The organism is Bradyrhizobium sacchari, assembly GCF_002068095.1.
Taxonomy (GTDB): Bacteria; Pseudomonadota; Alphaproteobacteria; order Rhizobiales; family Xanthobacteraceae; genus Bradyrhizobium; species Bradyrhizobium sacchari.
In genome coordinates, this window is the sequence record NZ_LWIG01000001.1 from 477012 (window position 1) to 534682 (window position 57671).

Below are 57671 nucleotides of genomic sequence, written 5' to 3' on the forward strand. Positions count from 1 at the left end.
CCGGCTCGCCGGAGAAGCGCTCGATGCGGGCGACCGCGCGCATCACGCGCGGGTCGAGGACGCGGCGCGGCAGCGCCTCGCCAAAACACATCTCGTCGAACTCGGCGGTGGTGATGTCGCCGTAGCGGCGCTGCCGCAGCAGCGCGTAGGCAGCGAGGATCTTGCGGGCGTAGACGGCGCGATCAGGTCCCGTGAGCCGTTCGGCCAGGGTCTCGATGACGCCATCCGGCATGCTCTCGGGCTCGAGCGTTACGCTGATTGCAGTGCGATAGTCGCTGGCGATGGAATGCCGCTGGTTCGGCAGGGTGACGAACAACTCGCCGGTGGCGAGGGTGTCGTCGATGGTCAGGTGCAGATTGCCCTTCACAGCCACATAGACGTGGCAGCAGCCCGGGGTCCGCTTGCGGGGGCGGCCGAGCAGGCCGGCATAGAACACCCGCTCCGGCGTGATCAGCATCAGATGGTCGGATTCGCGACCGTTATTTTCCATTGGGCTCCTCCTCGCGCGGCTCTTTGGCCGCTGCGGACGGAGGTCACCTTAGCGGAAATTTGGGCGCTGTCACGACGGGATAGCGCTGTCATGAACACGCGCGCTGTCGTTCCGGGGCGGTCCGAAGGACCGAACCCGGAACCCGGAGATTGCTGCGCGAGATTCCGGGTTCGCGCTCTTGCGCGCCCCGGAATGACGGCGTCCCTTACGCCCTCACCCGCGACGCAACATTCTGCTCGATCCCGGCCTTTTGCTCCGCAGCAACGGCGCGCTTGAAGCCGTCGCGCTGCTGCAGGCGGGTCCAATAGGCCGCGACATTTGGCCCGAAATCCTTCGCCAGACCGGTGGTTTCGGCCAGCCGGAGCGCAAAACCGATCGCAATATCGGCGGCGGTGAAGCGGCCTGCGCACAATGTATCGGCATTTGCAGTCGCGGCCTCAACTGCGCGCAGCCGCCCAAGGAACCATTTCGCATAGTCGCCCACGACCTTATTGTTCCGCTGCTCCGGCTCGTGCTGGCTGTAGCGGAGCACCAGCGTTTGCGGGAAGGTCAACGTGGCATCGCTGAAATACATCCAGTTCAGGAACGCGCCATAGGCGGGATCCTCGGAGCTGACCATCAAGGGGGTCGGGCCATATTTGATACCGAGGTAGTGGCAGATGCCGGAGGACTCCGTCATCCGGGTCTCGCCGTCGGTCATGAACGGAATGGTGCCCAGCGGATTGATCGCGAGATATTCCTTTGCGAAAACGCGCGGCGGGAATGGCAGCATCTTCAATTCGTAGGGCAGCCCCATCTCTTCCATCATCCAGAGCGGACGGAAGGAGCGCGCAGCTTCGCAGTGATAGAGCGTGATCATCAAGCCTTCCCCTTACTACCCGGCAGCGTACCCATCATCTTGCACAGGACCATCAGCATGACCTCGTCGGCGCCGCCGCCGATCGAGGTCAGGCGGCTGTCGCGATAGGCGCGGCTGACCGGCGTCTCGTTGGTAAAGCCCATTCCGCCCCAATATTGCAAGCAGGCGTCGGTGAGCTCGCGGCCGAGCCGGCCGGCCTTGAGCTTGGCCATGGTCGCAAGCCGCGTCACGTCCTCGCCGGCGACCAGTTGCTCGGCCGCGCGATAGATCAGCGCGCGCAGCAGCTCGACCTCGGTCTGCATCTCCGCAAGCTTGAAGTGCACGACCTGGTTGTCGAGGATGCTGTGACCGAAAGCCTTGCGGTTGCGGGTGTATTCGATGGTCTGGTCGATGATGTATTCATGCGCTTTCAAACAGGCCGCCGCGCCCCAGAGCCGCTCCTCCTGGAACTGGATCATCTGGTAGGTAAAGCCCTTGCCTTCCTCGCCGATCCGGTTGCGCTTGGGCACGCGGACATTGTCGAAGAAGATCTGCGCGGTGTCGGACGAGCGCATGCCCATCTTGTCGAGCTTTCGCGCGACCGTGACGCCCTTGCTCTTCATGGGCACGCAGATCAGCGATTTGTTGCGGTGGACCGGACCATCGCCGGTGTTGGCGAGCAGGCAGATCCAGTCGGCCTGGGTGCCGTTGGTGATCCACATCTTGCCGCCATTGATGACGTAATCGTCGCCGTCGGAGCGCGCATTGGTCTTGATCGAGGCGACGTCGGAGCCGGCGCCGGGCTCGGAGACGCCGATGCAGGCGACATAGTCGCCGGAGATCGAGGGCGCCAGAAACTCGCGCCGCACCTCGTCGGAGCCGAACCGCGCCAGCGCCGGGGTCGCCATGTCGGTCTGCACCCCGATCGCCATCGGCACGCCGCCGCAGGTGATGGCGCCCAGCTCCTCCGCCATCATCAGCGCGAAGGAGTAATCGAGGCCGGAGCCGCCGAACTCGACCGGCTTGTTCAAACCGAGGAAGCCGAGGCTGCCCATCTTCTTGAACAGCTCATGCGCCGGGAAGATGTCGGCCTTTTCCCATGCATCGACATGAGGATTGATCTCGTTGGCGATGAATTTTTGCAGGGAACGGCGGATGTCGTCGTGGTCGGCGGTGAATAGCATTTTGTTTCCTGTCATTCCGGACCGCCCGCAACGCGGGTGAACCCGGAATCTCGATATGTTCGACTCATCTCTGGGTTCCGGGTTCGCGCTACGCGCGCCCCGGGACGATGGTTGTCACAATCCCATCTGCCGTGACGCCAGATCCTTCATGATCTCCTCGGTGCCGCCGCCGATGGCGTTGACCTTGACCTCGCGGTAGATGCGCTCGGCCTTGATGCCGCGCATGAAACCTGCACCGCCAAAGATCTGCACGGCTTCCGAGGCGCAGAACGCCATGGTCTGGGTCGCCTGGTTCTTCATCATGCAGATTTCGGCAACCGGGCTCTCGCCCTGCTCGAGACGCCAGGCCAGCATCTCCAGCATCGCCTGGCTGGCGGCGACCTTCTGCGCCATGTCGACGATCTTGTGGCGGATGACCTGATGCTGGGCCAGCGGCTTGCCGAAGGTCTTACGCTCTTTTGCGTAGGCGATCGCCTCATCGAGGCAGACGCGGGCGAAAGCGGTGCAGCTCGCCGCCATGCCCATCCGCTCGCTGTTGAAGTTTCGCATGATGATCTTGAAGCCCTGGCCCTCCTCGCCGATCAGGTTTTCGGCCGGCACGCGGCATCCGTCGAAATGCAGCGTCGCGGTGTCGGAAGCCCACCAGCCCATCTTCTTCAGCTTCGTGCGCGACAGGCCGGGCGTGTCGCCCTCGATCAGGAGCAGGCTGACGCCGCCGGCGCCCTCGCCGCCGGTCCGTACCGCAACGGTCAGATAATCGGCGCGCACGCCCGAGGTGATGAAGGTCTTCTCGCCGGTCACGACGTAGTGATCGCCATCGCGCCGCGCCCTGGTGTGGAGGTTTGCAACGTCGGAGCCGCCGCCCGGCTCGGTGATCGCGAGCGCGGAGATCTTTTCGCCTGCTAGCACCTGCGGCAGCACGCGCGCTTTCACCTCCGGTCGCGCTGCCCGCGCGATCGGCGGCGAGCCGATGGTGTGGCTCATCAGGCTGGCGCTGACGCCGCCGGCGCCGGCCCGCGCCAATTCCTGGCTGGCCACGATCCTCATGAACTGGTCGGCGGCGATGCCGCCATATTCCTCGGGGAATCCGAGTCCCAACAAGCCGATTTCGGCCGCCTTGCGATAGAGATCGCGCGGAAATTCGCCGGCCTCGTCCCATTCATGAGCGAACGGGGCGATCTCCTTCTCGACAAAACGGCGCAGGAGGTCGCGGAAGGCGTCGTGCTCGGCGGTATAGAACGGGCTCTTCATTACAGTCTCGCCCTGCTGGCGGATTCGTCGCGTCCACCATGGCTGGAACATCTGCCGTTCACTTGCGCAGAGTGGCTGACCGGGGAACCGCTCCAGCGCAGCGTATGTCCTAGCAACTCAACGCAAGACGATTTTCGCTCCTCGCAGGCCAACTCCAAATCAAAAAAGACGTGGTGCACAAACTCCGGCTGGCCCTTGGGGCCATGCCGGGCATGGTGCACGGCAACAGGGCTGTCGGCACAAGACCGCCGAGGGAGGGATATTTGGCCGTTCGTTACTACGACTGGATCGCCCACCATGGCCGCCGCACACCTGACAAGGTTGCGGTCATCGATCTCGCGAGCGAGCGCCGCTTCAGCTATTCGCAGCTCGACGCCCGCGTCTCCCGCCTCGCCTCCTTCCTGCGTCACACATTGAAGGTCGCCCGCGGCGACCGTGTCGCCGTGCTGGCGCTGAACACGACCGATACGCTGGAGGTACAGTTCGCCTGCGGGCGGTTAGGCGCGATCTTCGTGCCGCTGAACACCCGCCTCACCGTCCCCGAACTCCAGTTCATCACCGCCGACTGCGCGCCGAAGGTGATGATCCACGACGCGGACCTGGCCGAGACGGCGCTCAGCGTCGCCAAGCTCTGCAACGTTGGGACCACCCTGCTGCTTGGCCCGGGCGGCAGCTATGAGGCCGGCATCGCCGCCGCAAAGCTGCTCGAGGCGATCGAGGAGGTCACGCTCGATGACGTCTCGACCATCATGTACACGTCGGGCACGACCGGGCATCCGAAGGGCGCGACCATCACCCACGGCATGACCTTCTGGAATTGTGTCAATCTGGGCGGCCCCGCCTGCATCGGGCCGTCCTCGGTGCTGCTCACTGTGCTGCCGCTGTTCCACACCGGCGGGCTGAATTGCTACACCAATCCGGTGCTGCATGCCGGCGGCACCGTGATGATCATGCGCGCCTTCGATCCCGGCACAGCGCTTGGCCTGATCAACGATCCGGCGCAGGGCATCAACGTGTTCTTCGGCGTGCCCGCGATCTACCAGTTCATGGCGCAGCATCCGGCGTTCGCAACGACCGATCTCGGCCGGCTGATCGTCGGCGGTGTCGGCGGCGCGCCGATGCCGGTGCCACTGTTGAAGGTCTGGGAGGCGCGCGGCGTCGCACTGCAGCAGGGCTACGGCATGACCGAGACCTCCCCGGCCGTGCTGGTGCTCGACCGCGAGGATGCGGCGCGCAAGGCAGGCTCCGCCGGCAAGCCTGTGCTGCACACCGAGGTGCGGATCGTGCGGCCCGACGGCAGCGACGCCGATGTCGGTGAGCTCGGCGAGCTCTGGGTCAAGGGCCCGAACATTACGCCGGGCTACTGGAACAGGCCGGAGGCGAACAAGACCTCCTTCACCGACGGCTGGCTGCACACGGGCGATGCGACGCGCATCGACGAGGAGGGCTTCTACTACATCGTCGATCGCTGGAAGGACATGTACATCTCGGGTGGTGAGAACGTCTATCCGGCCGAGGTCGAGAACGTCCTGCACCAGCTCACCGCCATCGCGGAAGCGGCCGTCATCGGCATCCCCGATTCGCAATGGGGCGAGGTCGGCCTTGCCATCGTCGCGGTCAAACCGGGCCAGCGGCTGACTGAGGCGGATGTGTTCGCGCATTGCGCGGCCAATCTGGCGCGCTTCAAATGTCCGCGGCAGATCCGATTCGTCGATGCGTTACCGCGCAACGCCACCGGCAAGATCCACAAGCCGACGCTGCGAAAAGAGTTCTCCGTCGCCTCGGAGGTCGACAGGAAAGCCGCCAACGCCTGATCGAAGCGCCCCTCGCGGGCGCTTTTGTTTTGAAGTGCCTGCCCCAACCAACAAGAACCCCAAGGAATTTCCATGAAGAACAAGAAACTCTCCCTGCTCGCCGCGGCAGCGGCCCTCACGTTGCTCTCGACTCAAGGCGTCCAGGCGCAGAAGAAATACGACACCGGCGTCACCGACACCGAGATCAAGATCGGCAATGTCGAGGCCTATTCAGGCCCCGCCTCCGCCTACGGCATCATCGGCAAGACCGAGGAAGCGTATTTCAAGATGATCAACGACCAGGGCGGCATCAATGGCCGCAAGATCAACTGGATTTCCTATGACGACGGTTATTCGCCGCCGAAGACCGTTGAGCAAGTCCGCAAGCTGATCGAGAGCGACGAGGTCTTCCTGGTGTTCAACGCGCTGGGCACGCCGACCCAGACCGCCGTGCAGAAATACCACAACTCCAAGAAGGTGCCGCAGCTCTTCCTCGCCACCGGCGCCAGCAAGTGGAACGACCCGAAGAATTTTCCATGGACCATGGGCTTCCAGCCCAGCTACCGGGTCGAGGCTCAGATCTTCGCAAAATACATCCTGAAGGAGAAGCCGGACGCCAAGGTTGCGATCTTCTATGCCAACGACGATTTCGGCAAGGACTACCTCGCCGGCATCAAGGACGTGTTCGGCGACAAGGCCTCGAAACTGATCGTGGCCGAGGAGAGCTACGAGACATCGGAGCCGTCGATCGACGCCCACATCGTCAAGCTCAAGGGCACCGGCGCCGATGTGTTCGTCAACATCGCGACCCCGAAATTCGCGGCCCAGGCGATCAAGAAGATCGCCGAACTGGAATGGAAGCCGATGCATCTGATGACCGACGTCTCGGTGTCGATCGGCGCGGTGATGAAGCCGGCCGGCCTCGAGGCCTCCGAAGGCGTGCTGTCGGCCGGCTATCTCAAGGATGCCTCGGATCCGCAGTGGAAGGACGACGAGGGCATGAAGAAGTTCATGACCTTCATCGACAAATACATGCCCGGCGCAAACATCTCCGACGCCAATCTGGTTTACGCCTATGCCGCAGCCCAGACGATGGTGCAGGTGCTGAAGCAGTCCGGGGACAATCTGACCCGTGAGAACGTGATGAAGCAGGCTGCCAGCCTGAAGGACTTCGTCCCCGACACGCTGATCCCGGGAATCAAGATCAACACCTCGTCCACGGACTTCGCACCGATCGAGCAGCTCAAGATGTGGCGATTCAAGAAGGGCCAGTGGGAGCTGTTCGGCGATATCATCAGCGCGGAGCCGAGCGGCTAGCGCGCGGCGAACGGTCCGTGTCCGGGAGATGGCGGCTGCGAGCCCGCCATCTCTTTATCCGCGGGGATGAACCTATGCCGGCAGGAACAGCGCAAACGGCTCTTCCACCGTCCGGCGCAGGTGCTTCCGGTACACCTCATAATTGGCGTCGTTGGGTGCAACCCGTCCCAAAGATGGCTTCGGAATATTCCTGATCGGCACATAGGCGATCGGCGCGGCGATCGGCGTCAGCTGGGAGCCGGGGCCGGCGCGAAGCGTCGAGATGATGCCGTACATCTCGCCGGCGACCGTCGGCCGCGACACCGTGATCACGCGATGCTGGCCGTGCTTGATGATGACGAGATAGATGAAGCCGGATTGGTGGGGAACGGCGACCTCGCCGGTGTGCTCATAGGCGGTATCGGTCCGCTCACCCTCGCGGAAGACCAGCGATGAGAGCTTCGGCTCCCAGACGATCTCGGTGCGGTAGGCGAAAATCGCGTCCTTGTCGCCGAAGGACGGCCGCAGCGTGATGTAGACGTCCTCGAGCCAGGTCACCGCGCGATGCGCATAGGAGCCGAGGCTGTCGGGCGCGACGTCGTTTGCGGCCGGAGGCGTCGCCACGGCGGCGCTCTTGCGCAAGGACACGCCCAGCGCCTGCTCCAGCCGGACCGTCGTCGCCAAGGTGAACGGCCGGCGGCCGCCTAAAACCTTCTCCAGCGTCGACAGACTAAGCTTGGCCTGCTCGGCCAGCGCCTGCCGGGAGATCCGGCGTCTGGCCAGCTCCTCGCGAATGGTCTCCGCGATCTCGCGGCTCTGCTCGTCTGAAAGCTGCTTGTCGGCCTGCGTCTGCATCGTCAACCCTGCCTTGGAAGCGCCATCCTAGCAGGGCGGACAAACCAGCACAAAACCGCACATGGCCGCCGGGCGGCCGCCTGCCCGGGCCGACCGCGGCGGAACATTGCCGATCATTCTGCTCGCGAAATCACGCCCTCCCGGCGGATGCTGAAGGCCAGCAAACACGCTTCGGGAGCAGGCCAAATGAGCACCTACGACACCGCCGACAGCGACGAACATCCCCTGTTGAGCCGGCTGATCAAGATCGGATTGTTTCTCCTCGCGCAGGGTATCGCAGTGATGCTGGTCGCCTTCGTGGCGCTGCTGGTGAGCTTCGGAACGGGCTGGTCGGCAACGACCGAGCAAGCCAGCCTGCTTCGGCCCGGCGATGCCAGGTCCGGCAGTCTGCTGCTGAAGGAGGACGGCGCCACCACCGAGGCGATCCGCCTCGGCACCGATATCGACATCACGGTATCGGGCCCGACACTGCGCGCCCGTGTCACGCAAATCTTCCGCAATCCGAGCAAGGACTGGGTCGAGGCGACCTATGTTTATCCGCTCGCGACCAATGGCGCTGTCGACACGCTGAAAATGGTGGTCGGCGACCGCGTCATCGTCGGCGACATCAAGGAGCGGCAGCAGGCTCGCGTGATCTACGAGCAGGCGCGCAGCGCCGGCCAGAAGGCCGCGCTAACCGAGCAGGAGCGGCCCAACATCTTCACCAACTCGGTCGCCAATATCGGCCCCGGCGAGACCGTGCTGGTGCAGATCGAATATCAGGAGCCGGTGCACCAATCCGGTAATGAATATTCGCTGCGCCTGCCGCTGGCGGTCGCCCCGCGCTACAATCCGGCGCCGATCGTGCAGAGCGTCGACTTCCGCCAGGACGGCTCCGGCTGGGGCGCGACGACGTCGAATCCTGTGCCGGATCGCGATCGCATCTTGCCGCCCGTGCTGGACCCCGCCAGGAACGCGCCGGTCAATCCGACCAGCATCACGGTGCGCCTGCAGGCCGGCTTTGCCCTCGGTGAGGTCAAGAGCCACCATCACAACGTCAAGACGGAAAGCCCTGACAATGCCACGCGCATCATCACGCTCGCCGACGGCGCTGTCCCCGCCGACCGCGATTTCGAGCTGACCTGGAAGCCGGCCGCCGACAAGGCGCCGTCGGTCGGGCTGTTCCGCGAGCATGTCGGCGATGCCGATTATCTGCTCGCCTTCGTCACCCCGCCGAGCGCCGAGCAGGCGATGCAGAAGCCGCTGCCGCGCGAAGTCGTGTTCGTGATCGACAATTCCGGCTCGATGGGCGGCACCTCCATCGTTCAGGCCAAGGCGAGTCTGCTCTATGCGCTCGGGCGCCTGCAGCCGAATGACCGCTTCAACGTGATCCGTTTCGACGACACCATGGACGTGCTGTTTCAGGCCTCCATGCCGGCCGACGCCGCGCATCTCGGCGAAGCACTCGGTTTCGTGAATGGATTGCAGGCGCGCGGCGGCACCGAGATGGTGCCGGCGATGCGGGCGGCACTGACCGATAAGCTCGGCGACACCAGCATGGTTCGCCAGGTCGTGTTCCTGACCGACGGCGCAATCGGCAACGAGCAGCAATTGTTCGAGACCATCACGACGCTGCGCGGCCGCTCGCGCATATTCATGGTCGGAATCGGCTCCGCGCCCAACACCTATCTGATGACGCGTGCCGCCGAGCTCGGCCGCGGCGCCTTCACCCATATCGGCTCGGTCGAGCAGGTCGAGGAGCGCATGCGCGGCCTGTTCGCCAAGCTGGAGAACCCGGTCGTAACCGGCCTCAGCGCAAAATTCTCCGACGCCAGGGCCGACATCACCCCGGCGATCATTCCCGACGTCTATCGCGACGAGCCGCTAGTGGTGGCGGCGAGGCTCGACAAGCTTTCGGGCTCGCTCGAGATCAAGGGCCGCGTCGGCGACCGTCCGTGGTCGGTGACGCTGCCGCTGCAAAATGCCGCCGAAGGCAAGGGCCTGTCAAAACTCTGGGCGAGGCGCAAGATCGGCGATGCGGAGGTCGCACGCACCTTGCGCGAGATGACGCCGGATGAGTCCGACAAGGCGATCCTGGCGCTGGCGCTCGACCACCAACTCGTCACGCGGCTCACCAGCCTCGTCGCGGTCGACAAGACCCCGAGCCGGCCCGAAGGCGAACCGCTCAAGCTCGACGAATTGCCGATCAATCTGCCGGCCGGTTGGGATTTCGAGAAGGTCTTTGGCGAACGGCCGCATCTGACCCCGACACAGTTGCGCGAACGCCATGCCGATGCGCGCAATCAGCCGACGACGCGACGGCCGACGCCCGCGGCGCCCGATGCGATCCGGCTGCCCAAGACGGCGACCTCGGCCGAGCTGAAGTTGATCGCAGGTCTGGTCCTGATCGTGCTCGCCCTGATCCTGTTCATGTTCAACCGGCGTCGGCCCTTGCTCACCGACGCCGCTTGAGAGAGGAGCCCCCCGAACTCCTCTGTTAGCGCGCGCGGCTGCCCGTCCCGTAAAACGGCCGCGCGCGCCTTTTTTGACAAGGTCATTGCGAGCGCAAGGAAGCAATCCAGGCTGCGTCCGCGAAAAAGATTCTGGATTGCTTCGCTGCACTCGCAATGACGGGAAGCACAATGCCCCGCCTCATCTCCCCTCTCGCTCTGGCACTCATCGGCCTCATCCTGTTCGGCGACGGCGCCTACATCCACGCCAAGGCATGGCTCGCGCAGGTGCTGCTGGAGCGGGCGTTCGACCGAAGCGTTGCGACGGGCCAGCCGGTCAAGCCGTGGTCGTGGGCCGACACCTGGCCGGTGGCGCGGATCGAGGTGAAGCGGATCGGCGCCAGCGCCATCGTGCTGGAAGGCGCGAGCGGACAGGCGCTCGCTTTCGGACCCGGTCACATTCAACAAACGGCTGATGCGGGCGAACGCGGAACTGCGGTGTATGCCGCGCATCGCGACACTCATTTCCACTTCCTACGGAATGTTGTCATGGGCGACGTCATCGATGTCACACGCAGCGACGGCAGGAATTTTCGCTATCGCGCGGATTCCTCGAACGTGGTCCGTTTCGATGAATCGGGTATCGACGCCACGGCACCGGGCTTCGAGCTCATCCTCGCGACCTGCTGGCCGTTCGACGCTGTCACCTCCGGCCCCGAGCGCTACATCCTGCATGCAACATTGATTGAAGCCGACAGATAAATCGCCCACCGGGGTGCGCATTTCATTCCACCACACGGCATGAAACCCACATGGTTGCCACTCCGAAGGAGTCGCCATAGAACAGAGTGACGCGCCACCAAATAAGAACAAGAGGTGAGGTCACGCCATGGAAGCCCATGTGTCTGCAGCGTTCGCGTCCCGTCCATGGTCCCCGCCGCCCGATGCCAGCGACATCGTCAAGCGTATCCACGCCATGCTGCACCCGCAAAACATCGTGCTCGTGGGCGCGACCGACAAGCCCGGCAATTATGCCGAGCGGATCTGGAACAATCTGGTCAAATACGGTTTCGAGGGCGGGCTCTATCCGGTCAACGCCAAGCGCGAGACGATCTGGGGCGTGCCTTGCTACAAGGATTTTGCCAGCCTGCCTGAAAGGCCCGATCACGTTCTCGTGCTGGTGCCGGCGCGCTTCGCGGTGCAGGTGATCCGAGACGCGGCCGCGGCCGGCGCGCGCTCGGCCACCATCGTCACCTCGGGCTTCAGCGAGCTGCAGGACGAGCAGAGCCAGAAGCTCGCCGCCGAATTGCAGGCAGCGGTGCGCGAGACCGGCCTCGCCGTCACAGGTCCGAACTGCCTCGGCAATTTGAGCGCCGGCGAAAAGCTCTTCACCAATATCGACGACCGCGTCGTCACCATGGAACAGGGCGCTGTGGCGATCGCCGGACAATCCGGCGCCATCGTAATGGCGATCCGCCAGGCGCTGGAAGATCGCGGCGTCGGGGTCGGCTACATGGTGACGACGGGCAACGAGGCCGGGCTCGAGACGCCGGACCTGATGCGCTATTTCGCCGAGGATCCGAGCGTCAGGGTGATCGTTGTCTACCTCGAAGGCGTCCGCAACGCCAAGGCGTTCCGCGATGCCTGCAAGGCGGCGCGCGCCGCCAGCAAGCCCGTGATCGCGCTCAAGCTCGGCGCATCCGAGGGCGGCCGCGCCGCGGCGATGGCCCACACCGGCGCGCTGGCAGGCTCGATCGAGACGTTCGACGCCATCGCCACGCGCGAAGGCGTGATCCGGGTCGGCGGCCTCGACGAGCTGATCGAGACCACCGAATGTTTCGTTCACGCCGCCGTACCCAAGGGCGACCGGCTCGCGGCGGTCACATTGTCCGGCGGCAAGCGCGGCATGCTGATCGACGCCTTCTACAAGGAAGGCCTGAATTTCGCGCCGCCGAGTCCGCATGTCGGCGCGGAGCTGGCAAAGATGCTCGGGCCGGGATCGATCGTCGGCAATCCGCTCGACGCCGGCTTTGCCGCAGTGGTCGACCCGTCCGTCTACATGAAGTCGATCAAGCTGATGATCGACGACCCCGACATCGACATCGTCATCATCGATGCCGAACTGCCGAAGGCGCCGCACGAGGTGCGCGAGCGCAACTTGCGTATCGTCAACGAGATGGCGAGCCGCGCGGCCAAGCCCGTGATCTACATCAGCGCGATGTCGATCGGCTTCACGGAATTCACCAAGGACCTGCGCAAATCGCTGCCGCATCTTGCGGTCATGCAGGGCATGGACCGCGCGGTCACCGCGATCAAGTCGCTGCTCGCCTATGCGAAGCTGCGGAAAGAGGTGCCCGACATCGTCTCGAGCTCGAAGCCGGCCGCACGTGCCGTGCTGGAAAAGGCCCTGAACGCGGCGAATGGCGCGGCGCTCGACGAGGTTGCCTCGAAGAAGCTGCTTAAGGCCTATGGCATTCCGATCTCGAACGAGGCGATCGCGCAGACGGCGGCGGAGGCGGTGAAGATCGCCAGGCAGATCGGCTTCCCGGTCGTGGCAAAAGTGGTCAGCGCCGAGATCCTGCACAAGTCCGACATCGGCGGCGTGGTGCTGAACCTCAACAGCGCGGCCGAGGTGAAGAAGGCGTTCACCGACATTTCCGCGCGGGTGGCGAAGCTGAAGGGCAAGCCGAAGCTCGACGGCATCCTGATCGCGCAGCAGGTCAAGGCCGAGCTCGAGCTCGTGATCGGCGCCTCGCTCGACGCCGAGATGGGCCCTGTCGTGCTGTTCGGCACCGGCGGCATCGATATCGAGCTGATGAAGGACGTAGCCCTCGCCGGCGCGCCGCTGGACGAGGCCGAGGCACGGCTCCTGATCGGCCGCACCAGGGCCGGCGCCAAGATGCGCGGCTATCGCGGCAAGCCGGCCTTGCACGAGGCCGCCGCAGTGAAGGCGCTGGTCGGCCTGTCCAATTTGATCGCGGATGCCGGAGACCGAATCGCCTCGATCGACATCAACCCGTTCCTGATCAATGCCAAGACAGGTGTGGCCGTCGATGCCCTGATCGTTCTGAACAACGCTGCGGCAAAACGCGCGGCGGGGCATTGACGTCGCTTGGTACCGTAGGGTGGATTAGCGCGGCGTAATCCACCAATTCATCCCCAGGCATACGAGAGAGGGTGGTGGGTTACGCTTCGCTAACCCACCCTACCTTAGGATCGCGGCCTTCTTCCAACTTCCCCGCTTTGGCCTTAAACTCAGCCGCATGGCACGTGCGAGCAATCTTGTGATCGGAACGGCGACGCTGGCGGTGATCGCCGTGGCGTTCGGCGGCCTGCTCGGCGTGCAGAAATGGCGCACCATCCAGAGCCGCAGCCAGTTGCGCGTGGTATTCGAGGGCGGCTCCGCCAGCGGCCTGCGCCGCGGCGGCCCGGTCAATTTTGACGGCGTTCTCGCGGGCCAGATCCTGTCGATCAAGCTGGACAATCCCCGCAAGGTCGTGGCGCTCGTGATGCTCGACAACGCCGCGCCGATCCGCAAGGACACCGTGGCAGGAATCGAGTTCCAGGGTCTCACCGGCGTCGCCGCGGTCTCCTTGATCGGCGGCGCGCCCTCCGCGCCGCCAGTACCGCTGGACGCGGACGGCATTCCCGTGCTCACTGCCGATCTCAGCGACGTCGAATCCATCGTCGACACCCTGCATAGTGTCGACCGCAGCATCGTGAGCAACGCCCCCGCGATCAAGGAGGGGCTGCGCACATTCGAAACCCATACCGCCGATCTCAGGAGCAAGGGCGGCGAAATCGATTCCGTGATGGCCAAGGTCGACAGCGCCTTTGCGGGCTTCGACAAGGCGGTCACGAAGATCGAGAGCGTGGTGCCCGGCTTCGTCGACGGCAAGCCCGACGAGCTGTTTGAGAAGGTGCAGGGGCTGCGCGAGCTCGCCGACACCATGAAGAAGAAATCGGCTGTTTACCTCGAGGACATCCGCCGCTCCCTGCTCGACGTCAGCGAGACCGCCAACAAGATGGCCGGCACGCCCGTGGCGCCGCGGCCGCCGCGCCAGCCCGAGCAGAAGAAACGGTAGCGCCTGCCACACGGCGCTATTCACAACGCCTCAGTAATTGCTGGCCGCGGCCTCGTTGGGGATGCCTTCGATCGGGCACTCGTCGGTGCCTGGCGTCGAGCGGGTCATCGCCTCCACCATGTCGCGCGTGCCTTCGGGGTCTTTGATCCAGTTCCTGTAGAAATCATATGGGCACGCCGCGACGCCACGCGGGCTGTCGCCGGAGTTGATCATGCCGGTGTAGCCGCGATGGACCAGTTTGTAGAGATGGTTTTGCGACTGGCCGTTGCGGCGCGCGTCGCGGATCAGATGTTTCGAGAGCTGGGCGTACTGGATGCCGTAATCCTCCTCGCCGCACTCGCCGAGGGTGCGGCCGTCGAAGCCGATGATCGCGGAGTGACCGAAATAGGAGTAGACGCCGTCGAAGCCGGCGGCATTGGCGACCGCGACGTAGACGTTGTTGGCCCAGGCCATGGCCTTGGAGATCATGACCTGCTGCTCCTTGGCCGGGTACATGTAGCCCTGGCAACGCACGATCAGCTCGGCGCCCTTCATGGCGCAGTCGCGCCAGATCTCGGGATAATTGCCGTCGTCGCAGATGATGAGGCTGACCTTGAGGCCCTTCGGCCCCTCGGAGACATAGGTGCAATTGCCGGGATACCAGCCTTCGATAGGCACCCACGGCATGATCTTGCGATACTTCTGCACGATCTCGCCCTTGTCGTTCATCAGGATCAGGGTGTTGTAGGGCGCCTTGTGCGGATGCTCCTCGTGGCGCTCGCCGGTCAGCGAGAACACGCCCCACACCTTGGCCTTGCGGCAGGCCTCGGCGAAGATCGCGGTCTCTTCGCCCGGCACCACGGACGCCGTCTCGTACATTTCCTTGGAGTCGTACATGATCCCTTGCGTGGAATATTCCGGGAAGATCACGAGGTCCATGCCGGGCAGGCCGACCTTCATGCCGACGATCATGTCGGCGATCTTGCGGGCGTTGTCGAGCACCTCGGCCTTGGTGTGCAGGCGGGGCATCTTGTAGTTGACCACTGCGACGCCAACCGTGTCGTTGCTGCTGGAGATATCACCGTGAAGCATTTTGAGCGCTCCTGTCTTTTATTGGTTTGAGGTCATCGCGCGGGTTAGTGGCTGATCATCCAGGGCCGCGCCGTCGGAAAACCCTTGGCGCCGCTTCTGGTCTTGGTCATCAGCCGCGCGGGCTTTTTCTTGTCAGACCCGATCTTGTCCTTCACGGTCTTGCCGGACGAGCAGCAGCCGCAGCCTGGACCATGCGAGGCCTTGTATTGCGCCAGCGTCTGCGGCGCATGTGTGCTGCGCTCGTTGACGGCGTGCGCCTTGCGCTTCTCCGCCGGCATGCAGAAGAAGTTCGGCGCGGTCAGGATGACGCGCGGCGCCATGGTCTCGCAGTGCGGGCAGTTTTGCGGATCATCGCATTCCGCCATCGGGCGGAGGTCCTTGAAGGGACCGCAGTCGTCACAGAGATATTCGTAGACCGGCATCGCATTCACTCCCACGCATTTGGCCTGTTCAACACACTTGGCGGATGCGGGGCGGCAGATAGGCGCCGTCCCGCATCCCGTCGCGCAGGGATCACTTGTCCGGCGAGATCGGCATCTGGATGTCGCCGGTGATGTGCTTGATGGGTCCTGCTGCCGACGGCATCACGTCGAAGTCGAAGATCTCGGTCGGCAGCCATAGCGTGGCGCAGGCATTGGGCACGTCGACCACGCCGGAGATGTGACCCTGGCACGGCGCGGTGCCAAGGATCGAATAGGCCTGGGCGCCGGAGTAGCCGAATTTCTTCAGATATTCGATGGCGTTGAGACAGGCCTGACGATAGGCGATGTGGACGTCGAGATAATGCTGCTTGCCGGCCTCGTCCACCGAGATGCCTTCGAAGATCAGGTAGTCCTTGTAGTTCGGCGTGATCGGCGACGGCTTGAAGATCGGATTCTTGATGCCGTATTTCGACATGCCGTCCTTGATCACCTCGACCTTCAGATGCAGCCAGCCGGCCATCTCGATCGCGCCGCAGAAGGTGATCTCGCCGTCACCCTGGCTGAAGTGCAGGTCGCCCATCGACAGACCCGCGCCCGGCACGTAAACCGGGAAGTAGATCTTCGAGCCGCGCGAGAGATCCTTGATGTCGCAATTGCCGCCGTGTTCGCGCGGCGGCACGGTGCGCGCTCCTTCCGCGCCGATCTTGGCCTTGACGTCACCCTTGGCGCGGCCGCCATGGGCGGTCGCCGCGAACGGCGGATTGGCAAGGCCGGGCACGCGAGTCGGATTGGTCGAGATCAGCTCCGCCTCGCGCTTGTTCCAGGTCTCCAGCATCTTCGGATCAGGCAGACAGCCGATCAGGCCGGGATGGATGAGACCTGCGAAGTTGACGCCGGGCACGTGGCGGGACGAGGTGTAGAGGCCCTTGATGTCCCAGATCGACTTCTGCGCCAGCGGGAAATGGTCGGTGAGGAAACCGCCGCCATTCTGCTTGGAGAAGAAGCCGTTGAAGCCCCACAGGCTCTCCTTGAGCGGGCCGACATCGAGCAGATCGACGACGAGGAGATCGCCGGGCTCGGCGCCCTTGACGCCAATCGGGCCGGACAGGAAGTGCACGATCGAGAGATCGATGTCCCGCACGTCGTCGGCGGAATCGTTGTTCTTGATGAAGCCGCCGGTCCAGTCATAGGTCTCGATGATGAAATCGTCGCCAGGATTGACCCAGGCCACGATCGGGATGTCGGGGTGCCAGCGGTTGTGCACCATGTCATTTTCGTAAGCCGACTTGGTGAGATCGACCTTGATCAGTGTCTCTGGCATCGAGATGCTCCCATTTTACTACGGTTGATTAGACGGACAGATATTTCGAGACCTGCGCGGCATCGACGGCGTCGCGAGGATCGTCGCGCACGATCTCGCCGTTCTCGATCACGAGCACGCGGTCGGCGATGTCGAGCGCGAAACTCAGGACCTGCTCGGACACGACGATCGAGAGGCCCTTCTCGTCGCGGATGCGCTTCAGCGTGCGCGCCATCTCCTTGATGATCGAGGGCTGGATACCTTCCGTCGGCTCGTCCAGCAGCAGCACCTTGGGCTTGGTTGCGAGCGCACGTGCGATCGCGAGCTGCTGCTGCTGGCCGCCGGAGAGATTGCCGCCGCGGCGGCCCTTCATCTCCAGCAGCACCGGAAACAGTTCGTAGATGTCTTCAGGCACCTCGGACCCACCGGAGACGACGAGCCCGGTCTCGATGTTCTCCTTCACCGTCATGGTCGAGAAGATCATGCGGCCCTGCGGCACATAGGCGAGGCCCTTGGCGACGCGCTCGTAGCTCGGCAAGGAGCCGAGCTCGGCGCCGTCCATGGTCACCGAGCCGCTCTTGGTCGGCAGGATGCCCATCAGCGATTTCATCAGCGTGGTCTTGCCCATGCCGTTGCGGCCCATGATCGCGACGATCTCGTTCGGCGCGACCTTGACATTGAGCCCGTGCAGCACCTCGCTCTGGCCATAGGCGACGTGAAGATCGGAAATTGCCAGCATGATGCGCGCTCCTAGGCTCGGTATGCCTTCCTTCTCCCCTGGCGGGAGAAGGTGGCGCGGGCGAAGCCCGCGGCGGATGAAGGGTCTCCATCCGCAAGTGAAAAAGGCAGCTGGACTCGCGGAGAGAGACTCCTCACCCGGATCGCATCTTGCGATGCGATCCGACCTCTCCCACTGGGAGAGAGGTGCACCGTCAATACCGCTACGGACTCAAGCGACTTCGTCATCTCAATGCCCGAGATAGACTTCGACGACCTTGGGGTCGTTCTTCACCTTCTCCATGGTGCCCTCCGAGAGGATCTGCCCCTGGTGAAGCACGGTGACCTTGTGCGCGATGTCCTCGACGAACTTCATGTCGTGCTCGATCACCAGCACCGAACGGTTCTTGATGATGCGATTGAGCAGCTCGGCGGTCTTGGCGCGCTCGGACACGCTCATGCCGGCGACGGGTTCGTCCAGCATCAGGAGGTCCGGATCCTGGATCAGCAGCATGCCGATCTCCAGCCACTGCTTCTGGCCGTGGCTGAGCAGGTCGGCATTCATATGCAGCCGGTCCTTGAGGAAGATCATCTCGGCGACCTCGTGCACCCGGTCGCGCACGGCGGCATCGCGGGTGAAGGTCAGCGCGCCGAACACGGAGCGTCCGCGCGGATAGGAGATCTCGAGATTCTCGAACACGGTGAGGTCGTCGTAGATCGAGGGATTCTGGAACTTGCGGCCGACCCCGGTCTTGACGATCTCGTTCTCCTTCATCCGCGTCAGCTCCTTGCCGCGGAACTGGATCGAGCCAGATGTGGCTTTGGTCTTGCCGCAGATCAGGTCGAGCACCGTGGTCTTGCCGGCGCCGTTGGGGCCGATGATGACGCGAATCTCGTTCTCATCGACGTAGAAGGAGAGATCGTTGACCGCCTTGAACCCATCGAACGACACGGTGAGCGCTTCGACGGCAAGCAGAAATTCCTTGGGCTGGTGACCTACGAGCATGACCTATTTCCTCATTGCCAGCGCAGCATCGGCATCGTGATGACCGACGAGCATGATGATCTCCTCACTCCGCCGGGGCGCCGTCGGCGACCGAGCTGTCCGTCCAGCCATCGGGTTTCGATTTGCGCGAGGCGATCAGGCGATCGATGCGCGGCTGCACATAATCGCCCCAGATCCCGGCAAGCCCGTTCGGGAAAGCCAGGACCACGGCGATGAACAAGCCGCCGAGGCCAAACAGCCACAATTCAGGGAAAGTTTCCGACAGGCTGGTCTTGGCGAAGTTGACCAGCAGCGTGCCGTAGATCGCGCCCAGGATCGAGAGCCGGCCGCCGACCGCTGTGTAGATCACCATCTCGATCGAGGGCACGATGCCGACGAAGGACGGCGACATGAAGCCAACATTGAGCGCGAACATGGCGCCGCCGATCGCGGCGAACACTGCGGCGATGCAGAAAGCGAAGATCTTGAAGTTGGCAACACTGTAGCCGGAGAAGCGGACGCGGTCCTCCTTCTCCCGCATCGCGACCAGGATGCGCCCGAGCTTGGAGTGGCGGACGAACTGCGCGATCATGATGCAGACGAGCAGGCAGCCGACTTCGAAGAAGTACAGCACGATCTTGGCGTGGTCGGGCCTTATGTCCCATCCCTTCAGCGTGCGAAGGTCGGTCATGCCGTTGATGCCCCCGGTGTAGCCTTGCTGGCCGACGATCAAGATCGTCATGATGGCCGCGACCGCCTGGGTGATGATGGCGAAGTAGGTGCCGCCGACGCGGCGCTTGAACATCGCGGTGCCTATGATCAGGGCGAAGATGCCGGGCACGAGGATGATGGCGGCGATCGTGAAGGTGAGGCTGTTGAAGGGCTTCCAGAAGAACGGCAGCGCCGTGATCTGATTCCAGTCCATGAAGTCGGGAATGCCGGGAGTGGACTGGATCTTGGTGTTCTCCACGCTTGAGGCCTCGAGCTTGAGGAACATCGCCATGCAGTAGCCGCCGAGCCCGAAGAACACGCCCTGCCCGAGGCTCAGGATGCCGCCATAGCCCCAGCAGATCACGAGGCCCAGCGCGACGAAGGCGTAGGTCAGATATTTGGCGACCAGGTTGAGCCTGAAGACATCGAGCGAGAGCGGCAGAACCACGACGAGGAAGACCGCGAGCACCAGAATTCCGATCAGCTCCGATCGATTGAAGAACCGATTGTCGGTCATTGCATCAGCCCCATTTTCTCACTTGCGGACCTTGAGGGCGAACAGCCCCTGCGGCCGCAGCATCAGAATTCCGACCACGGCGAGCAGCGTCAGCACCTTGGCCATCGAGCCCGACATGAAGAACTCGAGGGTGGATTGCGTCTGCGAGATCGAGAAGGCCGAGGCGATGGTGCCGAGCAGGCTGGCGGCGCCGCCGAACACGACCACCAGGAAGGTGTCGACAATGTAGAGCTGTCCGGATGTCGGCCCGGTCGAGCCGATCATGGTGAAGGCGCTGCCGGCGATGCCGGCGATGCCGCAACCGAGGCCGAAGGTGTAGCGATCGACCTTCTCGGTGTTGATGCCGACGGCGCCGGCCATGACGCGGTTCTGCACCACGGCGCGCACCTGGCGGCCCCAGCGCGATCTGAACATGACATAGGCGACGGCGATGGTGATCAGCGCGGTGAGACCCATCACGAAGACACCGTTGATCGGCACTTCGATGCTGTCGGTGACGTGCAGCGAGCCGAGCATCCATTGCGGCAGCTCGACGCCGACCTCACGGGCGCCGAACACCGAGCGATAGGCCTGCTGCAGCATCAGGCTGAGGCCCCAGGTCGCAAGCAGCGTGTCGAGCGGGCGCTTGTAGAGATGCCGTATCAGCGCCCATTCCACCAGCATGCCCAGCGCGCCTGACGCGACGAAGGCCAGGATCATCGCGAGGAAGAAGTAGCCGCCGAACAAGCTCGGCATGTAGGTCTGGAACAGATTGGAGGTCATCCAGGTGACGTAGGCCCCGAGGATCATGAACTCGCCATGGGCCATGTTGATGACGCCCATCTGGCCGAAGATGATCGCAAGACCGAGCGCCATCAGGACATAGACCGAGAACAGGATCAGTCCTGCAAAGCCCTGCATGACGAAGATGGAGCCAAGGTCACCAAGCGAGTAGTCGCCGAACATCGATGTCCTCCGTCGGGGAAAGGGTCCCGCGTCGCGATGCAGAGTCGCGACGCGGGGTCTTGGGCATGGACTTGCGATCCACGCCAGGGAGCGGTTTGCCTTTGGGGAAAGCGCGAGTGATGTCGCTGCTTACTGGTAGCCCTTGGGGAACGGATCCGGCTCGACGAGATCGGCGGTCTCGTAGATGAGCTCAAACTGGCCATCGAGCTTGGCGCGGCCCACACGGGTCTTCGACCAGAGGTGATGGTTCTCGTGGATGCGCACATAACCTTCCGGCGCACCCTTGAACTCGACGCCGGGCGAGGCCGCCGCGATCTTGTCCACGTCGAAGGAGCCGGCCTTCTCGACCGTCAACTTCCACAGCCACGGGCCGAGATAGGCTGCCTGGGTAACGTCTCCGATCACCGTCTTCTCGCCCCACGTCTTCTTGAACGCGGGCACGAAGGTCTTGTTGTTCGCATTGTCGAGCGACTGGAAGTATTTCATGCAGGCATAGGCGCCCGCGATATTCTCGCCGCCGATGCCGTCGATCTCGTCCTCGGTCACCGAGATCGTCAAGAGCGGCTGCTTGGCGAGGTCTATGCCGGCGGCCTTGAGCTGCTTGTAGAAGGCGACGTTGGAGCCGCCGACGACGTCGGTAAAGATCACGTCGGGCTTGGTCAGCTTGATCTTATTGATCACCGAGTTGAACTGGGTCGAGCCGAGCGCGTAGTATTCCTCGCCGACGACCTTGCCCTTCAGCACGTTCTCGACGTGCTTGCGCGCGATCTTGTTCGAGGTGCGCGGCCAGATGTAGTCGGAGCCGATGAAGAAGAAGGTCTTCGCGCCCTTTTCCTTGGCGATCCAGTTCAGGCCGGCGAGGATCTGCTGGGTCGCCTCCTGGCCGGTGTAGATGACGTTCTTGGACTGCTCGAGGCCTTCATAGAAGGTCGGATAGTAGAGCATGCCGTTGTACTGCTCCATCACCGGCAGCACCGCCTTGCGCGAGGCCGATGTCCAGCAGCCCATGATCGCCGCGACCTTGTCGTTGACCAGCAGCTTCTTTGCCTTTTCCGCAAAGGTCGGCCAGTCGCTGGCGCCGTCTTCCTGGATGAACTTGATCTTGCGGCCGAGCACGCCGCCCATGGCGTTGATCTGCTCGATGGCGAGCTTCTCGGCTTCGATCGAGCCGGTCTCCGAAATTGCCATGGTGCCGGTGGCCGAGTGCAGGATGCCGACCGTGACCTCGGTGTCGGTGACCGCGAGACCCGTGGTATTGACCGCCGAGGTCGCCGGGGCCTGCGCGAAAGATGCCCGCGGCAGCATCGTGATGGCCGGCACGGCCGCCATTCCCATCAATAGTTTGCGCCGGAGCGGCGACAACAGGCCCTTGTTGGCTTCGTCTGACATGAGCACCCCACTTTTTGTTCGAGGACACGCGATTGGTGCCGTGAGGATGGCTCGAATTTGTGCAGCGCAAGCATACGCAAGATCGCGTATACTGCACCGCAAAATACCGACGTAGGCTTTTGGTACGGGATTTGCGAGGGCTCTGGGTCGGTATCGGGAGTGGGGTAAAGAGTGGCAGGGCGGCAGCGAATAGACCGCGTCAGGCGCCAGTACAACCAATGGGTTGCCAACCAGACGCTGGAAGACTACGCGCTGCGGTTCACCGCCAAGAGCGCGCGGCGCTGGTCCGCCGCCCGCGTCGCCAACACCGCGATCGGCGCGATCTCTTTCCTGGTGCTCGAGGCGATCGGCGGCACCATCACCCTCAACTACGGCGTCACCAATGCCGCCGCCGCGATCCTCGTCGTCTCGGCCATCATCTTCTGCTGCGGCGTGCCGATTGCCTATTATGCCGCCAAATGCGGCATCGATATCGACCTCCTGACCCGCGGTGCCGGCTTCGGCTATATCGGCTCGACCGTGACGTCGCTGATCTACGCCTCCTTCACCTTCATCTTCTTCGCGGTCGAGGCCGTGATCCTGGCGACCGCGCTGGAGATGTGCTTGGGGATTCCACGCCCGATCGGCTACCTCATCAGCGCGGTGGCGATCATCCCGCTCGTGACCTACGGCATCACGCTGATCAGCCGCTTCCAGCTCTGGACGCAGCCGGTCTGGGTCGTCCTGCACATCCTGCCTTTTGTCGCGATCGCCTGGGCCAACCCCCACTCCTTCACGGAATGGCGCAAATTCTCCGGCGAGCATGGCGACCTCAGCGGACATTTCGATCTGTTGCTGTTCGGCGTCGCGTCCTCCGTGGTGTTCTCGCTGGTGGCGCAGATCGGCGAGCAGGTCGACTTCCTCAGGTTTCTGCCGCGCGATCGCCGCGCATCCAAGGCATCATGGTGGATCGCGCTGATGAGCGCGGGACCGGGCTGGATCGTGCTCGGCGCGCTGAAGCTCCTGGCGGGCTCATTCCTGGCCTTCTTTGCGCTCAGCCACGGCGTGCCGCCCGAGGAGGCCGCCGAGCCCGCTCATATGTATCTCGTGGCGTTTCGATATGTGCTGTCCGAGCCGGACCTCGCGCTGGCCTTGACCGGCATCTTCGTGGTGCTGTCGCAGATCAAGATCAACGTCACCAACGCCTATGCCGGCTCGATCGCATGGTCGAATTTCTTCTCGCGCTTGACGCATAGCCATCCCGGCCGCGTGGTCTGGCTGGTATTCAACGTGACGGTGGCGCTGCTCTTGATGGAGATCGGCGTCTACAAGGCGCTGGAGCAGACGCTGGCGCTCTACTCCAACGTCGCCATCGCCTGGGTCGGCGCGCTGGTGTCCGATCTCGTGGTCAACAAGCCGCTCGGCCTGCGTCCGCCGCAGATGGAGTTCAAGCGCGCGCATCTCTACGACATCAACCCGGTCGGCGTCGGCGCCATGACGCTCGCGATCATCGTCTCGATCGCGGCGTTCTACGGCCTGTTCGGCCCGACCATGAAGGCGCTCGCCGCCTTCGTCGCGCTGACGGTCGCTTTCGTCACGGCGCCGGTGATCGCCTGGCTGACGGACGGAAAGTTCTACATCGCACGCAAGCCAAAGCGGAGCTGGGCCAATATCGAATCGATCCAATGCTGTATCTGCGAGCACAGCTTTGAGCCGGAGGACACCACCTCCTGCCCCGCCTATGCCGGCCCCATCTGCTCACTGTGCTGCTCCCTCGACGCCCGCTGCCATGATCTCTGCAAGCCGCACGGACGCGCGCAGGTCCAGTTCTCCGAGGCACTCGGCAAGATCCTGCCGCAACCGATCTACGCGCGGATCAACTCGCAGTTCGGCCATTACGTCGGCGTGTTCGTGGTCTCCGCGGGCCTCGTCGCGCTGGTGCTCGGACTGATCTACCTGCAGACCTCGGCGAGCGTGCATGGCGAGAATCTGCTCGTCTCGAACGTGCTGTGGAAGGTGTTCTTCTCGCTCAGCATCATCATCGGCGTGGTGGCCTGGCTGTTCGTGCTGGCGCAGCAGAGCCGCCGCGCGGCCGAAGCGGAAACGCGGCGGCAGACCGCGCTGCTGATCCAGGAGATCGACGCGCACAAGCGCACCGACGCCGAGCTCCAGCGCGCCAAGGAGGTCGCCGAATCCGCCAACCTCGCCAAGAGCCGCTACGTCGTAGGCCTCAGCCACGAGCTGCGCTCGCCGCTCAACGCGATCAGCGGCTACGCCCAGCTGCTCGAGCAGGACTCAACGCTCAGCACCAAGCCGCGCGACCAGGTCCGGGTCGTCCGCCGCAGTGCCGACCACCTCTCCGGCCTGATCGACGGCATCCTGGACATCTCCAAGATCGAGGCTGGGCGGCTGTATCTCTCGCGCGACGAGGTGCGGCTCAGCGAGTTCCTGGACCAGCTCGTCGGCATGTTCCGCCTCCAGGCCGCCGCCAAGGGCATCGACTTCGTGTTCAGGCGGCCGGCGCATCTGCCGGCCGTGGTCTATGCCGACGAGAAGCGGCTGCGCCAGGTGTTGATCAATTTGCTCTCCAACGCCATAAAATTCACCCAGACCGGCAGCGTGCAGTTCGTCGTGCACTACCGCAGCCCCGTTGCCGAGTTCGAGGTGATCGACACCGGGCCCGGCATCCAGGGCGACGATCTCGAGCGCATCTTTGCGCCGTTCGAACGCGGCGCGCTCGGTGTCGCGCAGCCGCAGACCGGAACTGGGCTCGGGCTGACGATCAGCCGGCTTCTCGCCGGCGTCATGGGCGGCGACATCAAGGTCATGAGCACGGTCGGCACCGGCTCAACGTTCAAGGTCAAGATCCTGCTGTCGGAGGTCACCAATCCGCAGCGCATCGCGCCGGTGGAGGCCGCGGTCTCCGGCTATCACGGCGCGCGCAAGACCATCCTGATCACCGACGACGACCCCGTGCATCGCGACCTCCTGCGCGAGGTGCTGACACCGCTCGGCTTCATCCTGCTCAGCGCGCCCGACGGCGCCGGATGCCTGGCATTGGCGCAACATTGCCGCCCCGATCTATTCCTGCTCGACATCTCCATGCCGGCCATGGATGGCTGGGCCGTCGCAGAAGCCTTGCGCTCCAGCGGCCATCACCAGGCGCGGATCCTGATGGTGTCGGCGAGCGCGCTGGAGGCTCATGGCACGCCGTTGGCGCAGCCGTTCCATGACGGCTATCTGATGAAGCCGATCGACATTCCGCGGCTGCTGGAGATGATCCGCCAGCTCCTCAAGATCGAATGGCAGTACGGCGCTGACGAGATCGCGGTGCCGTTCTGGCGGCCGGAGAGCGGATCGAAGCCGCCGGTGCGGCACATCGAGGCGTTGATCGGGCTCGGCCAGATCGGCTACGTCAAGGGCATCCAGCTCAAGCTGGACGAGATCGGCAGCGAACATCCGGAGCATGCCGATTTCGTCGCGCAGATGCGGTCGCTGGTCGATCGCTTCGATCTCGACCAGTACATGGCCACATTGAAGACGTTGCATGCTTATGAGCATTGAACCAAAGAAGCGCGACGTGGCGCTCGTTGTCGATGACTCGCCCGAAACGCTGCGGCTGCTCACCGATGCGCTGGACGGCGCCGGCATGACTGTGATGGTGGCACTCGACGGTGCGAGCGCGATGCGCATCGTCGACCAGATTACCCCTGACATCGTGCTGCTGGATGCCGTGATGCCCGGCATGGACGGGTTCGAGACCTGTCGCCGGCTCAAGCGCGATGCGGGCCTTGCCAATGTGCCCGTGATCTTCATGACGGGGCTTGCCGAAACCGAGCACATCGTACGCGGGCTGGACGCCGGTGGCGTCGACTACGTGACCAAGCCGATCGTGATCGAAGAGATGCTGGCGCGCATCCGCGTCCATCTCGGCAATGCAAGGCTGACGCAGAGCGCGCGTGCCGCGCTCGACGTCTCCGGCCGCTTCCTGTTCGCGGTCGACCGCCAGGGCCATTTGCTCTGGGCGACGCCGCAGGCACAGAAGCTGCTGGCCGATCACCATGGCACGCAGGCCGACGACTTCGTCCTGCCGCCGTCGCTGCTGCAATGGCTGGAGCAGGCAAAGGGCAAAGGCAGCTCGAAGTCGCAAGCCGCATCCCTGCCCGACAATCCGCAGCTCCGCTTCTACTACATGGGCGAGACCGCGCCGAACGAATTCCTGCTGCGGCTGTCCAAGGAAGCCGGCACCGCGCTGCCGCCGGAGTTCACCAGCGAGCTCGGCCTCACCACGCGCGAAGGCGAGGTGCTCGCCTGGCTCAGCAAGGGCAAGACCAACCGCGACATCGCGCAGATACTCGGATTAAGCCCGCGCACGGTCGACAAGCACCTTGAGCAGATCTACGCCAAGCTCGGCGTGGAAAACCGGACGGCTGCGGCGGCCATTGCGGCGAATGCGACGCGGCGGAATTCGTAACTTACTCTGCTGATGAGTTGGTACACCGTCGCTCAGCCAACGATGTCGTCCCGGACAAGCGAAGCGCCGATCTGGGACCCATAATCACAGGGAGATGTTTGGCGAAGACTCGGCGTGACCCGCTCACCCGACAACCACTGCCTGGGAGTATGGGTCCGGGCTCGCTCCGCGCCCCGGCACGACAGTTGAGTGTATCGCTATACTTCCCGTCCCTTACATCGACGCCCCTCACCCGTAAACAAACGCCGTGTCGTCCAGATCCGTCTTCGGGATCTCGTCCTTCTCGGTCCAGTAATCCTGGCTGTGCTGCCATTCCGGCTTGTCGCCGCGCTTGGGCAGCAGGTTCATGTTGCGCATGATGTAGCCGGGGTTGAAGTTTTCAGGATCGATCCAGGGCAGGATCGGCATGTTGTGGTCTTCTGGCCGCAGTTTGACCTCGACCTTCTTCTTGCCCTTCGCCTTCATGTGGCCGAGCAGACGGCAGACGAAATCGGCGACGAGATCGACGCGCAAGGTCCAGCTGGCGCGGAAATAGCCGAACACCCAGACCATGTTCGGCACGCCCGTGAACATCATGCCGCGATAGGTGACGGTGTCGCCGAAGGCGAGCGGCTTGCCGTCGATCTCGAAAGCGATGTCGCCGAGCGCGGAGAGATTGAAACCGGTCGCGGTGACGATGACATCGGCCTCCAGCAGCTTGCCCGATTTGAGCTGGATGCCGTTCTCGACGAAGCACTCAATCTCGTCGGTGACGACCGACGCCTTGCCACTGGCGATGCCCTTGAACAGATCGGCATCCGGCACGAAGGCGATGCGCTGCCGCCACGGACGATAGGACGGCGTGAAATGCGTCTCGACATCGTAGTCCGGGCCGAGCACCGCGCTGATCTGGCCGATCAGCTCCTTCTTCACCTGCTCGGGCTTGGCGAGACAGAGCTTCGTAAACGCATCCTGCTCGAACAGGATCTTGCGCCGGACGATCTCGTGGATCCATTCCTCGTCGACCTGAAGCCGGCGCAGCTCCTCGGCGATCTCGATGGCGTTGCGACCGAGACGGAAATAGGTCGGCGAACGCTGCAGCATGGTGACGTGCGCGCAACTGCCGGCGATATTCGGCACCAGCGTCGCCGCGGTCGCACCCGAGCCGATCACGACGACCTTCTTAGCCGTGAGATCGATATCATCCGGCCAGGTCTGCGGATGGACGATGCGGCCCTTGAAGCGATCCATGCCCTTCCATTCCGGCGTATAACCTTCCGAATGGCGGTAATAACCCTGGCACATCCAGAGGAAGTTTGCGGTAAAGGTCTTTGCTTCACCGGTATCGGTGGTCGTGGCCTCGATGGTCCAGAGATTCCGTTCGCTCGACCAGTTCGCGGAATTGATCTTGTGCTTGTAGCGGATGTGGCGGGCGATATCGTTGTCGTCGATCACCTCTTTCATGTAGGAGAGGATCTCCTCAGCGGTCGCGATGGGCGGGCCGACCCAGGGCTTGAAGCTGTAGCCGAAGGTGTGGAGATCGCTGTCCGAGCGGATGCCGGGATAGCGATGCGTGCTCCAGGTGCCGCCGAACGTCGCCTGCGTTTCCAGGATGACATAGCTCGTACCCGGCAGCTGCTTTTCGATGTGATAGGCACTGCCGACACCGGAGATGCCGGCGCCGACGATCAGCACGTCGAAATGTTCCGAGGCCTGCTTGGTGGAGGCGTGACTGCGAACAGCGACATTCATTGTTGCTTCTATGCCTTGCTTGTTTTTGTGGCCGCCCTTGACCGGACGACGCGTTTCCTCCGCGACGGGCACGTCGCCCATCGCGCTTCCGTATTAAAATGACATAGTTCAATTCGCGATCAAACTACAACGCCGCACCCCAGCTCCGCGCGGTCTGCAAAATCCAGTCGCGATAGAGCGTCAGCGGCGTGACGCCGGTCAGGCCGCCGCAGCCAGCGGCGCCGTTCGGTCCAGTGGACCAACTGATGAGCCCGACGAGCATGGTGCCATTCGGCTTGTCCTCGAACACCGGACCGCCGGAATCGCCGGTGCAGGCGCCAATTCCGTCGCGAACTCCGTTGGTTAGGGGATCGACCAGCCGGATCTGCAGCGTGCCCGGCTGCCCCGTCGCCACAAGACCGGCAACGCGCGTCACACCGCCGCTCTTGCCGTCACCGCTCACGGTGACGCCGATACCGGCGATGACGAAGCGGCTGCCGACCTGAATCGGAATGGTCGGCATGCCGACCGGCACCGTCGATTTTCCCTTCAGTGGAATTTCCAGTTGCAGCAGCGCCACGTCGGCGGTGGCGCGATGCGCCTGCATCGCCTGCATGTTGAAGTTCGGATGAATCGCGACGGTGCGGACGTTGAGCAGTTGCGGCGCACCGTCGGCGCCGCGATCGACGATCTTGTAGTCCGCGCCAGGCTGCACACAGTGCGCCACCGTCAGCACCAGTTTCTGCGCGATCAGCGTGCCGGTGCAGAAATTGCCGCGCGAGCCGACGATGGTGACGACGGCGCGCGCGACGCCATCGGCTTGCGGCGTGCCGCCGCCGACGATGGCGTAAACGGGCGTGGTGAGCAGCAGCGCGGCTGCGATGAACGTGGCAAGCTTCGTCATGGGAACACGCTTCGGCATCGGAGGGAGACGGCGGGCTGCTTCGGACTGGCCCTTGGCGATAGCGCATGCTAGCCCTCTTGGAAAGGAATTGACGAGGGCCGGATAGTGGCGATCGAGGCGGTGATCTTTGATTTTGGCGGGGTGTTGACGAGCTCGCCGTTCGAGGCGTTCACGCGGTTCGAGACCGAGCGCGGCCTGCCTGCCGACATCATCCGGCGCACCAATGCCGCCAATCATCTGGAAAACGCCTGGGCCAGGTTCGAGCGCGCCGAAGTCGATATCGAGACGTTCGATCGCTTGTTCGCCGAGGAATCACGCGCACTCGGCGCCGAGGTGCGCGGCCTCGACGTGCTGCCGCTGCTGCAGGGCGATCTGCGGCCCGAGATGGTCGAAGCCCTGAAGCGCATCAAGGCGCAGTTCAGGACGGGCTGCATCACCAACAATCTGCCGGCCAACGCCATCGGCAGCATGACCGGACGCTCCCTCTACATCGCCGAGGTGATGGTGCTGTTCGATCACGTCATCGAGTCCGCCAAGATCGGCCTGCGCAAGCCCGATCCGCGCATCTACCGGCTGATGGTCGAGACGCTGAAAGTCAATCCGAAGAATTGCGTCTATCTCGACGACCTCGGCGTCAACCTGAAGCCCGCGCGCGAGATGGGCATGACCACGATCAAGGTAACGAGCGGGGCGCAGGCCATCGCGGAGCTGGAGAAGGCGACGGCGCTGAAGCTGGGCTAGGGCGTCCCGTCATTGCGAGCGCAGCGAAGCAATCCAGACTATCTCCGCGGAAGGTCTCTGGATTGCTTCGCTGCGCTCGCAATGACGGCGTGGAACGATCTAGCCTCGCGAACTGACTACTCCGCCGCAGCAGCAATCCGCTCCGGAAAAGCCGCCGCCAGTGAAGCGCGGTCCGGCTTGAGCACACCGCGCTCGGTGATGAGGCCGCTGACGAGGCGCGCCGGAGTCACGTCGAACGCATAATTGGCGACCGGTGATCCCTCCGGCACGACACGTACCGTCTCCAGCCTGCCGTCGGCCGTACGGCCGGTCATATCGGTGACCTCCACGCCGCTGCGCTGCTCGATCGGGATATCTCTGATGCCATCATGGACGGCGAAGTCGATCGTCGGCGATGGCAGCGCGACGTAGAACGGCACGTTGTTGTCGTGCGCCGCAAGCGCCTTGAGGTAAGTGCCGATCTTGTTGCAGACGTCGCCATTGGCGGCGACGCGGTCGGTGCCGACGATGGCGAGATCGACCATACCGTGCTGCATCAGATGCCCGCCGGTATTGTCGGGGATCACCGTGTGCGGCACGCCGTGATGGCCGAGCTCCCAGGCGGTGAGCGAGGCGCCCTGGTTGCGCGGTCGCGTCTCGTCGACCCAGACATGGACCTTGATGCCGCGTTCATGCGCGAGATAGATCGGCGCGGTCGCCGTGCCCCAATCGACGGTGGCGAGCCAGCCGGCGTTGCAATGGGTCAGCACGTTGACCACCTCACCCGGCTTCTTCGATCCGATCGCCTCGATCAGCTTCAGGCCGTTGGCCGCGATGCCGCGATTGATCTCGACGTCCTGCTCGACGATCTCGTCGGCACGCGCATAGGCCGCTTCCGCTCGCTCGACGGGATCAATTGGCGCGAGCGTCCTGCGCATCTCGTCCAGCGCCCATTTCAGGTTGATCGCGGTCGGCCGCGCCACGACCAGCGTGTCGTAGGCGCGCGTCAGACCGGCGTCCGAGGCATCCTCGCGCATGGCAAGCGCCATGCCGTAGGCGGCGGTCGCGCCGATCAGCGGCGCGCCGCGCACCAGCATGTCGCGGATCGCCACGGCCGCATCCTCGCATGAGGTCAGCCGCGCGATGACGAATTCATGCGGCAGCCGGCGCTGGTCGATCGCGCCGACCGACCAGCCGTCACGCTCACGCCAGATGCTGCGGAAATGCTTGCCGTCGACCTTCATGGCATTCTGCCTTTCCTATCACACCCGCAGGATGCGCCCTGCCACCGCGTCGAGCTTCTTCAGGAGCTCGGGATCGCGCGCCTCGGGCGCCGTGATCAAAGCCGTGTCGAGCGCGCGGTCCGAACCGATCGGGCACGGCTCGTGCTCGCGCGGGAAATCCTTCGCCAGCCGCGCCACCAGCGCCTTGGCCTTGTCGGCGTTCGAGGTCAGCACTCGGATGATGTCCTGAACGGTGACGGCATCGTGGTCGGGATGCCAGCAATCGAAATCCGTCACCATCGCCACCGTCGCGTAGCAGAGCTCGGCCTCACGCGCGAGCTTGGCCTCGGGCATGTTGGTCATGCCGATCACCGAATAGCCCAGCGCCTTGTAGGTCATGCTTTCCGCATAGGTGGAGAATTGCGGCCCTTCCATGCAAACGTAGGTGCCGCCGCGCGCGATCGCGATGCCTTCCGCTTCGGCGGCCGCGGCAAGATGGATGCGCAGCCGCGGCGAAACTGGATGCGCCATCGAGACATGGGCGACGCAGCCCCGGCCAAAGAACGAACTCTCGCGCTTGTGGGTGCGATCGACGAACTGGTCGACGAGGACAAAGGTGCCCGGCGGCAGTTCCTCCTTGAAGGAGCCGCAGGCCGAGAGCGAGATCAGGTCGGTGACCCCGGCGCGCTTCAGCACGTCGATATTGGCGCGGTAGTTGATGTCGGAGGGCGACAGCCGGTGGCCCTTGTCGTGCCGCGGCAGGAACACGATCGGCAGGCCGGCGATGGACCCGCGCCTCAGGGGAGCCGACGGCTCGCCCCAGGGGCTCTCGATCACCTCTTCGCGCGCACCCTCGAGACCCGGCAGATCGTAGATGCCGGAGCCACCGATGATGCCCAATACTGCCTGCGTCATGTCTGCTCCACCCTGTCCGCCACGTGCGGCATGGTTAAAGCTATGCCAGTTTTGCGGCGGTTTTGGAACGGGGTGGTGCGGTGATGGCGGGACTGTGAGGGGCGAAGGCGCCTGCCACGCACCCGCTGTCTTCCGGCGAAGCCAGGCCCCATACCGCGAGGTCTATCGATGGGAACGCGACCAATACCGAACGACCAACCTTTGCCAAATTCCTGCCCGGAGTCATGGGTCCTGGCTTTCGCCAGGACGACCCCGACAGTTTTAGTTAAGCCGCGGTCGCGAGCCGCAGCTGCGTCGCGACCATCCGCTCCAGGGTCTCGACGGACTGGAAATTCTCCGGCGTGATCTCGGACTGCGGGATGGTGAAGTCGAACTCGGCCTCGACGCCGAGCATGAGATTGACCATGTCCATCGAGGTGAGGCCGACGTCGACGAGCTTGGCCGACGGGGCGACGTCGGCGGACAGCGAATTCTGCGCGAGGATGCCCTTCACCAGCTTGATGATGCGATTGCGCAATTCGGGTTCGAAGGACTGCATCGGTAAATTCCCATCTGTCTATGAAAAGGTTCGGCCGGACTGCCGGGTACGATGGGCAGGGACGGCCGAGCCCGCAATGGGCGTCACCATTACTTCGCGTTTCTTAGTAAACGATGACTCAGATTGTCGGAAATTCATGCCTCTTCCAGTTCACTAACGCGATCGCGGAAATCCGGGGCGTGCGAAAAACCGGACCTTAACTGTCCATTTGGAATTGGGCTTCGTTTACCCTCTATTTCATCGACGAATTTGAATTAAATCCGTAGCCTCGTCTCACAAGCAAAGATGGTCGGAGGATCGCGTCAAGCGGCATCGCGAATGATGCCAGTGATCCCGAACGACAAACCGGAGGCGGACGAGTATGAACGTGCGTGAAGCGGTTCTCACTGTCGACGAAACGCAGACGAGCTTCCTCGAGCAAGGTCCTTCCTTGATCGAGCGCGCGGCCAGGACCGCCGCGGCAGCCGCGGCTGACGCAGACGGGGTCGATCGCGACGCCCGCTTCCCTCATAAGGCCTTCGACGTCGCGCGTGAGCAAAAGCTGCTCGGCGTGATGATCCCGGTCGAATTCGGCGGCTTCGGTGCCTCGATCCACGACGTCACCGACATCTGCTACACGCTCGGACGCGCCTGCGCGTCCACGGCCATGATCTACGCGATGCACCAGACCAAGGTTGCCTGCGTCATCAGGCATGGTCACGGCATCCCCTGGATGGAAACCATGATGCGCCGGGTCGCCCGCGACCAGTGGCTGCTCGCCTCCTCCACCACCGAGGGCCAGAATGGCGGCAACATCCGCGCCAGCGCCGCGGCCGTCGACCACGCCGGCGACACCGTCTCGCTGGTGCGCGGCGCCACCGTGATTTCCTACGGCGCCGAAGCCGACGGTCTCGTCACCGTCGCCCGCCGCGCCACCGATGCCGCAGCCTCGGACCAGGTGCTGCTGGCGCTCGCCAAGGACGATTATTCGCTGAAGCAGACGCAGGGTTGGGAGACACTCGGCATGCGCGGCACCTGCTCGACCGGTTTCGAGTTGAAGGTGGACTGCCCCGCCGACCGCGTCTTCCCTGAGGCCTACGACAAGATCCATGCCCAGACCATGACGCCCTTCGCGCATCTGTGCTGGTCGTCGGCCTGGGCTGGCATCGCCGCCGCGGCCGTGACGCGCGCGCAAGCGTTCATCCGCAAGGCGGCCCGCTCGTCCGGCGGCCAGATGCCGCCGGCGGCCGCGCATTTCACCGCCGCAAAGATGTCTCTGGCAAAACTGCGCGCGCTGATCTCGGCCAATATCGACGCCTTCGCCCGTGCCGAACATGACGAGCGGGCGCTCGGCTCGCTCGACTTCCAATCGTCGATCACTCTGCTGAAGGTGCAGGCCTCCGAGCTCGCGGTCGAAACCGTGATGCATGCGATGCGCACCGCCGGCCTTTCCGGCTACCGAAACGACGGCGAGTTCACCATGGGCCGTCACCTCCGCGACGTGCTGTCGTCGCCGATCATGATCAACAACGACCGTATTCTGGCCAACGCCGCCACCTCGACGCTGATGAGCGGCGTGCCGTCGAGCCTTCACGACTGACGTGCCTTCCGACGAGATCAGCAAGAACAATTTCGAGATAGCAGGACATCGACCCATGAATATTGCCGTCCTCCCAAATTCACCGGAAACCGCGCCGCAAATCGTCGATCCGCTCGACCATCTCGCCGACAAGCTGTTCCACCGCATGGGCTCGGACGGCGTCTACGCCCGCACCGCGCTCTATGAGGGTATCGTCGAGAAACTCGCCGCGCTGATCACCAGCCATCGCGAAGCCGGTACCGAAGCGTTGCGCTTCCCGCCGGTGATGAGCCGCGCCCAGCTGGAGAAGTCCGGCTATCTCAAAAGCTTCCCGAACCTGCTCGGCTGCGTCTGCGGCCTGCATGGCACCGAGCGCGAGATCAACGCGGCGGTGAGCCGCTTCGACGCCGGCGGCGACTGGACCACGTCACTGTCGCCCGCCGACCTCGTGCTGTCGCCGGCGGCCTGCTATCCCGTTTATCCGATCGCGGCGAGCCGCGGTCAGTTGCCGAAGGGCGGCCTGCGCTTCGACGTCGCGGCCGACTGCTTCCGCCGCGAGCCCTCAAAGCATCTTGACCGGCTGCAATCGTTCCGGATGCGCGAATATGTCTGTATCGGCACGCCCGACGACGTCGCCGATTTCCGTGAGCGCTGGATGGTGCGCGCACAGGCGATCGCCCGCGACCTCGGCCTGACCTTCCGCGTCGACTATGCCAGCGATCCCTTCTTCGGCCGTGTCGGCCAGATGAAGGCGGTGAGCCAGAAGCAGCAGCAGCTCAAGTTCGAGCTTCTGATCCCGCTGCGCTCGGAGGAGCAGCCGACCGCTTGCATGAGCTTCAACTATCACCGCGAGCATTTCGGCACGACCTGGGGCATCCAGGACGCCAATGGCGAGCCGGCGCACACCGGCTGCGTCGCCTTCGGCATGGACCGCCTTGCCGTCGCCATGTTCCACACCCACGGCACTGATCTCTCCACCTGGCCCGCCAAGGTGCGGGGCATGCTGGGCCTGCAGCCGCATACAGCGGCCGAGGCGCATGGTGAAGGCTGGCGCTAGAGCACGACCCGGCCCCGAAGGGCCGCGTTGGCGCAAGGCGCGAAGCGGTTCTCCGACGAGATCATGGAAACGATAGACCGAACGAGACCGACCATTTCCACGGGCAAGACGAGCGTGATCCATACCAAGGTCCGTTGCCGCGAGATCACCGAGTCCGACGTCGAGAAGATCGCGGATCTGCTGACGCGCGGCTTCGTCGGCCGCTCGCGCGAATACTGGATGCAGGGCCTGCGCCGACAGGCCTTCCGGCCCGTGCCGGAGGGCTATCCGCGCTTCGGCTACATGCTCGACAATGACGGCGAGCCCGTCGGCGTGCTGCTGCTGATCTACACGACGCGGAAGCACGGCGAAGAGACCGCCATCCAGTGCAATCTGTCGAGCTGGTATGTCGATCCGGCTTACCGCAACTACGCCTCGTTCCTGACCAAGGTCGCGCAGCGGCACAAGGACGTCACCTATCTCAACATCAGCCCGGCGCCGTGGACTTGGCCGATCATCGAGGCGCAGGGTTTCCGCAATTACTGCCGCGGCATCTTCTTCTCGGTGCCGGCGCTGTCGCGCGCCCCGCGCTGGAGCAAGATCGAGGTGATCTCGCAGCACGCCAAGACGATCGAGGGGCTTTCCCAGGACGAGACCGAGCTCCTGACGCGGCATGCGCGCTACAATTGCCTCAGCCTCGTTTGCCGCACGCCGAAGGGAACGTTTCCCTTCATCCTGCAACCGGTGCGCATCCGTCGCGGTTTCGTCGCACCACCCGCGATGAAACTGATCTACTGCCGCAGCGCCGCCGAATATGCCGAATGTGCCGGCCGCATCGGCCGGCTGCTGCTGCGGCTCGGCAAGATCTCGGTGGCGGTCGACGCCAATGGCCCGATTCCCGGCCTCGCCGGTATTTATACCGAGCGGCGCGGCCGCAAATATTTCAAGGGTCCGCACCGTCCCCAGCTCGCCGATCTCACGGATACGGAACTGGTGCTGTATGGGCCGTAGGTAGTCGTCCCGACCTTCGCCGGGACGACACCTGATTTGATTTGTTGCGCCCTCTCGGCCAACTCCAGCAGGCGCCTTGGCATTTCCGACACGCTCTTTATCGCCGGTCACCCTCCGTAAACTACTGCGCTTAAGGGAATTTTCCGGCCTCTTCGCTACCCTCGGCAGCGGAATTACGTTGCTTTAAGTCTATTGCCGCCGAGACCCGCCGACCCCATGACGTCGATCCGCGACAACGAGCTTGGTGCACGCCGCGAGCAGAGCCCGGAGGCCCTGGTCGCGCTGAGCCAGCTCGCGCTCGATCGCATGGAGCAGGGCGTTTGCGTCTACGACGCCGACAACCGGATCATGCTCGTCAACCAGCGTTACCTCTCGCTGTTCGACCTGTCCGCCGACGTCGTGCGCGTCGGCACGAGCTACCGCGAGGTGCTCGCGCACAGTGCGAGCCGCGGCAACTTCCCGCAGAGCGAGCTCGACGCGCTGTATTCGGCGCGGATCGCACAGATCGCCGGCGGCAAGCCGTTCCGGACCGAGCAGCGGCTGGCGAGCGGCCTCGTCATGTCGCTGGAGCTGAAGCCGCTTCCCGGCGGCGGCTGGATGACGATCTGCGACGATGTCAGCCGCCTCGCCCGGCTCGAGGCGGAATTGCACGTGCAGACCGAACGCAGCCAGCATGCGCTCGCCAACATGTCGCACGGCCTCATCATGTATGATGCCGACAGCCGCGTCGTCCTCTGCAACGAGCGCTTCCTGAACATCTACAACCTCGACCCCGCCATCGTGAAGCCCGGCGTCACGCACAGCACGGCCATCGACCATTGGCTCTCGCGCGGCAACATGCCGGGCATGTCGGCGGAGGAATTCCACGAGACCAGGCTCGAGGACGTGCGCACCAGGAAGGCGAAGACCCAGCTGGTGACGCGCTACGACGGGCGGATGGTGCAGGCGGTCTCCCGCTTCCTCCCCGACGGCGGCTGGGTGACGGTACACGAGGACGTCAACGAGCGGCTGCAATACGAGGAGACCCTGCGGAAACAGAACTTCATCCTCGACGCGGCGCTGGAGAACATGGCGCACGGGCTCGCCTTCTACGACAGCGACATGCGCCTGCGCGTCTGCAACACCACCTACCGCAGGATCTATCTGCTCTCGTTGGAGGAGACCAAGCCCGGCACGCATCTCGGCGAGCTGATCGAACGATCGATGGCGAACGGCGCGTTCGTCTCGGAATACACCCCGCAACAGATCCTGGAAGCCGCCCGCGCACGGATCGCGAACCGCGATTCCTCGCCGATGCGCCGGCGCATGTCGAACGACACCGTGATCTCGGTCCGCTACTGCGCGCTGGCCGAAGGCGGCTTCGTCGCCACCTATGAAGACATCACCGAACGCGAGCACGCGGTCGAGGAGCTGAGCGAACAGTATCGCCGCTTCGATGCGGCCCTGAACAACATGAGCCAGGGTCTGTGCATGCTCGATTCGGGTCTGCGCGTCATCGTCTGCAACCGCCGCTACATCGAGATGTACGGCCTGTCGCCCGACGTGGTGAAGCCCGGCGTCTCGATGCGCGAGATCATGGAGCACAGCTGCGCGCTCGGCATCCACCCGAACATGACCGGCGCCAAGCTCTATGCCGACTATGTCGAGCGGCTGCGCGAGGGCGAGCACACGCTGCATCGTCATTTGAGCGACGGCCGCATCATCAAGCTCAATCACAAGCGGATGGAACATGGCGGCTGGGTCGTCACCTATGAGGATGTCACCGAGCGCCACAAGGCCCAGGCTCGCGTGGCGCACATGGCACGGCACGATTCCCTGACCGACTTGCCCAACCGCACCCTGTTCCGCGAGAAGATGGGCGAGGGACTGAACCAGGTGGCGATTGCCGGCGGCGCGATGGCGGTGCTGTGCTTCGACCTCGACAATTTCAAGACAGTCAACGACCGCCTCGGCCATGCCGCCGGCGACCGGCTGTTGCGCTGGGTCGCGGCGCGCCTGAAGGAGAATGTCGGCGAGAACGACACCGTTGCGCGCCTCGGCGGCGACGAATTCGCAGTGCTCCAGCGCGGCCCGCAGCCGCAATCGGCCGAACAGCTCGCCCGCCGCCTGGTCGAGATCATCGGTCACCCGCCGCCGCTGGAAAACCAGGCGATCCATGTCGGCGTCTCCGTCGGCATCGCGATCGCGCCCGATCACGGCCTGGACGCCGACGAGCTGATGAAATGCGCCGACCTTGCGCTGTACCAGGCCAAGGCCAGGGGGCGCGGCGCCTACCAGCTGTTCGAGCCGGAGATGGAGGAAGAGGCGCGCAGCCGGCACGCGCTGGAGCACGATCTGCGCGGCGCCCTGGAGTCCAACCAATTCCATCTGGTGTTCCAGCCGCAGGTGCGGCTCGCTTCGTCCGAGCTGACCGGCTTCGAGGCGCTGCTGCGCTGGAAGCATCCCTCGCGCGGCTTGGTCTCGCCCGCCGAGTTCATCCCGATCGCCGAGGAGAACGGGCTGATCGTTCCGATCGGCGAATGGGTGCTGCGCACGGCCTGTGCCAGCGCCGCGTCCTGGCCCGACGTCACGGTCGCGGTGAACCTGTCACCGGTGCAGTTCCGCTCGCGCGGGCTGGTGACTTTGGTCACGAGCGCGCTTGCGGAAGCCGGCCTGCCGCCGCAGCGCCTCGAGCTCGAGGTCACCGAGACGGCGCTGCTCGACGACAGCGAGGCGACGATCGGGATCCTGCATCAGCTCCGCGCACTCGGCGTACGCGTCAGCCTCGACGATTTCGGGGTCGGCTATTCCTCGCTGAGCTACTTGCGCAAATTTCCGTTCGACCGCATCAAGATCGACCGCTCCTTCGTCGGCACGCTCGGCGAGAGCCCGGAAAGCGTTGCGATCGTCCGCACCATCGCCAGCCTCGGCTCCGTGCTCGGCGTCGAGACCACGGCGGAGGGGGTGGAGACCGAGGCGCAGCTCGCCTTCGTGCGCGAATGCGGCTGCACTGCGGTGCAGGGATATTATTTCGGCAAGCCCTGCCCGGCGGCCGATGTCGGCCGCACCATCGAAACGCTGAAAGCGGTCCGACGGGTCGCGTAAGGCCTTTAGACCTCCTCAAATTCCGCCTCTCGGCACACCTCCAAACGACCGATTGTCGCACGCCTCGTTTCCGCGGGGGGCGCTGACCTCGTCCAGGCGGGCGGTCCACTCAATGCGCTTTTCTTCTCTCATGATTTCGGGGACAATCTTGTCATAACAACGAGAAACGGCGGTCCAGCGAGACCGCTGCGAGGGAGGTGCTTCGATGTCGCGATCCGGGCTGAAGACGATTGCCTTTGCCGCCATGCAGGCCGTGGGGATATTGCTCGCGACCGCGGCCGGCGCGCAGGACTATCCGAGCAAGCCGGTCACGCTGATCGTGCCATGGCCGGCCGGCGGCTCGACCGACATCTCGATGCGTGCGATCGCCGACAGCGCCTCGAAAGTGCTGGGGCAGCCGATCGTGATCGACAACAAGGCCGGCGGCGGCGGCACGGTCGGACCGGCGACCATGGCGGCGGCTGCAAAGCCGGACGGCTACACCATCTCACAGATTCCGATCACCGTGTTTCGCCTGCCCCTGATGCAGGAGGTGTCATGGGATCCGGCGAAGGACTTCACTTATATCGTCCACCTCACCGGCTATACCTTCGGCGTGACCACCAGCGCGGAGTCGCAGTTCAAGTCCTGGAAGGACGTCGTCGAGTTCGCGAAGGCGAACCCGGGCAAGGTGACCTATGCGACGCCGGGCACCGGCACCTCGCTCCATATCGGCATGGAGCAGATCGCGGCGATGTCCGGCATCAAGCTCACCCAGGTGCCGTTCAAGGGCGGCGCCGAGACCAACGCAGCCGTGCTGGGACAGCACACGATGCTCCAGGCGGATTCGACGGGCTGGCGACCGCTGGTCGACGCCGGCAAGCTGAGGCTTCTGATGGTGTGGACCGGCGCGCGATCGCCCAACTATCCCGACGTGCCGACGTTGAAGGAGCTCGGCTATCCCATGGTCTATGATTCCCCGTTCGGCATTGCGGGGCCGAAGGGCATGGATCCCAAAATTGTCGCCAAGCTGCACGACGCCTTCAAGAAGGCCGTCGAGGATCCCGCGGTGATAGCCACGCTCGCCAAATACGACATGGTGCCGAACTACAAGAACACCGAGGACTACAAGAAGTTCGTCGTCGAGGTCACAGAGTCCGAGCGCAAGGTTATCGATACGCTCGGGCTGGCGAAGAAATAGAACTGAGCCACTTTCGTGTCCTGGACGCGGTGCAGCGCTTTTTCAGCGGTGCACCGCTGAATCGGGACCCATCTTTTTCGTCCACACTCATGGGCCCGGCTCTGCAGCGCATCACCATAGGACGTCGAAGCCGTGCGTGACCGCACTTATGGTGCTGCGCTGCGTCCGGAGCACGAGAGGATAGCGATGAACAACGACACCGACACCAACATCAAGCTCCGCCTTTCCAATTCCGAACTCTGGGGCGGGCTGATCGGGCTTGGGCTCGGCGGCTTCGTGACCTGGCAGGCATTGAAGCTGAAGCTCGGCACCATCAACGATCCCGGTTCCGGCTACGTGCTGTTCTACACGGGCATCCTGATGTGCGTGTTCGCGAGCAGCATCATCGTCTCGGCCGTCACCGAGGGCGGGCCGACCCTGGCCTCGCGCTGGGAGAATGTGCGCTGGAGCAAGCCGCTCCTCGTCATCGCCTGCCTTGCGGCGTTCTCCTTCGCGCTGGAGCCGCTGGGATTCCTGCTGTCGTCGATCCCGCTGATGCTTCTGCTGTTGCGCTTGATCGATCCCGTGCGCTGGACGCTGGCGATCCCGGTCGCCGTGCTGGTGCCGTCAGGAATGTGGTGGGTGCTCAAGCGCCTTCTCCTGATTCAGCTGCCCTCGGGCCTGTTCGGAATCGGCTGACCGCATGGATACGCTTCTCAACGTCGCACATGGGTTCGGCGTCGCGCTGCTGCCGATCAACCTGCTCTACTGCTTCATCGGCGTCTTCATCGGCACGCTAGTCGGCGTGCTGCCCGGCATCGGACCGATCTCGGCGATGTCGCTGCTGCTGCCCGTGACGCTGTCGGGCACGCCGGAATCCGGCATCATCATGATGGCCGGCATCTATTACGGCTCGATGTATGGCGGCTCGACCACGTCGATCCTGGTCAACATCCCCGGCGAAGCGGCCTCGGTCGTCACCTGCATCGATGGCCACCAGATGGCCAAGCAGGGCCGCGCCGGCCCTGCGCTCGGCATCTCCGCGTTCGGCTCCTTCATCGCCGGCACGTTCGCGCTCATCGCGCTGATGCTGGTGGCGCCACGGCTCGCCAGCATCGCGATCGCGTTCGGCCCGGCCGAGTATTTCAGCCTGATGGTACTCGGCCTCGTCGTGCTCACCTTCCTGACCCAGGGCTCGATGCCCAAGGCGCTGCTGATGGCCTGCATCGGCGTCGTGCTCGGGCTGATCGGGCTCGATAGCATCACGGCACAGCCGCGCCTGACTTTCGGTCGCATGGAGTTGATCGACGGCATCGGTCTCGTGCCAGTGGTGATGGGCCTGTTCGGCGTGGCCGAGGTGCTGCTCAACACCGAGCAGGCGCTCAGGCGCGACATCATCAACGCCAAGATCACCCAGCTTCTGCCCAACAAGGAGGATTGGCAGGCAAGCGCCGGCCCCGTGGCGCGCGGCACGCTGCTCGGCTTTTTGCTCGGCATCCTGCCGGGCGGCGGCGCGGTGGTGGCTTCGTTCGCGTCCTATGCGCTGGAAAAGCGGCTGTCGAAAACGCCGGCGCGTTTTGGCCACGGTGCCATTGAGGGCGTCGCAGGCCCCGAATCCGCCAACAACGCCGCGGCCGGCGGAGCGTTCATCCCGCTGATGACGCTCGGCATTCCGCCGAACGTGGTGATGGCGCTGCTGCTCGGGGCCTTCGTCATCCACGGCCTGCAGCCGGGCCCGCTGCTGATCACGCAAAACCCCGGCCTGTTCTGGGGCATCGTCGCCAGCATGTATATCGGCAACGTGATGCTGTTGATCCTCAACCTGCCGATGATCGGCATGTGGGTGCAGCTCCTGAAGCTGCCGTACAACATCCTGTTCCCGCTGATCATCCTGTTCACGATCCTCGGCGTCTACTGCTCAAGCAACAACGTGTTCGACGTCTATGTGATGATCGCGTTCGGCATCATCGGCTATTTCATGCGTAAGCTCGGCTACGAGCCGGCACCCTTGGTGCTCGCCTTCGTGCTCGGACCGATGCTGGAGAACAATCTGCGCAAGTCGCTGATCCTGTCGCAGGGCGACCTCTGGACCTTCGTGCAGCGGCCGATCTCGGCAGCGTGCCTGACGCTGGCGCTGCTGCTGCTGATCGCGCCGCTGCTGCCGTCGCTGCGCAAGAAGCGCGAGCTGGTGGCGCTGGATGAGGGGGCTTGACGCGCCGCGCCCTCGCCACTCCGCTCAAATTTCGCAGGGTGAGCAAAGGCGCGCAAGCGCCGTGCCCACGATCTGCCTGAGCTGGAGAGCGGTGGTGGGCACGCTTTCGCTTTGCCCGCCCTACGGCGCCTGCGCAACAGGGGCGGCGCGATCAGCGCTCGCCGCTTTCCTCAAGCCGGTCACGCAGAGCGCCGATCACGCGATGGGCCGCCTCGATCTCCTTCACTGACAAGCCGTCCGCCAAGCCGTTGACCCACGGCGTCTGCAAGCGGCCAGCGGCGTCAAAAATCTGCCTGCCCTTGTCGGTGAGCACGACGAGCTGCGCCCGGCGATGATGTGGGTTGACCTCGAACACAACGAGTCCATCCCGCTCGAGGTCGTTGACGATACGCTGCACGTTCTGACGATTGGCGCCGAGATTGCGTGCGAGCCAGGCGACGGGCTCGGGACGACCGGCATCGACGATCGCCCCGAGAATCTGCCAGCGCGCGCTGGTGAGGCCGAGCGAGGCGACCAACCGGTCACCGGCGGTCAGGAGCAGGCCGTTGGCCCGGAACAGCTCGAGAATGAAGCCGGTCAGGGCCTCGCCCGCCGGGGTCCGCTTGGTCTTGCTCATTTGTCGCGATTGTTCCGTATTGACATCATCATGTCAAATATCTATGTCAGATATTGTCGAATTGACATGATGATACCAATTACAGGGAGTGATGTCATGCCCCAGATGCGTCCGCTCAACCCGGCCTTCCCGATCGACCGCCAGATCGCGCTCGATGCCGGGCCCGTGGTGCTGGTCAACCTGTTCACGCTGGATGCCGCGGATGAACAACGGTTCCTGAAGAACTGGCAGGACGATGCCGCCTTCATGAAGCGGCAACCGGGCTTCATCTCGACCCAGCTCCACCGCGCGATCGGCGACAATTCGACCTATCTGAACTACGCGGTCTGGGAGTCCAATGCGCATTTCCGCGCGGCTTTCACCCACCCGGAATTCCGCGCGAAGATCGCGGACTACCCTTCATCCGCCGTCGCAAGTCCGCACCTGTTTCAGAAGGTCGCGGTGGCGGGGATTTGTGTGGCGTAGCCGCATCGTCATTGCGAGCGAAGCGAAGCAATCCAGACTGCCGCCGCGGAAAGATTCTGGATTGCTTCGCTGCGCTCGCAATGACGGAGGAGAGAGTCGAGCCCACGAGAGCAATCGTAGGGAGGGCAAAGGTGCGCTTGCGCCGCCCCCATCATCTCGCCAGCCATGCAGCGCGAATGGTGGGCCCGCTTCCGCCTTCGCTCTCCGAGCTCCTGCGGGCAAGTCGCGTTGCCCACTCTACGATGTCTCAGCCCGCCGCCGGCAATACGCTATCCGCCGAGGCGCCCCACGGACGCTCGGCAGACGCCAGCCCGATCAGGCGGCCCTGGATGTAGTCGCAGCCCCAGTCCCGCAGCATGTTGGCGGCCTCTTCGTCCTGCACCCACTCGGCGACGGTCTTGATGTCGAGGCGGCGGGCGAGGTCGATCAGGGTCTGCACGAAGGCACGATCGTCGGCGGAGTGCGTGATGTTCTGCACGAAGGCGCCGTCGATCTTGACGATGTCGACGCCGAGCTTGCGCAGGTTGCGGAACGAAGTGTAGCCAGCGCCGAAATCGTCGATGGCGATGCGGCTGCCGAAATTCTTCAGCCGCGTGACGAAACCGCGCACGTCGTCGATATCCTGGATCGCGACCGTCTCGGTGATCTCGACGATCAGCCGCTCGGCGACGCCGGGATGGGCCAGCATCAGCGACTCGATTCCCGCCCACCAGTCCGGATCCATGGTGGTGTCCGGCGAGATATTGAGGCTGAGACTGACATCGGGCGCGGCCGCGAGCTCGGCGACCACGAGCTCGAGCACGCGGTGATCGACCAGGCGGATGAGGCCAAGCCGTTCGGCGACCGGCACGATGTCGGGCGCGAGCAGCACCTGGCCGTCGCCCTGGTCCATCCGCACCAGGCATTCGTGGAATGCGCGCTGACGCGAGACGGCCGACACGACGGGCTCATAAGCGAGCTTGATGCGGCGCTCGTTCAGCGCGGTGACGATCTCGTCGGTGACGCGGATGTTGACGCGGCGCTGCGCATCGCGCGTGGCGTCCGGACGCCAGGCCGCGAACGAACCGGCGCGGCGGCGCTTGGCGGCGTCCAGCGTCTCATGGGCGCGGTTCACGGCCTCGTCGGTGTTGCGGGCATATCGCGGCAGGCTGACCGCGCCGATCGATGCAGTGACCGAGACCGGGCCGGATTTCGTCGGCACCACCTCGTCACGGATGCCGGCGAGGAAACGCTCGGCGGCGACGTTCATGTCGTCGATGGTGCAGTTCTTCAGGATCAGGCCGAACTTGTTGCCGGAGAACCGTCCGAGCACGTCGCCGCCGCGCAGGCGCGCGCGGATGCGCTTGGCGATGTCGAGGATGACCGCGTCGGCAACATCGAAGCCGAAAGCGTCGTTGACGCGGGCGAGGTGATCGATGCCGACCAGCATGAAGGCCGCGGTCGAGCGGAAGCGGGTCGTCTCCTCGATCGCCTCGGCCAGCGCCGCGATCAGATAGGAGCGGTTGAGCTCGCCGGTCAGCGGATCGAGCCGGGCGAGCTTGGTCAGTTCCTCGTCGCGGGCGTGGCGCTCGTTGTTGATGCGGACGGAGCCGATCGCACGCGTCGGGCGGCCATCGGGGCCGGCGAACCAGCGGCCGGTCTCCTCGATCCAGACCACGGGATCGGACGCGCTCATGCGCACGCCGTACTCGACACGGTAGGGCGTGCCGCCGGCGCCGTGCACGGGGGAGGTCTGCGCCAGCGCGGCGGTCCGCGCCGAGTGCGCGGGCTCGATCAGCTTGGCGAATTCGGCGCCGGTCGCGAGCCGCTCGGCGGGGATGCCGGGGAAGACGGCGCTGACCTGCTCACCCCAGACGATGGCATCGCTGACGAGGTCCCAGGCGAACACGGCCTGACCGAGCGCGGCCAGGATGTCGGAGGCTTGCGGCAATGCAGGGGTCAAAATCGCCTCATTTCGGGACAACGGGAGTCCTGAGCCGGCACAGGATAGAGCCAGATTCGGCTTTGACCCTAGGCAAAGTTGATAAACAATTTGGAAACCACGTTGTGAAGCAAGGGGGGAACCAAACCGGCCCGCCCGGCATAGGCCTTGCGAGTACTGACACGCACCGGCGGTTCGCGTCCCGAAACGCGACAATGTCCGCCGGACCAACGGTGATCGCGATGTTGAGTACTGATGGATCGGATGAGGCGGCAGGCAGCATGGGCACGGCCCTGGTGCCGCTGATCCCGACTGTGCAATGGCTCCACAAGGTGCCGCTGCCCCGCCCCGATCCGAGCTTCGTCACGCAGCTGATCGCCAATGCCGAGCACCTGCCCCAGACCAGCCGGCTGCGCCGTGCCGCGTCCGAGGATGCGCTGATGGCCTATGGCAGCAAGCGCCCGCTCGGAAGCGTCAGCGCCCGCACGCGGCAGGTGGTTTGAGACCGATCAGCGCGCAGCGTCAGGGGACGACGGCGTGCCATTGCCCGGCTGCAGATGCGGCGAGGGGATTTCCGGCGACGGCGGGCTGACCGGCTTCGGCGCGGGATGATCCATCAGCACGGATTCGGCGACCGACTGCGCGGAGGGCGCGGGCGGCACTACCGGCGCCGGAACCGGCTCGAACTTGGGTTCGGAGGTGACATCCTCCGCCGGCGGCTCAGGCCGGCGCTTGGCCTTGCGCGGCGCCGGCACTGTCGTCTCGGCGACATAGGTGACGCGGCGGCGCGTACGCTGGGCGATGCCGCCGAAGAAATCGGCCATCGCCAGCAGCACCAGCAGGAAAAAGGTGGAGTTGCCGAATTTGGGCCACATCACGAATTCGGCGGCGGCCGCGCCGAATATGATCAGCGACAGCAGATGATCCATCAGGAATTTCGAGCCGGGCCGAGCGCCTTTGACCACCTCGAGCAGCAGCAGCACCACGCCGAGCGCGAGCAGGAGGTCGGCGAGCGTGACCGGCCAGGTCTCGCCCGTGATCATCGGCACCTTGAACAGCACGTCCGAGAAGGACACGCTGGGCATCAGGAAGGCGATGATGTTGTAGACCGCGAGCGGAATCAGGAGCAGCGGGAAACCGACCATCGGCGAAATGCCTTCTCGATCAAGATATCCGGACAGAACAATGCAGCGGCGAAGCATTTGCTCCGCCGCCGTCACTGTCATATCTCATGGGTTGGCCGAAATCAGGCGGGTCACGTCATCCTGATTGAGGATAACCCGCCTGAAGAAACAGTCCGTGCTCAGGACTCTTTCTTCTTCAGGACCTGACGGCCCTTGTACATGCCGGTCTTGAGGTCGAGATGGTGCGGACGACGGAGCTCGCCGGAGTCCTTGTCTTCCACATAGGTCGGCTTCTTGATGGCGTCTGCCGAGCGGCGCATGCCACGGCGCGACGGCGAGGTTTTTCTTCTCGGAACGGCCATTTCAATATCCTCTAGGGATTGGTGTCATCAGGGCATCGTCCGGGAGGGGACGGCTCAGCACCCGCAATACGAGGCGAGCTGAATGCCGATCAAGGCCGGGCTTATAGAGGAAGGCTGGCCGTAAAGCTAGGCTTTTGGACTGGAAAATACGTCCGAAAAGGGCCCGAAATCAGCGATTTTCCCGCCAGCAGGTGACAAGTGAGCTCGCCTGCCCCCGCGCCATATAGGTTGCGGCCAGCCGGCGGACGCCCGGCCCGGGGGGCCGGGCGCTTCGTTTGACCGGATTCGGCAGGATCGCGGCCAGAAGGGCAGCCTCCCGGGGCGAGAGGTTTTCGGCCGATTTCCCGAAGGCATAGGCGCTGGCCGCCTCGACGCCAAACTGCCCCTGCGGGCCGAGCTCGGCGATGTTGAGGTAGATTTCGAGGATCCGCGGCTTGGGCAGGACCAGGTCGATCCACATCGCCAGCGGGAATTCGAGCGCCTTGCGGACGAAATCCCGCCCCTGCCAGAGGAACAGGTTTTTCGCCACCTGCTGGGTAATGGTGGAGGCGCCCCGGAAGGCGGTGCCGTCCTCCCTCGCGTCGTCGATTGCCTCGCGCAGCGCGCCCCAATCGATGCCGCGATGCTTGCAGAAATGGGCGTCCTCGGCCGCCACCACCGCGCGCGGCAGATAGGGGGACATATCCACCAGATCGATCCACTCCCGCTGCATCGGCGCGCCCCGCAAGCTGCGCCAGGCCATCAGCGTCGAAACAGGGTGGCCGGTGCGGTAGAACGGCGCGATCACATAGGGCGCGAGGACCACGACCGCGAGCACCACCAGCAGGATTTTGACGATGCGCAAATCGACCTTTCCGGCGCAAGCTGAAGCGCGGCCATGGGCTGGGCCATTAAGTCTGTGATAATTCGGGCCTTTTCCAGCACTTTTTAGGCCCTCCAAACGATTGACTGAGGCGGGCGCATAAAGGATTGTCCCGCCGAATTTTAGTTCTGGAGCCCTTCTTGATGACCGGCACGTCCCCGTCCGATTTCGCCAAACGTCTGGACAAGACCGCTGATGATACCGAGGCCCTGCTCGGGCGTCTGCTGTCGGACGACATCCTGCACGATGAGATCGCCCGGCCCAAGCGACTGATGGACGCAATGCGCTATTCGAGCCTCAACGGCGGCAAGCGCCTGCGGCCGTTCCTGGTGGTCGAAAGCGCAGCGGTGTTCGGCGTGCCGCGCGAGGCGGCCCTGCTCGTGGGCGCCGCGCTCGAATGCATCCACTGCTATTCGCTGATCCACGACGATCTGCCGGCGATGGACAATTCCGACCTGCGCCGCGGCCGCCCGACCCTGCACAAGCAGACCGACGATGCCACCGCGATCCTCGCCGGCGACGGCCTGCTCACGCTCGCCTTCGACATCGTCACCCGTGACGAGATCCATCGCGACGCCAATGTGCGACTGCTGCTGACGCGCGCGCTGGCGCGCTGCGCCGGCATCGGCGGCATGGTCGGCGGACAGATCCTCGATCTTGCCGGCGAAGGCCGCTTCGGCGGCAACGAGCCGATCGACGTTGCCCGCATTCAGCAGATGAAGACGGGCGCGCTGCTGCGCTACGGCTGCATCGCCGGCGCGATCCTCGGCCAGGCTTCGCAGAAGGAATATCAGGCGCTCGACGATTACGGCCGCGCGCTCGGCGAAGCCTTCCAGATCGCGGACGATCTGCTCGACGTCGAAGGCGATGCCGCCGCGCTCGGCAAGCCGGCCGGGGCCGATGCCGCGCTCGGCAAGACCACCTTCGTCACCCAGCTCGGCATCGAAGGCGCCAAGCAGCGCGTTCGCGACCTGCTCGCGCGCGCCGACAGTGCCGTTTCGATCTTCGGCGACCGCGCCGCCGTGCTGCAGGCCGCCGCGCGCTTCGTCGCCGAGCGGAAGAACTAGTAGCTCCGGGCTCCCTCACCTCTCCCGCTTGCGGAGAGGTCGGCGCGCAGCGCCGGTGAAAGCTCTTTCCTCTTGGGGGTTCTCGCTTGTGGAGGCACCCTCTCCCCGCCCCTCCCCCGCAAGGGGGGAGGGAGCGCACCTGCGACGCGGCGACAACGAGAGTTGAGCGAGGGCTGGAGCCATCATGGTCACCGACAAAGAAGATCCCGTTCTCGCCCGCTTCCGCAAGATGTCGCGGCCAGTGCGGCTGATCTATGCACGGCCGCGGACCTTCATCGCACTCGCGGCCGGCATCCTGGTCAGCTTGCTGCTGCCGGGCTCGCATCGGCTGGTGACGCGGTTCCTGTTCGGCTGGGATGCGCTGATCGCAGTCTATCTCGTGCTGGTCTATGCGATGATGCTGTGCAACGACCACCAGCACATCCGCCGCGCCGCCGCGATGCAGGACGACGGCCGCTTCGTGATCCTGCTGGTGACGGCGACGGGCGCCTTCGCCAGCATCGCGGCGATCGTCTCCGAACTCGGCACGTCGCATCGCGGGGTGTTGGAGCTGACCATCGCGATCACCACGATCGCGCTGTCATGGGCCGCCGTGCACACGACCTTCGCGCTGCATTACGCGCATGATTATTACCGCGACGCCACGCCGGGCGGCCTGCAATTCCCGAGCGGCGACAAGGAGGACCACGCCGACTATTGGGACTTCGTCTATTTCTCGTTCGTGATCGGCATGACCGCCCAGGTCTCCGACGTCGGCATCACCGACAAGACCATCCGCCGCACCGCCACCGCCCACGGCATCGTGTCCTTCATCTACAACACGGCCTTGCTGGCGCTGACGGTCAACATCGCGGCGAGCGCGATTTCGGGTTGACGTCGTCCCGGTCTAGTTGCGCAATTGCGCACGGGGACCGGGACGACTCAGTCGCCTCAATAACACACCTCGGCATTGGCATCGTTGCCGGGGCCGCCGCCACCGCGATATTCGAGATGGCAGCCGCGACTGACCGGGCGGCAACCGCTGCTGTTGCAGAAGACCTGCCCGCTACCCGAGCGACGGCCGGCGGCGGCAGCGATGCCCGCAGCCGCACCGTAGCCGCCTGCCGCCTCAGTGGCCGCACCACCGCCGGCCTGACGACGCTGCCGGGCGGCGGGGCGTTCATCACTGTCGTCGCGCTTGGCGGTTGCAGGCTTGGCCGGCTTTGCGGCGCGCTGCTTCTCGCATTCATTGTCGTCGTTGACCGCATAGCCTTCACGGCAGACGATCTTCGTGCACTTGTCGCCGTCGGCCTTGAAGCCGTGCTCGCAAACCAGCGGACAGACCCGCGACGGCTTGGACTTGACCGCGTCGAGCGCGTCGCTGCTCGCGACCTTCACGTCGAGCTTGGTGCCGGCATAGCGATTGAACTGCGACAGTGATCGCTGCGAGGACGTGTTCCAGTTGCCGTCGGCCTGTCCGGAGAAGCAACCGACCCGGCCAAGCTCGGTCTGCACCGAGCGGCTGAGATCGGCCGGTGCCGCCGCCGGAGTGAGCGAGGCAACATTGGTGCCGGCCGGGCTCGCGGTGCTGGCCGGTGCGGTGCTCGGCGCCGCGGCGGCGAGATTGACGCGCTGCTGTTCGGCGGCGGCGGCCTGTTGCTGCGCCTGTTCCTTCGCCTTCTGCGCGGCGAGTTGGGCCTGCTCGGCCGCCCTTGCATCGGCAGCAGCCTTGGCCTGCGCATCTTTTTGCGCGCCGAGGGCGGCAAGACGGTCGCGCTCGGCCTCGGCCTGTTTCGCCTTCTCGATCGCCGCCGCATGAGCCTGCTCGGCGCCGATTTTCTCAAGCTGAAGCTTTGCAAGATTCGCATAGAAGCCATCGGGGTGCTGGGCGAGAAACGCCTCCCACGCCGCCCGGTTGCCGACCTGCAGCGAGAGCTCGTAATCGCGACGGATTTCGGCCTGCGGGTTCGGCACAGGTGCCGCGGGCGCTGCAGCCACCGCCTTGACCGGCACCAGCGGCACGTCGTCGCCGCCGAGCGAGCCATAGACGAACGGCTCCTGCTTGTTGCCGGTCGACTTCAGCACGTCGTCGCGCACGAAGCCGAAGGCGCGGCGGACATCGAGGCCCGGCGTCGTCAGATGCTTCGACAGCGCGACCGTAAACGGGCTGTTGGCACCGTCGCCGTCCTGCGCCGTGAAGCCGGCCTTGGCCGAATAGGCGATCAGGGTGTTGGGGCTGGTCGGCTCGACCTGGGCGAGGCCGCGGCCGATGCCGCGCGAGGCGATGGTGCGCTTCATGGTCTTGCCGAACGGATTGTCGCGGCAGGCGTCCAGGATCACCAGGCGGAGCTGCTTGGCGGGCTCGACCGCGACCAGGACGCGGTCGAGCGACAGCGCTTCGTCGTAGACGTCGGTATCGCGCTCGAGCCTGGCGTCGACGGGGATCAGATAGTTGGAGCCTTCGACCTCGATGCCGTGACCGGCATAGTAGACCACGGCAATGTCGGCATTGCGGGTCGCGTCGGCGAAATCGCGCAGCACACGCCGCGTATCCTGGGCGGACAAATCGTGCCGGGAATCGACCACGTCGAAACCGGCCTCCCTCAGCGTCTTCGCCATCACCGCCCCGTCGTTGACGGGGTTGGCCAGCGAGGGCGCGTGCTGATAGGCCGAGTTGGCGAGCACCAGCGCGACGCGCTTTCCGGCAAAAGCGGGCCCGGCGCCGAACAGCAGCGCGGCAGCAAGGAGAAGCGGGCAAAGTCTGAGCAGGTTGCGCATGACAGGACTTCCGAAGTTCAGGGCCATCCGGGGCCCTTTGGGATCGCTTTAGCAGGACCAATCGCCAGCGCTTGTGATGGAGGTCACGATGGCGGCACCACGACAGGCCGAAAGACCCTCTATGTTTGTCGCGCCAGCGCGGTCGGGGTTCGGCGACATAAGCGGGCGCGGGCTGGGTTCCCCTAGGGATCGCCGATATGCCCCCGATATTGCGGCAGATCGTCCGTGATCTCGTGCCAGGGCGCCTTCGAGCCGACGAAAATATGGGCGCTCGGCCGGATCGAAGGGGCATCGACCAGGGTTCCCATGGCGACATGCACCCATTGTCCCTCCCGCACCCGGGAATAAAGCAGCGAGCCGCAGCGGGCGCAGTGGGCGTCATGGGTGGTGTCATCGCCGTAGATCAGCCGCTGGTCTTCGCCATGGACGATACGGAGCTCGTGTTGCTCGATCCCGGCGAACGGCTTGAAGGCCGAGCCGGTGGTGCGGCGGCAGTTCGAACAGTGGCAGTTCATCGCGTAGGAGAAGGCGTCGGCCACCTCGAAGCGGACCGTGCGGCAATAGCATTCGCCGACCAGGATACGAGCGTTCGAATTTTCTGATCCGGTCATGACGAGGCCTGCGCGCAAATGACTGACACACCCATAGCGCATTTCTAAGTGTACGACTAAGTTTCGCCCAAGCCATCATGCAAAGGGATGACCCATGAGCCAGAACCGTTCGAGCGTCGAAGCCGTCGTGCAATCCTATTTCGACGGACTCTATGAGGGTGACGCCGACAAGCTCGGCGCCGTCTTCCATCCGTCCGCCGATCTGCGCTGGGTGGAAAAGGGTGAGCTGAAGATCCTGACCGTGCCGGACTGGCTCGCCTGGGTGCGCAAGCGCCCCTCCGCCAAGGCCGAAGGCAAGCCGCGCGAGGATTTCATCGTCACCATCGACCGTTCCGACGACAAAACCGCCTTCATCAAGGTGCGATGCCAGCTGCCGCCGCGCTATTTCACCGACTATCTGGTGGCGATGAAGCTCGCCGACGGCTGGCAGATCGTGTCGAAATCGTACAGGTATGACCTGAAGGAGTGAGGGGCAAAACTTCCGCTGCCCAAGTTCGGACGCGCTTACCCCCCACTCTCCGTCATTACGAGCGCAGCGAACCAATCCAGAATCTCTCCGCAGAGACAGGCTGGATTGGTTCGCTGCGCTCGCAATGACGATGCGGATGCAGCATCCGCTCATGTCCCACCTCCCCTCACTGAAAGTGCCGCCATGCTTCTCGACCGCCGCTCCCTGCTCGCCTCGCTCTGCTGGATGGCCGCCTCCCCCGCGCTTGCCGCGGAGGCGCCGCCGGAGCTCGAATCCTACGAGCGCGACAGCGGCGGCCGGATCGGGCTCTATGCGGAAAATCTCGCAACCGGCAAAAAGCTTGCCTGGCGGGCCGACGAGCGCTTCGTCATGTGCTCGACCTTCAAGGCTTCGCTCGCGGCTAGCGTGCTGGCGCGGGTCGATCGCGGCGAGGAGCAGCTTGCGGCCATGATCGCTTACGGCGAGGCCGACCTGCTCGACTACGCGCCGGTCGCCAAGCAAAATCTCGCGGCCGGCAAGATGTCGGTCGCCGAAATGTGCAAGGCGATCGTCGAACTCAGCGACAACACCTGCGCCAATCTGCTGCTGGCGCGGATCGGCGGGCCCGCCGCCCTGACGGCGTTCTGGCGGTCGCTCGGTGACACCACCTCACGGCTCGACCACAACGAGCCCGAGCTCAATCGCTCCCCGCCCGGCAACCCCCAGGACACCACGACGCCGGCGGCGATGGCGGGCAATTTGCGGCGGCTGGTGACAAGCGAGGCGCTTTCGCCGGCGTCGCGCAGGCGGCTCACCGACTGGATGGTGAACTGCAAGACCGGTGCAAACCGGCTGCGCGGCGGCCTGCCGGCTGACTGGAAGATCGGCGACAAGACCGGCTACAACGGCAAGGACGCAGCAGGCGACATTGCGGTTGCCTGGCCGAAGCCGGATGCGCCGGTCCTGATCGCGGCCTATACCCAGGGCGGCACGCCGACTGCTCCGCAGATTGAAGCCGTATTCGCCCGCATCGGACGCATGGTGGCGGACCGGCTGGCGTAGAGCCACCGCATTGACCTCATGGCCGCTTCCGGGCGAAGACAGGCCATGATCGCAGCGAAATTCCAGACCTTCCTGATCCTGCTCACGGTGCTGGCGGGGNCCCGCCGTTTCAACATCGCGCCCGCGATCCTGCTGATGCTCTCCGGCGTCGGCCTCGCCTTCGTGCCGGGCATGCCGCCGGTCGAGCTGCCGCCGGAACTGGTGCTGCTGATGGTGCTGCCGCCGCTGATCTACTCGGCGAGCGTCGCCATGAGCTGGCGCGAGTTCAGAAACAATCTGCGGCCGATCGTGCTGCTCGCGGTCGGCGCGGTGATCTTCACCGCGGCGATGGTGGCGGCCGCCACGCATTATCTGATCGGCCTGCCCTTGACCGTGGGCTTCCTGCTCGGCGCCATCGTCGCGCCGCCCGACGTGGTAGCGCCGCTCGCGATCGCACGGCGGCTCAACTTGCCGCGCCGACTCGTGGTCATCCTCGAAGGCGAGGGGCTCGCCAATGACGCCACCGCGCTGATCCTCTACCGCTTCGCGCTGGCCGCGATCATGGTCGGACATTTCTCGCTGCCGCTGGCGGCCGGCGAGTTTGCCCTCATCGTCGCCGGCGAAATCGCCTTCGGCATCGGCGTCGGCTGGCTCTCCCTCCGCTTCCGCAAATGGTCGAGGGATCCGCAGGTCGAGCTGACGCTGTCGCTGATCACGCCCTATGTCTCCTACTGGCTGCCCGAGCATGTCGGGGGCTCAGGCGTGATCGCCACCGTCGCCTGCGGTCTCTATGTCAGCTGGAACGGCCCGCTGCTGATCTCATCGGCGACACGCCTGCAGGGCATCTTCTTTTGGGATCTCATCATCTACCTGATCGAGGGCCTGCTGTTCCTGCTGACCGGCTTCCAGATGCGCGCGCTCTACGAAAAGTCGAAAACCTTTCCGCTCGACGACATCCTGTTCGCGACCGCCGTGGTTCTGACCATCATTGTGATCGCGCGCTTCGCCTGGCTCTATCCTGCGACCTATCTGCCTCGTATCCTCTCCAAATCGCTGCGCGAGCGCGACCCGTCGCCGCCCTGGCAATGGCCGTTCGTGCTCGCCTTCACCGGCGTGCGCGGCGCGGTGTCGCTGGCGGCTGCGCTGGCGCTGCCGTTCACCTTGCCGGGCGGCGAAGCCTTCCCGTATCGCGACCTGATCCTGTTCGTCGCCTTCGGCGTCATCTTCGTGACGCTGATCGGCGTCGGCCTGACGCTGCCGCCGGTGGTGCGCTGGCTCGGCGTCGCCGAAGCCGGCCGTACCGAGCATGTCGCCGAGCACGAGGCCGAGATCGCCGCGCGCCGCCAGGCGCTCGACGCCGCGCTGAAATCGCTCGACGCGTTGACGGCGGAAAAGGAGATCTCCGACGAGGTGATGCGGCTCCTGCGCGCCCGCCACGAGATCCGCGTCAACCAGCTGCCGGATTCACTCGATCCCGCCCATCATGACGTCTCCGCCGCCGGCACTGCGCTGACCCGGAGCCTGATCGATGCCGAGCGGAAATTCATCCACGACCTGCTGCGCGACGGCCAGATCACCGACGAGACGCGGCGGCGGATCGAGCGGGATCTGGATCTTGAGGAGGCGAGTCTGGCGAACCGGGAGTATCGGGAGGGGCCGCTGTAGCTTCCCGTCATTGCGAGCACAGCGAAGCAATCAGACTACCGCCGCGAAAAGACCCTGGATTGCTTCGCTGCGCTCGCAATGACAGGCTGAAGCACCGGGGCCGGCTACCGTCTCGCGCAAAATTCCCCCACCGCTGCAGCCACAGCCCCTGCAATCAGGTCCTGCCGCTCTGACGAGTTCATTGCCATCTCCTCGTCGCGGTTGATGATCGAGCCGGCTTCGAGCAGCACGGCTGCGCTTCTCGTTTGCGACAGCACGACGAGTCCGTCATAGCGATAGACGCCAACATCCTTGTCGAGCAACTGGCGCCGGTAGCGGCCCATCACCGGCAAGGTGTATTGGCTGGCATAATGCAGGCCCTGCTCCTTCAACTGCCTGCCGATCATCCGCGCCAGCGTCAGACTGGTGGTGAAGTGCGGATTGCGCTCGGAGACGAACAGCGAGTGCCCTGAAAAGCGGTCGCTGAAATAGCTGTTCGCGCCGTCGAACTCCCAGGTCTCGAGCAGCCTGTCCGGCACCGAATCGTGATGGACCGACAGGAAGAGATCGGTCTTGCCGTCATTTGCGACACTGACGCGCTTGAACAGGCTCGGCCGCGCCTTACCGTCCGTGACCAACAGGCGGGTTGCAGCGAAACCTTCGGACCTGAGTTTCGCCGTGATGAGCCTTGCGAGCCTGAAATTGAAGCCGAACTCCGGATCGTTCCGTGCGCTCAACGCGCCATAGGACTCCGGGGTGTGACCGACATCCACGACGATCCGGAATCTCGGCATCTCGCATTTGGCCGCTGACTGCAGCGGCTTCAGCCTGGCCTTCGCAATTTTTGCCGCGGCCTTGACCTCGCCGACAGATGCCGGCGACGACAGCAGGATCGACGCGACCAGCGGCGAAACGAGAGCTGCGATGATGCTGCGCGACTGCCTCAAGCGCTACTCCGCTGCCGCGATTCGTGGCCGGCCGACGAAGCCGGCGACGTCGCCGAAACGCTCCAGCATCACGGCCGGCAAATCCTTGGCCTTGCTGGTGACGCAGGCGCCGGAGCGCACCGCGTAGCGATCCTGATGCGCGGCCTGTGGCGGCGGCTCGCCCTGCTGGAGTGCGCGCGCCAGCTCCATCACGGTTTTGCGGAAATGCATGATGCCAAGATCGGTCGGTCCGAGATGCTCGCGAGTGCGGTCGGCGATCGGGCCCTGGCTGTCTTGCACGGCGGCGTCCTGCTCGGAGACGCCCTTGATGCCGGTGTAGCTGCGAGTCTTCTGGAGCTTGCGGTCGATGAGATAGTCGTTGCCCCTGTGGCGCAGCGGCACGTAATTGTCGTCGACCTCCGCGATCACACCGTTGCCCCGATCATAGGCGTCGCGCTCGGCTTGCGTCAGCGGCCGCTCCGGATTCCAGACATAAGTGTAGATCCAGCAATTGGTATCGGTGACGGGTACAAAAGTCTGGCCAAAGATGTTCTCGCCCGGCATCGCACTCGGCGCATAGGCGTGGAACGGCATCAGGAATTGCGCGATGCGCCAGTAGATATTGTCGCTGCCGGTGAGACGGCCGCCGGCAATGGTCAGCCCCGCTTCGTGCGGAGCGACCTTGATCACGGGACGCGGATCCTCGGCGATCCAGCGCATGTGGTCGCTCGACATCCGCTGAAGCGGATTCACAAAATGCTTCTTGATGTCCAGGATCTCGTTCTCCTCCTTGTCGAAGGAGAGATGGGCGAAGGTGAAATGCGCGGTGTCGATCGAGCCTTCCAGCGCCTGCACCCAGTTGCAATCCTGCCATTTCTTGCTGACGTAGCGGTGCGATGCCGGCAGCAGCGCCATTTCGAGATCGGGCAGCTCAGGCATCTCCTCCGCCGGTCCCATATAGGCCCAGATCATCTCGCCCCATTCGCGCACCGGATAGGATTTGATGCGGATGAGATCCTTGGCGTT

The 57671-nt window shown here is 64.4% G+C and carries 49 protein-coding genes and 2 pseudogenes (1 of these 51 only partly in view); 24 read left to right on the forward strand and 27 right to left on the reverse strand.

The features are described from left to right. The 4 genes and pseudogenes from A5906_RS43680 to A5906_RS02225 form a co-directional block, all read right to left on the reverse strand. Positions 1-490 (reverse strand): annotated as a pseudogene (locus tag A5906_RS43680) (AraC family transcriptional regulator); the annotation flags it as partial. Positions 491-695: 205 nt separating this feature from the next. Then, the gene (locus tag A5906_RS02215; protein WP_080133626.1) at positions 696-1349 is read right to left on the reverse strand and encodes a glutathione S-transferase family protein; all 654 of its coding nucleotides are present in this window, start codon (positions 1347-1349) and stop codon (positions 696-698) included. Continuing rightward, entirely contained in the window at positions 1349-2512 is a 1164-nt protein-coding gene (locus A5906_RS02220; protein WP_080134026.1) for an acyl-CoA dehydrogenase family protein, read from the reverse strand. Before A5906_RS02220 ends, A5906_RS02215 begins: the two co-directional genes overlap by 1 nt. Before the next feature lie 114 nt (positions 2513-2626). Continuing rightward, positions 2627-3763: an acyl-CoA dehydrogenase family protein gene (locus A5906_RS02225; protein WP_080133627.1), complete on the reverse strand. Its 1137-nt coding sequence runs from the start codon at positions 3761-3763 to the stop codon at positions 2627-2629. Positions 3764-4026: 263 nt separating this feature from the next. Here A5906_RS02225 and A5906_RS02230 point away from each other — a divergent pair, with 263 nt between their 5' ends. After that, positions 4027-5577 carry an acyl-CoA synthetase gene (locus A5906_RS02230; RefSeq protein WP_080134027.1) on the forward strand — a complete coding sequence of 517 codons (1551 nt, stop codon included), beginning with the start codon at positions 4027-4029 and terminating at the stop codon, positions 5575-5577. Between the two features lie 72 nt (positions 5578-5649). Next, on the forward strand, positions 5650-6873 hold the full coding sequence (locus tag A5906_RS02235) for an ABC transporter substrate-binding protein (RefSeq protein ID WP_080133628.1): 1224 nt from the start codon (positions 5650-5652) through the stop codon (positions 6871-6873). Positions 6874-6945: 72 nt separating this feature from the next. Here A5906_RS02235 and A5906_RS02240 read toward each other — a convergent pair whose 3' ends face one another. Further along, positions 6946-7707 (reverse strand): helix-turn-helix transcriptional regulator, encoded by a 762-nt coding sequence (locus A5906_RS02240; protein WP_080134028.1) that lies wholly within the window; start codon positions 7705-7707, stop codon positions 6946-6948. A gap of 186 nt (positions 7708-7893) precedes the next feature. Between A5906_RS02240 and A5906_RS02245 the strand changes: the two genes are divergently transcribed. From A5906_RS02245 to A5906_RS02260, 4 genes are all read left to right on the forward strand, one after another. Next, complete coding sequence (locus tag A5906_RS02245) at positions 7894-10158, forward strand: marine proteobacterial sortase target protein (RefSeq protein WP_080134029.1); 2265 nt, start codon at positions 7894-7896, stop codon at positions 10156-10158. 170 nt (positions 10159-10328) lie between these two features. Then, a complete protein-coding gene (locus tag A5906_RS02250) occupies positions 10329-10898 on the forward strand; it encodes a class GN sortase (protein WP_080133629.1) in 570 nt (189 codons plus the stop codon). A 127-nt stretch (positions 10899-11025) separates the two neighbouring features. After that, on the forward strand, positions 11026-13242 hold the full coding sequence (locus tag A5906_RS02255) for an acetate--CoA ligase family protein (protein WP_080133630.1): 2217 nt from the start codon (positions 11026-11028) through the stop codon (positions 13240-13242). Positions 13243-13399: 157 nt separating this feature from the next. Beyond that, on the forward strand, positions 13400-14221 hold the full coding sequence (locus A5906_RS02260; RefSeq protein ID WP_080133631.1) for an MlaD family protein: 822 nt from the start codon (positions 13400-13402) through the stop codon (positions 14219-14221). A gap of 30 nt (positions 14222-14251) precedes the next feature. Here the strand turns inward: A5906_RS02260 and A5906_RS02265 are convergent, their stop codons facing one another. The 8 genes from A5906_RS02265 to urtA form a co-directional block, all read right to left on the reverse strand. Continuing rightward, the gene (locus A5906_RS02265; RefSeq protein WP_080133632.1) at positions 14252-15292 is read right to left on the reverse strand and encodes an aliphatic amidase; all 1041 of its coding nucleotides are present in this window, start codon (positions 15290-15292) and stop codon (positions 14252-14254) included. 44 nt (positions 15293-15336) lie between these two features. Then, positions 15337-15714, reverse strand: coding sequence for an FmdB family zinc ribbon protein (locus tag A5906_RS02270; protein WP_080133633.1), 378 nt, complete (start codon positions 15712-15714; stop codon positions 15337-15339). A gap of 91 nt (positions 15715-15805) precedes the next feature. Continuing rightward, positions 15806-17035, reverse strand: coding sequence for a formamidase (gene fmdA / locus A5906_RS02275; RefSeq protein ID WP_024336981.1), 1230 nt, complete (start codon positions 17033-17035; stop codon positions 15806-15808). Positions 17036-17063: 28 nt separating this feature from the next. Further along, positions 17064-17753, reverse strand: coding sequence for an urea ABC transporter ATP-binding subunit UrtE (urtE, locus tag A5906_RS02280; RefSeq protein WP_018644392.1), 690 nt, complete (start codon positions 17751-17753; stop codon positions 17064-17066). 228 nt (positions 17754-17981) lie between these two features. Then, entirely contained in the window at positions 17982-18737 is a 756-nt protein-coding gene (gene urtD / locus A5906_RS02285; RefSeq protein ID WP_080133634.1) for an urea ABC transporter ATP-binding protein UrtD, read from the reverse strand. A gap of 64 nt (positions 18738-18801) precedes the next feature. After that, positions 18802-19944 carry an urea ABC transporter permease subunit UrtC gene (urtC, locus tag A5906_RS02290; RefSeq protein ID WP_080133635.1) on the reverse strand — a complete coding sequence of 381 codons (1143 nt, stop codon included), beginning with the start codon at positions 19942-19944 and terminating at the stop codon, positions 18802-18804. An 18-nt stretch (positions 19945-19962) separates the two neighbouring features. After that, a complete protein-coding gene (urtB, locus tag A5906_RS02295; RefSeq protein WP_080133636.1) occupies positions 19963-20889 on the reverse strand; it encodes an urea ABC transporter permease subunit UrtB in 927 nt (308 codons plus the stop codon). A gap of 129 nt (positions 20890-21018) precedes the next feature. Beyond that, entirely contained in the window at positions 21019-22278 is a 1260-nt protein-coding gene (gene urtA / locus A5906_RS02300) for an urea ABC transporter substrate-binding protein (protein WP_080133637.1), read from the reverse strand. A 171-nt stretch (positions 22279-22449) separates the two neighbouring features. Between urtA and A5906_RS02305 the strand changes: the two genes are divergently transcribed. Together A5906_RS02305 and A5906_RS02310 are read left to right on the forward strand one after the other, a co-directional pair. Then, positions 22450-25821 carry a hybrid sensor histidine kinase/response regulator gene (locus A5906_RS02305; protein WP_080133638.1) on the forward strand — a complete coding sequence of 1124 codons (3372 nt, stop codon included), beginning with the start codon at positions 22450-22452 and terminating at the stop codon, positions 25819-25821. Next, positions 25805-26731 carry a response regulator gene (locus tag A5906_RS02310; protein WP_080133639.1) on the forward strand — a complete coding sequence of 309 codons (927 nt, stop codon included), beginning with the start codon at positions 25805-25807 and terminating at the stop codon, positions 26729-26731. The genes A5906_RS02305 and A5906_RS02310 overlap by 17 nt, the downstream gene beginning before the upstream one ends. 228 nt (positions 26732-26959) lie before the next feature. Here A5906_RS02310 and A5906_RS02315 read toward each other — a convergent pair whose 3' ends face one another. Continuing rightward, entirely contained in the window at positions 26960-28462 is a 1503-nt protein-coding gene (locus A5906_RS02315) for a flavin-containing monooxygenase (protein WP_080134030.1), read from the reverse strand. Positions 28463-28586: 124 nt separating this feature from the next. Continuing rightward, on the reverse strand, positions 28587-29345 hold the full coding sequence (locus A5906_RS02320) for a S1 family peptidase (RefSeq protein ID WP_080133640.1): 759 nt from the start codon (positions 29343-29345) through the stop codon (positions 28587-28589). Positions 29346-29450: 105 nt separating this feature from the next. On the opposite strand from A5906_RS02320, the gene A5906_RS02325 reads away from it, so the two are divergent. Beyond that, a complete protein-coding gene (locus A5906_RS02325) occupies positions 29451-30086 on the forward strand; it encodes an HAD-IA family hydrolase (protein ID WP_080133641.1) in 636 nt (211 codons plus the stop codon). 116 nt (positions 30087-30202) lie between these two features. On the opposite strand, the gene mtnA is transcribed toward A5906_RS02325, so the two are convergent. The 3 genes from mtnA to A5906_RS02340 all read right to left on the reverse strand — a co-directional run bounded on the left by mtnA (position 30203) and on the right by A5906_RS02340 (position 32741). Continuing rightward, entirely contained in the window at positions 30203-31309 is a 1107-nt protein-coding gene (gene mtnA, locus A5906_RS02330; protein ID WP_080133642.1) for an S-methyl-5-thioribose-1-phosphate isomerase, read from the reverse strand. 18 nt (positions 31310-31327) lie between these two features. After that, positions 31328-32203 (reverse strand): S-methyl-5'-thioadenosine phosphorylase, encoded by an 876-nt coding sequence (locus tag A5906_RS02335; protein ID WP_080133643.1) that lies wholly within the window; start codon positions 32201-32203, stop codon positions 31328-31330. Between the two features lie 265 nt (positions 32204-32468). Next, complete coding sequence (locus A5906_RS02340) at positions 32469-32741, reverse strand: phosphopantetheine-binding protein (RefSeq protein ID WP_080133644.1); 273 nt, start codon at positions 32739-32741, stop codon at positions 32469-32471. A 361-nt stretch (positions 32742-33102) separates the two neighbouring features. On the opposite strand from A5906_RS02340, the gene A5906_RS02345 reads away from it, so the two are divergent. The 7 genes from A5906_RS02345 to A5906_RS02375 all read left to right on the forward strand — a co-directional run bounded on the left by A5906_RS02345 (position 33103) and on the right by A5906_RS02375 (position 42801). Continuing rightward, positions 33103-34320 (forward strand): acyl-CoA dehydrogenase family protein, encoded by a 1218-nt coding sequence (locus tag A5906_RS02345; protein WP_080133645.1) that lies wholly within the window; start codon positions 33103-33105, stop codon positions 34318-34320. A gap of 55 nt (positions 34321-34375) precedes the next feature. After that, a complete protein-coding gene (locus A5906_RS02350; RefSeq protein ID WP_080133646.1) occupies positions 34376-35356 on the forward strand; it encodes an amino acid--[acyl-carrier-protein] ligase in 981 nt (326 codons plus the stop codon). Between the two features lie 114 nt (positions 35357-35470). Beyond that, a complete protein-coding gene (locus tag A5906_RS02355) occupies positions 35471-36346 on the forward strand; it encodes an acyl-CoA acyltransferase (RefSeq protein ID WP_136614952.1) in 876 nt (291 codons plus the stop codon). 216 nt (positions 36347-36562) lie between these two features. Further along, the gene (locus tag A5906_RS02360; protein ID WP_080133647.1) at positions 36563-39430 is read left to right on the forward strand and encodes a PAS-domain containing protein; all 2868 of its coding nucleotides are present in this window, start codon (positions 36563-36565) and stop codon (positions 39428-39430) included. 205 nt (positions 39431-39635) lie between these two features. Continuing rightward, entirely contained in the window at positions 39636-40610 is a 975-nt protein-coding gene (locus tag A5906_RS02365) for a tripartite tricarboxylate transporter substrate binding protein (protein ID WP_080133648.1), read from the forward strand. Positions 40611-40796: 186 nt separating this feature from the next. Next, positions 40797-41288, forward strand: a complete 492-nt coding sequence (locus A5906_RS02370; RefSeq protein WP_080133649.1) for a tripartite tricarboxylate transporter TctB family protein — start codon at positions 40797-40799, stop codon at positions 41286-41288. A gap of 4 nt (positions 41289-41292) precedes the next feature. Beyond that, positions 41293-42801: a tripartite tricarboxylate transporter permease gene (locus A5906_RS02375; RefSeq protein WP_080133650.1), complete on the forward strand. Its 1509-nt coding sequence runs from the start codon at positions 41293-41295 to the stop codon at positions 42799-42801. 151 nt (positions 42802-42952) lie between these two features. Here A5906_RS02375 and A5906_RS02380 read toward each other — a convergent pair whose 3' ends face one another. After that, the gene (locus A5906_RS02380) at positions 42953-43417 is read right to left on the reverse strand and encodes a MarR family winged helix-turn-helix transcriptional regulator (RefSeq protein WP_080133651.1); all 465 of its coding nucleotides are present in this window, start codon (positions 43415-43417) and stop codon (positions 42953-42955) included. 96 nt (positions 43418-43513) lie between these two features. Here A5906_RS02380 and A5906_RS02385 point away from each other — a divergent pair, with 96 nt between their 5' ends. Next, the gene (locus tag A5906_RS02385; RefSeq protein ID WP_080133652.1) at positions 43514-43882 is read left to right on the forward strand and encodes an antibiotic biosynthesis monooxygenase family protein; all 369 of its coding nucleotides are present in this window, start codon (positions 43514-43516) and stop codon (positions 43880-43882) included. 247 nt (positions 43883-44129) lie between these two features. Here A5906_RS02385 and A5906_RS02390 read toward each other — a convergent pair whose 3' ends face one another. After that, positions 44130-45824, reverse strand: coding sequence for a bifunctional diguanylate cyclase/phosphodiesterase (locus tag A5906_RS02390; protein WP_080133653.1), 1695 nt, complete (start codon positions 45822-45824; stop codon positions 44130-44132). 221 nt (positions 45825-46045) lie between these two features. Between A5906_RS02390 and A5906_RS02395 the strand changes: the two genes are divergently transcribed. Then, a complete protein-coding gene (locus tag A5906_RS02395) occupies positions 46046-46306 on the forward strand; it encodes a hypothetical protein (RefSeq protein WP_080134032.1) in 261 nt (86 codons plus the stop codon). A gap of 6 nt (positions 46307-46312) precedes the next feature. Here A5906_RS02395 and A5906_RS02400 read toward each other — a convergent pair whose 3' ends face one another. The 3 genes from A5906_RS02400 to mtgA form a co-directional block, all read right to left on the reverse strand. Beyond that, positions 46313-46948, reverse strand: coding sequence for a hypothetical protein (locus A5906_RS02400; RefSeq protein WP_080134033.1), 636 nt, complete (start codon positions 46946-46948; stop codon positions 46313-46315). Positions 46949-47106: 158 nt separating this feature from the next. Further along, entirely contained in the window at positions 47107-47289 is a 183-nt protein-coding gene (gene rpmF / locus A5906_RS02405) for a 50S ribosomal protein L32 (RefSeq protein WP_007598106.1), read from the reverse strand. Positions 47290-47458: 169 nt separating this feature from the next. Then, a complete protein-coding gene (gene mtgA / locus A5906_RS02410; RefSeq protein WP_080133654.1) occupies positions 47459-48133 on the reverse strand; it encodes a monofunctional biosynthetic peptidoglycan transglycosylase in 675 nt (224 codons plus the stop codon). A gap of 161 nt (positions 48134-48294) precedes the next feature. Between mtgA and A5906_RS02415 the strand changes: the two genes are divergently transcribed. Next, positions 48295-49218 carry a polyprenyl synthetase family protein gene (locus A5906_RS02415; protein WP_080133655.1) on the forward strand — a complete coding sequence of 308 codons (924 nt, stop codon included), beginning with the start codon at positions 48295-48297 and terminating at the stop codon, positions 49216-49218. Between the two features lie 184 nt (positions 49219-49402). Next, positions 49403-50092, forward strand: a complete 690-nt coding sequence (locus A5906_RS02420) for a DUF1345 domain-containing protein (RefSeq protein WP_080133656.1) — start codon at positions 49403-49405, stop codon at positions 50090-50092. Positions 50093-50148: 56 nt separating this feature from the next. On the opposite strand, the gene A5906_RS02425 is transcribed toward A5906_RS02420, so the two are convergent. Continuing rightward, positions 50149-51975, reverse strand: coding sequence for a caspase family protein (locus tag A5906_RS02425; RefSeq protein WP_080134034.1), 1827 nt, complete (start codon positions 51973-51975; stop codon positions 50149-50151). A gap of 182 nt (positions 51976-52157) precedes the next feature. Further along, positions 52158-52586: a GFA family protein gene (locus A5906_RS02430; protein ID WP_080133657.1), complete on the reverse strand. Its 429-nt coding sequence runs from the start codon at positions 52584-52586 to the stop codon at positions 52158-52160. Positions 52587-52680: 94 nt separating this feature from the next. Between A5906_RS02430 and A5906_RS02435 the strand changes: the two genes are divergently transcribed. The 4 genes and pseudogenes from A5906_RS02435 to A5906_RS02445 form a co-directional block, all read left to right on the forward strand. After that, positions 52681-53055, forward strand: coding sequence for a nuclear transport factor 2 family protein (locus A5906_RS02435; protein ID WP_080133658.1), 375 nt, complete (start codon positions 52681-52683; stop codon positions 53053-53055). 183 nt (positions 53056-53238) lie between these two features. After that, positions 53239-54096, forward strand: a complete 858-nt coding sequence (bla, locus tag A5906_RS02440; protein WP_080133659.1) for a class A beta-lactamase — start codon at positions 53239-53241, stop codon at positions 54094-54096. Between the two features lie 45 nt (positions 54097-54141). Beyond that, positions 54142-54195: hypothetical protein (locus tag A5906_RS45910; protein WP_283807658.1), on the forward strand; the 54-nt coding region annotated here is incomplete at its 3' end. Between the two features lies 1 nt (position 54196). Further along, positions 54197-55740 (forward strand): annotated as a pseudogene (locus A5906_RS02445) (Na+/H+ antiporter); the annotation flags it as partial. 104 nt (positions 55741-55844) lie between these two features. On the opposite strand, the gene A5906_RS02450 reads toward A5906_RS02445, so the two are convergent. Then, the gene (locus A5906_RS02450; protein ID WP_080133660.1) at positions 55845-56666 is read right to left on the reverse strand and encodes an N-acetylmuramoyl-L-alanine amidase; all 822 of its coding nucleotides are present in this window, start codon (positions 56664-56666) and stop codon (positions 55845-55847) included. 3 nt (positions 56667-56669) lie between these two features. Then, positions 56670-57671 carry the 3' portion of a Rieske 2Fe-2S domain-containing protein gene (locus A5906_RS02455; RefSeq protein ID WP_080133661.1) on the reverse strand. It continues 336 nt past the right edge of the window, so the window shows 1002 of its 1338 coding nt (coding positions 337-1338); the start codon falls outside the window, past its right edge; it ends in the stop codon at positions 56670-56672.

What these genes read in the sequence shown, in the direction of transcription:
- A5906_RS02360 (WP_080133647.1), top strand. Translation starts at nt 36,563, where the DNA reads ATGACGTCGATCCGCGACAACGAGCTTGGTGCACGCCGCGAGCAGAGC.
- A5906_RS02415 (WP_080133655.1), top strand. Translation starts at nt 48,295, where the DNA reads ATGACCGGCACGTCCCCGTCCGATTTCGCCAAACGTCTGGACAAGACC.
- A5906_RS02270 (WP_080133633.1), bottom strand. Translation starts at nt 15,714, where the DNA reads ATGCCGGTCTACGAATATCTCTGTGACGACTGCGGTCCCTTCAAGGAC.
- A5906_RS02340 (WP_080133644.1), bottom strand. Translation starts at nt 32,741, where the DNA reads ATGCAGTCCTTCGAACCCGAATTGCGCAATCGCATCATCAAGCTGGTG.
- A5906_RS02310 (WP_080133639.1), top strand. Translation starts at nt 25,805, where the DNA reads ATGCTTATGAGCATTGAACCAAAGAAGCGCGACGTGGCGCTCGTTGTC.
- urtE (WP_018644392.1), bottom strand. Translation starts at nt 17,753, where the DNA reads ATGCTGGCAATTTCCGATCTTCACGTCGCCTATGGCCAGAGCGAGGTG.
- fmdA (WP_024336981.1), bottom strand. Translation starts at nt 17,035, where the DNA reads ATGCCAGAGACACTGATCAAGGTCGATCTCACCAAGTCGGCTTACGAA.
- A5906_RS02320 (WP_080133640.1), bottom strand. Translation starts at nt 29,345, where the DNA reads ATGACGAAGCTTGCCACGTTCATCGCAGCCGCGCTGCTGCTCACCACG.
- A5906_RS02235 (WP_080133628.1), top strand. Translation starts at nt 5,650, where the DNA reads ATGAAGAACAAGAAACTCTCCCTGCTCGCCGCGGCAGCGGCCCTCACG.
- A5906_RS02265 (WP_080133632.1), bottom strand. Translation starts at nt 15,292, where the DNA reads ATGCTTCACGGTGATATCTCCAGCAGCAACGACACGGTTGGCGTCGCA.
- rpmF (WP_007598106.1), bottom strand. Translation starts at nt 47,289, where the DNA reads ATGGCCGTTCCGAGAAGAAAAACCTCGCCGTCGCGCCGTGGCATGCGC.
- A5906_RS02420 (WP_080133656.1), top strand. Translation starts at nt 49,403, where the DNA reads ATGGTCACCGACAAAGAAGATCCCGTTCTCGCCCGCTTCCGCAAGATG.
- A5906_RS02250 (WP_080133629.1), top strand. Translation starts at nt 10,329, where the DNA reads ATGCCCCGCCTCATCTCCCCTCTCGCTCTGGCACTCATCGGCCTCATC.
- A5906_RS02255 (WP_080133630.1), top strand. Translation starts at nt 11,026, where the DNA reads ATGGAAGCCCATGTGTCTGCAGCGTTCGCGTCCCGTCCATGGTCCCCG.
- A5906_RS02220 (WP_080134026.1), bottom strand. Translation starts at nt 2,512, where the DNA reads ATGCTATTCACCGCCGACCACGACGACATCCGCCGTTCCCTGCAAAAA.
- A5906_RS02335 (WP_080133643.1), bottom strand. Translation starts at nt 32,203, where the DNA reads ATGACGCAGGCAGTATTGGGCATCATCGGTGGCTCCGGCATCTACGAT.
- A5906_RS02315 (WP_080134030.1), bottom strand. Translation starts at nt 28,462, where the DNA reads ATGAATGTCGCTGTTCGCAGTCACGCCTCCACCAAGCAGGCCTCGGAA.
- A5906_RS02225 (WP_080133627.1), bottom strand. Translation starts at nt 3,763, where the DNA reads ATGAAGAGCCCGTTCTATACCGCCGAGCACGACGCCTTCCGCGACCTC.
- A5906_RS02395 (WP_080134032.1), top strand. Translation starts at nt 46,046, where the DNA reads ATGTTGAGTACTGATGGATCGGATGAGGCGGCAGGCAGCATGGGCACG.
- A5906_RS02375 (WP_080133650.1), top strand. Translation starts at nt 41,293, where the DNA reads ATGGATACGCTTCTCAACGTCGCACATGGGTTCGGCGTCGCGCTGCTG.
- mtnA (WP_080133642.1), bottom strand. Translation starts at nt 31,309, where the DNA reads ATGAAGGTCGACGGCAAGCATTTCCGCAGCATCTGGCGTGAGCGTGAC.
- A5906_RS02370 (WP_080133649.1), top strand. Translation starts at nt 40,797, where the DNA reads ATGAACAACGACACCGACACCAACATCAAGCTCCGCCTTTCCAATTCC.
- A5906_RS02385 (WP_080133652.1), top strand. Translation starts at nt 43,514, where the DNA reads ATGCCCCAGATGCGTCCGCTCAACCCGGCCTTCCCGATCGACCGCCAG.
- bla (WP_080133659.1), top strand. Translation starts at nt 53,239, where the DNA reads ATGCTTCTCGACCGCCGCTCCCTGCTCGCCTCGCTCTGCTGGATGGCC.
- A5906_RS02400 (WP_080134033.1), bottom strand. Translation starts at nt 46,948, where the DNA reads ATGGTCGGTTTCCCGCTGCTCCTGATTCCGCTCGCGGTCTACAACATC.
- urtA (WP_080133637.1), bottom strand. Translation starts at nt 22,278, where the DNA reads ATGTCAGACGAAGCCAACAAGGGCCTGTTGTCGCCGCTCCGGCGCAAA.
- A5906_RS02425 (WP_080134034.1), bottom strand. Translation starts at nt 51,975, where the DNA reads ATGCGCAACCTGCTCAGACTTTGCCCGCTTCTCCTTGCTGCCGCGCTG.
- urtC (WP_080133635.1), bottom strand. Translation starts at nt 19,944, where the DNA reads ATGACCGACAATCGGTTCTTCAATCGATCGGAGCTGATCGGAATTCTG.
- A5906_RS02435 (WP_080133658.1), top strand. Translation starts at nt 52,681, where the DNA reads ATGAGCCAGAACCGTTCGAGCGTCGAAGCCGTCGTGCAATCCTATTTC.
- A5906_RS02365 (WP_080133648.1), top strand. Translation starts at nt 39,636, where the DNA reads ATGTCGCGATCCGGGCTGAAGACGATTGCCTTTGCCGCCATGCAGGCC.
- A5906_RS02215 (WP_080133626.1), bottom strand. Translation starts at nt 1,349, where the DNA reads ATGATCACGCTCTATCACTGCGAAGCTGCGCGCTCCTTCCGTCCGCTC.
- urtB (WP_080133636.1), bottom strand. Translation starts at nt 20,889, where the DNA reads ATGTTCGGCGACTACTCGCTTGGTGACCTTGGCTCCATCTTCGTCATG.
- A5906_RS02430 (WP_080133657.1), bottom strand. Translation starts at nt 52,586, where the DNA reads ATGACCGGATCAGAAAATTCGAACGCTCGTATCCTGGTCGGCGAATGC.
- A5906_RS02380 (WP_080133651.1), bottom strand. Translation starts at nt 43,417, where the DNA reads ATGAGCAAGACCAAGCGGACCCCGGCGGGCGAGGCCCTGACCGGCTTC.
- urtD (WP_080133634.1), bottom strand. Translation starts at nt 18,737, where the DNA reads ATGCTCGTAGGTCACCAGCCCAAGGAATTTCTGCTTGCCGTCGAAGCG.
- A5906_RS02245 (WP_080134029.1), top strand. Translation starts at nt 7,894, where the DNA reads ATGAGCACCTACGACACCGCCGACAGCGACGAACATCCCCTGTTGAGC.
- A5906_RS02345 (WP_080133645.1), top strand. Translation starts at nt 33,103, where the DNA reads ATGAACGTGCGTGAAGCGGTTCTCACTGTCGACGAAACGCAGACGAGC.
- A5906_RS02350 (WP_080133646.1), top strand. Translation starts at nt 34,376, where the DNA reads ATGAATATTGCCGTCCTCCCAAATTCACCGGAAACCGCGCCGCAAATC.
- A5906_RS02260 (WP_080133631.1), top strand. Translation starts at nt 13,400, where the DNA reads ATGGCACGTGCGAGCAATCTTGTGATCGGAACGGCGACGCTGGCGGTG.
- A5906_RS02240 (WP_080134028.1), bottom strand. Translation starts at nt 7,707, where the DNA reads ATGCAGACGCAGGCCGACAAGCAGCTTTCAGACGAGCAGAGCCGCGAG.